55 protein-coding genes, 1 other RNA gene and 1 pseudogene are annotated in these 56886 nt (G+C 39.5%); 34 read left to right on the top strand and 23 right to left on the bottom strand.

Annotated elements, in window-relative coordinates; all coding sequences use genetic code 11:
• The first annotated feature begins 302 nt into the window (after positions 1–302).
• The 5 genes from petA to AAEY68_RS09035 all read left to right on the top strand — a co-directional run bounded on the left by petA (position 303) and on the right by AAEY68_RS09035 (position 4048).
• Positions 303–893 (top strand): ubiquinol-cytochrome c reductase iron-sulfur subunit, encoded by a 591-nt coding sequence (gene petA, locus AAEY68_RS09055; RefSeq protein WP_007580333.1) that lies wholly within the window; start codon positions 303–305, stop codon positions 891–893.
• Positions 893–2158, top strand: coding sequence for a cytochrome b (locus AAEY68_RS09050; protein ID WP_007580335.1), 1266 nt, complete (start codon positions 893–895; stop codon positions 2156–2158). The genes petA and AAEY68_RS09050 overlap by 1 nt, the downstream gene beginning before the upstream one ends.
• Positions 2155–2904 (top strand): cytochrome c1, encoded by a 750-nt coding sequence (locus AAEY68_RS09045; RefSeq protein ID WP_007580337.1) that lies wholly within the window; start codon positions 2155–2157, stop codon positions 2902–2904. Before AAEY68_RS09050 ends, AAEY68_RS09045 begins: the two co-directional genes overlap by 4 nt.
• Positions 2905–2984: 80 nt before the next feature.
• Positions 2985–3611: a stringent starvation protein SspA gene (sspA, locus tag AAEY68_RS09040; protein ID WP_002957965.1), complete on the top strand. Its 627-nt coding sequence runs from the start codon at positions 2985–2987 to the stop codon at positions 3609–3611.
• Entirely contained in the window at positions 3611–4048 is a 438-nt protein-coding gene (locus tag AAEY68_RS09035; RefSeq protein WP_007580339.1) for a ClpXP protease specificity-enhancing factor, read from the top strand. Before sspA ends, AAEY68_RS09035 begins: the two co-directional genes overlap by 1 nt.
• Positions 4049–4107: 59 nt before the next feature.
• Here the strand turns inward: AAEY68_RS09035 and dolP are convergent, their stop codons facing one another.
• Genes dolP through AAEY68_RS09015 form a run of 4 tightly spaced genes read right to left on the bottom strand, consistent with a single transcriptional unit; the run spans position 4108 to position 7561 of the window.
• Entirely contained in the window at positions 4108–4674 is a 567-nt protein-coding gene (gene dolP / locus AAEY68_RS09030) for a division/outer membrane stress-associated lipid-binding lipoprotein (protein WP_007582867.1), read from the bottom strand.
• The gene (locus AAEY68_RS09025) at positions 4667–5260 is read right to left on the bottom strand and encodes an SIS domain-containing protein (RefSeq protein ID WP_002957968.1); all 594 of its coding nucleotides are present in this window, start codon (positions 5258–5260) and stop codon (positions 4667–4669) included. The genes dolP and AAEY68_RS09025 overlap by 8 nt, the downstream gene beginning before the upstream one ends.
• 32 nt (positions 5261–5292) lie before the next feature.
• Entirely contained in the window at positions 5293–5664 is a 372-nt protein-coding gene (locus tag AAEY68_RS09020; protein ID WP_010554278.1) for a YraN family protein, read from the bottom strand.
• Between the two features lie 19 nt (positions 5665–5683).
• Positions 5684–7561, bottom strand: coding sequence for a penicillin-binding protein activator (locus AAEY68_RS09015; RefSeq protein ID WP_350585843.1), 1878 nt, complete (start codon positions 7559–7561; stop codon positions 5684–5686).
• A 61-nt stretch (positions 7562–7622) separates the two neighbouring features.
• On the opposite strand from AAEY68_RS09015, the gene rsmI reads away from it, so the two are divergent.
• Positions 7623–8480, top strand: coding sequence for a 16S rRNA (cytidine(1402)-2'-O)-methyltransferase (gene rsmI, locus AAEY68_RS09010; protein ID WP_197208800.1), 858 nt, complete (start codon positions 7623–7625; stop codon positions 8478–8480).
• A gap of 42 nt (positions 8481–8522) precedes the next feature.
• Positions 8523–8887, top strand: an RNA gene (rnpB, locus tag AAEY68_RS09005) — RNase P RNA component class A.
• Between the two features lie 75 nt (positions 8888–8962).
• Here the strand turns inward: rnpB and AAEY68_RS09000 are convergent.
• Positions 8963–10042 carry a mechanosensitive ion channel family protein gene (locus AAEY68_RS09000; protein ID WP_350585842.1) on the bottom strand — a complete coding sequence of 360 codons (1080 nt, stop codon included), beginning with the start codon at positions 10040–10042 and terminating at the stop codon, positions 8963–8965.
• Between the two features lie 117 nt (positions 10043–10159).
• Here AAEY68_RS09000 and AAEY68_RS08995 point away from each other — a divergent pair, with 117 nt between their 5' ends.
• Entirely contained in the window at positions 10160–11113 is a 954-nt protein-coding gene (locus tag AAEY68_RS08995) for a YihY/virulence factor BrkB family protein (RefSeq protein ID WP_350585841.1), read from the top strand.
• A gap of 3 nt (positions 11114–11116) precedes the next feature.
• Here AAEY68_RS08995 and AAEY68_RS08990 read toward each other — a convergent pair whose 3' ends face one another.
• Complete coding sequence (locus AAEY68_RS08990; RefSeq protein WP_024592936.1) at positions 11117–12004, bottom strand: LysR family transcriptional regulator; 888 nt, start codon at positions 12002–12004, stop codon at positions 11117–11119.
• Between the two features lie 89 nt (positions 12005–12093).
• Positions 12094–15197 (bottom strand): annotated as a pseudogene (locus AAEY68_RS08985) (bifunctional diguanylate cyclase/phosphodiesterase).
• Between the two features lie 201 nt (positions 15198–15398).
• Here AAEY68_RS08985 and AAEY68_RS08980 point away from each other — a divergent pair.
• Positions 15399–16241: a pirin family protein gene (locus AAEY68_RS08980; protein ID WP_350585840.1), complete on the top strand. Its 843-nt coding sequence runs from the start codon at positions 15399–15401 to the stop codon at positions 16239–16241.
• A 21-nt stretch (positions 16242–16262) separates the two neighbouring features.
• The gene (locus AAEY68_RS08975) at positions 16263–17237 is read left to right on the top strand and encodes a glutathione S-transferase family protein (RefSeq protein WP_007582889.1); all 975 of its coding nucleotides are present in this window, start codon (positions 16263–16265) and stop codon (positions 17235–17237) included.
• Between the two features lie 3 nt (positions 17238–17240).
• Here AAEY68_RS08975 and AAEY68_RS08970 read toward each other — a convergent pair whose 3' ends face one another.
• Genes AAEY68_RS08970 through AAEY68_RS08960 form a run of 3 tightly spaced genes read right to left on the bottom strand, consistent with a single transcriptional unit; the run spans position 17241 to position 18285 of the window.
• Positions 17241–17483, bottom strand: coding sequence for a hypothetical protein (locus AAEY68_RS08970; protein ID WP_007582895.1), 243 nt, complete (start codon positions 17481–17483; stop codon positions 17241–17243).
• Positions 17484–17493: 10 nt separating this feature from the next.
• Entirely contained in the window at positions 17494–17940 is a 447-nt protein-coding gene (locus AAEY68_RS08965) for a threonine/serine exporter family protein (protein WP_007582900.1), read from the bottom strand.
• Between the two features lie 6 nt (positions 17941–17946).
• Entirely contained in the window at positions 17947–18285 is a 339-nt protein-coding gene (locus tag AAEY68_RS08960; protein WP_007582901.1) for a hypothetical protein, read from the bottom strand.
• Positions 18286–18782: 497 nt separating this feature from the next.
• On the opposite strand from AAEY68_RS08960, the gene mraZ reads away from it, so the two are divergent.
• The 16 genes from mraZ (at position 18783) to lpxC (ending at position 36523) form a co-directional block, all read left to right on the top strand.
• A complete protein-coding gene (gene mraZ / locus AAEY68_RS08955) occupies positions 18783–19241 on the top strand; it encodes a division/cell wall cluster transcriptional repressor MraZ (RefSeq protein WP_007582904.1) in 459 nt (152 codons plus the stop codon).
• A gap of 28 nt (positions 19242–19269) precedes the next feature.
• Positions 19270–20208: a 16S rRNA (cytosine(1402)-N(4))-methyltransferase RsmH gene (gene rsmH / locus AAEY68_RS08950; RefSeq protein ID WP_008167099.1), complete on the top strand. Its 939-nt coding sequence runs from the start codon at positions 19270–19272 to the stop codon at positions 20206–20208.
• On the top strand, positions 20205–20531 hold the full coding sequence (ftsL, locus tag AAEY68_RS08945) for a cell division protein FtsL (RefSeq protein ID WP_007582915.1): 327 nt from the start codon (positions 20205–20207) through the stop codon (positions 20529–20531). Before rsmH ends, ftsL begins: the two co-directional genes overlap by 4 nt.
• Positions 20528–22345, top strand: a complete 1818-nt coding sequence (locus AAEY68_RS08940; protein WP_350585839.1) for a penicillin-binding transpeptidase domain-containing protein — start codon at positions 20528–20530, stop codon at positions 22343–22345. Before ftsL ends, AAEY68_RS08940 begins: the two co-directional genes overlap by 4 nt.
• On the top strand, positions 22338–23816 hold the full coding sequence (gene murE, locus AAEY68_RS08935; protein WP_350585838.1) for a UDP-N-acetylmuramoyl-L-alanyl-D-glutamate--2,6-diaminopimelate ligase: 1479 nt from the start codon (positions 22338–22340) through the stop codon (positions 23814–23816). Before AAEY68_RS08940 ends, murE begins: the two co-directional genes overlap by 8 nt.
• On the top strand, positions 23813–25195 hold the full coding sequence (locus AAEY68_RS08930; RefSeq protein WP_024592942.1) for a UDP-N-acetylmuramoyl-tripeptide--D-alanyl-D-alanine ligase: 1383 nt from the start codon (positions 23813–23815) through the stop codon (positions 25193–25195). Before murE ends, AAEY68_RS08930 begins: the two co-directional genes overlap by 4 nt.
• Positions 25195–26277, top strand: coding sequence for a phospho-N-acetylmuramoyl-pentapeptide-transferase (mraY, locus tag AAEY68_RS08925; RefSeq protein ID WP_007582922.1), 1083 nt, complete (start codon positions 25195–25197; stop codon positions 26275–26277). The genes AAEY68_RS08930 and mraY overlap by 1 nt, the downstream gene beginning before the upstream one ends.
• Entirely contained in the window at positions 26278–27612 is a 1335-nt protein-coding gene (gene murD, locus AAEY68_RS08920) for a UDP-N-acetylmuramoyl-L-alanine--D-glutamate ligase (protein WP_024592943.1), read from the top strand.
• On the top strand, positions 27609–28784 hold the full coding sequence (gene ftsW / locus AAEY68_RS08915) for a cell division protein FtsW (RefSeq protein WP_007582927.1): 1176 nt from the start codon (positions 27609–27611) through the stop codon (positions 28782–28784). The genes murD and ftsW overlap by 4 nt, the downstream gene beginning before the upstream one ends.
• Positions 28781–29857 (top strand): undecaprenyldiphospho-muramoylpentapeptide beta-N-acetylglucosaminyltransferase, encoded by a 1077-nt coding sequence (gene murG, locus AAEY68_RS08910; protein WP_010554297.1) that lies wholly within the window; start codon positions 28781–28783, stop codon positions 29855–29857. The genes ftsW and murG overlap by 4 nt, the downstream gene beginning before the upstream one ends.
• Positions 29858–31309 (top strand): UDP-N-acetylmuramate--L-alanine ligase, encoded by a 1452-nt coding sequence (gene murC, locus AAEY68_RS08905; protein WP_002957994.1) that lies wholly within the window; start codon positions 29858–29860, stop codon positions 31307–31309.
• A complete protein-coding gene (locus AAEY68_RS08900) occupies positions 31306–32226 on the top strand; it encodes a D-alanine--D-alanine ligase (protein ID WP_024592944.1) in 921 nt (306 codons plus the stop codon). The genes murC and AAEY68_RS08900 overlap by 4 nt, the downstream gene beginning before the upstream one ends.
• Position 32227: 1 nt before the next feature.
• Entirely contained in the window at positions 32228–33007 is a 780-nt protein-coding gene (locus AAEY68_RS08895) for a cell division protein FtsQ/DivIB (protein ID WP_024592945.1), read from the top strand.
• On the top strand, positions 33004–34236 hold the full coding sequence (gene ftsA, locus AAEY68_RS08890) for a cell division protein FtsA (RefSeq protein WP_007582937.1): 1233 nt from the start codon (positions 33004–33006) through the stop codon (positions 34234–34236). Before AAEY68_RS08895 ends, ftsA begins: the two co-directional genes overlap by 4 nt.
• Positions 34237–34257: 21 nt before the next feature.
• On the top strand, positions 34258–35505 hold the full coding sequence (gene ftsZ / locus AAEY68_RS08885; protein WP_007582938.1) for a cell division protein FtsZ: 1248 nt from the start codon (positions 34258–34260) through the stop codon (positions 35503–35505).
• 106 nt (positions 35506–35611) lie between these two features.
• Positions 35612–36523, top strand: coding sequence for a UDP-3-O-acyl-N-acetylglucosamine deacetylase (gene lpxC, locus AAEY68_RS08880; RefSeq protein WP_024592892.1), 912 nt, complete (start codon positions 35612–35614; stop codon positions 36521–36523).
• Between the two features lie 93 nt (positions 36524–36616).
• Here lpxC and yjjG read toward each other — a convergent pair whose 3' ends face one another.
• From yjjG to AAEY68_RS08865, 3 genes are all read right to left on the bottom strand, one after another.
• Entirely contained in the window at positions 36617–37291 is a 675-nt protein-coding gene (yjjG, locus tag AAEY68_RS08875; protein WP_010554302.1) for a pyrimidine 5'-nucleotidase, read from the bottom strand.
• Positions 37292–37304: 13 nt separating this feature from the next.
• Entirely contained in the window at positions 37305–37850 is a 546-nt protein-coding gene (gene yjjX, locus AAEY68_RS08870) for an inosine/xanthosine triphosphatase (RefSeq protein WP_007579903.1), read from the bottom strand.
• Between the two features lie 66 nt (positions 37851–37916).
• Positions 37917–38816 carry a phosphoribulokinase gene (locus AAEY68_RS08865; protein ID WP_007579904.1) on the bottom strand — a complete coding sequence of 300 codons (900 nt, stop codon included), beginning with the start codon at positions 38814–38816 and terminating at the stop codon, positions 37917–37919.
• Between the two features lie 157 nt (positions 38817–38973).
• Here AAEY68_RS08865 and AAEY68_RS08860 point away from each other — a divergent pair, with 157 nt between their 5' ends.
• Both AAEY68_RS08860 and AAEY68_RS08855 read left to right on the top strand, forming a co-directional pair.
• On the top strand, positions 38974–39849 hold the full coding sequence (locus AAEY68_RS08860) for a TolB-like translocation protein (RefSeq protein ID WP_024592891.1): 876 nt from the start codon (positions 38974–38976) through the stop codon (positions 39847–39849).
• A gap of 75 nt (positions 39850–39924) precedes the next feature.
• Positions 39925–40290, top strand: coding sequence for a hypothetical protein (locus AAEY68_RS08855; RefSeq protein WP_024592890.1), 366 nt, complete (start codon positions 39925–39927; stop codon positions 40288–40290).
• A gap of 76 nt (positions 40291–40366) precedes the next feature.
• On the opposite strand, the gene AAEY68_RS08850 is transcribed toward AAEY68_RS08855, so the two are convergent.
• The 6 genes from AAEY68_RS08850 to AAEY68_RS08825 form a co-directional block, all read right to left on the bottom strand.
• A complete protein-coding gene (locus AAEY68_RS08850) occupies positions 40367–42940 on the bottom strand; it encodes a M1 family metallopeptidase (protein WP_166377001.1) in 2574 nt (857 codons plus the stop codon).
• 148 nt (positions 42941–43088) lie between these two features.
• Complete coding sequence (locus AAEY68_RS08845; protein WP_024592887.1) at positions 43089–43769, bottom strand: site-specific integrase; 681 nt, start codon at positions 43767–43769, stop codon at positions 43089–43091.
• Between the two features lie 99 nt (positions 43770–43868).
• Positions 43869–44219, bottom strand: coding sequence for a DUF2750 domain-containing protein (locus tag AAEY68_RS08840; RefSeq protein ID WP_007579911.1), 351 nt, complete (start codon positions 44217–44219; stop codon positions 43869–43871).
• A 17-nt stretch (positions 44220–44236) separates the two neighbouring features.
• Positions 44237–44815 carry a glutathione S-transferase family protein gene (locus tag AAEY68_RS08835; protein WP_007579913.1) on the bottom strand — a complete coding sequence of 193 codons (579 nt, stop codon included), beginning with the start codon at positions 44813–44815 and terminating at the stop codon, positions 44237–44239.
• A gap of 64 nt (positions 44816–44879) precedes the next feature.
• A complete protein-coding gene (locus AAEY68_RS08830) occupies positions 44880–45161 on the bottom strand; it encodes a peptidylprolyl isomerase (protein ID WP_002958009.1) in 282 nt (93 codons plus the stop codon).
• Between the two features lie 86 nt (positions 45162–45247).
• Positions 45248–45823, bottom strand: coding sequence for a glutathione peroxidase (locus AAEY68_RS08825; protein ID WP_024590220.1), 576 nt, complete (start codon positions 45821–45823; stop codon positions 45248–45250).
• Between the two features lie 81 nt (positions 45824–45904).
• Here AAEY68_RS08825 and AAEY68_RS08820 point away from each other — a divergent pair, with 81 nt between their 5' ends.
• The 3 genes from AAEY68_RS08820 (at position 45905) to AAEY68_RS08810 (ending at position 49689) form a co-directional block, all read left to right on the top strand.
• Entirely contained in the window at positions 45905–46393 is a 489-nt protein-coding gene (locus tag AAEY68_RS08820) for a GNAT family N-acetyltransferase (protein ID WP_007579917.1), read from the top strand.
• Positions 46394–46512: 119 nt separating this feature from the next.
• Positions 46513–48507, top strand: a complete 1995-nt coding sequence (locus AAEY68_RS08815; protein ID WP_197101277.1) for a hybrid sensor histidine kinase/response regulator — start codon at positions 46513–46515, stop codon at positions 48505–48507.
• 54 nt (positions 48508–48561) lie between these two features.
• The gene (locus AAEY68_RS08810; protein ID WP_350585836.1) at positions 48562–49689 is read left to right on the top strand and encodes a response regulator; all 1128 of its coding nucleotides are present in this window, start codon (positions 48562–48564) and stop codon (positions 49687–49689) included.
• Between the two features lie 46 nt (positions 49690–49735).
• Here AAEY68_RS08810 and queG read toward each other — a convergent pair whose 3' ends face one another.
• From queG to AAEY68_RS08790, 4 genes are all read right to left on the bottom strand, one after another.
• Positions 49736–50869 (bottom strand): tRNA epoxyqueuosine(34) reductase QueG, encoded by a 1134-nt coding sequence (queG, locus tag AAEY68_RS08805; RefSeq protein WP_121955309.1) that lies wholly within the window; start codon positions 50867–50869, stop codon positions 49736–49738.
• 66 nt (positions 50870–50935) lie between these two features.
• Positions 50936–52156 (bottom strand): methyl-accepting chemotaxis protein, encoded by a 1221-nt coding sequence (locus AAEY68_RS08800; protein ID WP_350585835.1) that lies wholly within the window; start codon positions 52154–52156, stop codon positions 50936–50938.
• A gap of 45 nt (positions 52157–52201) precedes the next feature.
• Positions 52202–52906, bottom strand: a complete 705-nt coding sequence (locus tag AAEY68_RS08795; RefSeq protein WP_350585834.1) for a glycerophosphodiester phosphodiesterase — start codon at positions 52904–52906, stop codon at positions 52202–52204.
• Positions 52903–53769 carry a DMT family transporter gene (locus AAEY68_RS08790; RefSeq protein WP_350585833.1) on the bottom strand — a complete coding sequence of 289 codons (867 nt, stop codon included), beginning with the start codon at positions 53767–53769 and terminating at the stop codon, positions 52903–52905. The genes AAEY68_RS08795 and AAEY68_RS08790 overlap by 4 nt, the downstream gene beginning before the upstream one ends.
• Positions 53770–54096: 327 nt before the next feature.
• Here AAEY68_RS08790 and AAEY68_RS08785 point away from each other — a divergent pair, with 327 nt between their 5' ends.
• The 3 genes from AAEY68_RS08785 to AAEY68_RS08775 all read left to right on the top strand — a co-directional run bounded on the left by AAEY68_RS08785 (position 54097) and on the right by AAEY68_RS08775 (position 56808).
• Entirely contained in the window at positions 54097–55200 is a 1104-nt protein-coding gene (locus AAEY68_RS08785; protein WP_010554317.1) for a sensor histidine kinase, read from the top strand.
• Positions 55197–55811, top strand: a complete 615-nt coding sequence (locus AAEY68_RS08780) for a response regulator transcription factor (RefSeq protein ID WP_058154167.1) — start codon at positions 55197–55199, stop codon at positions 55809–55811. The genes AAEY68_RS08785 and AAEY68_RS08780 overlap by 4 nt, the downstream gene beginning before the upstream one ends.
• A gap of 262 nt (positions 55812–56073) precedes the next feature.
• A complete protein-coding gene (locus tag AAEY68_RS08775) occupies positions 56074–56808 on the top strand; it encodes an enoyl-CoA hydratase/isomerase family protein (RefSeq protein WP_350585832.1) in 735 nt (244 codons plus the stop codon).
• Positions 56809–56886 lie beyond the last annotated feature (78 nt).

The raw sequence follows: 56886 nt of genomic DNA, 5'->3' as shown, positions 1-56886 counted from the left end.
TAAAATGAGTGAGTTTAACCGCACTATGTACAGTTTTTTACTGTTTCCTCTTAGTGGTGTTGATCTTGGTCAGTATATTGTTTTTACAGAAGCGTTATTATAGTCGTTCGGCTTTATTCTCGAGCTTACTTAATCAAATTTTGATCAAGTTAGTTTTATTCGAGCATAGGGCTTTGAATAACCTTGTTTTAATCAAGGGTTTTAATTATGATCGCTTCTATTTTAAAAATTCGAATAATTAACCTGCTGTAACTGATGTTCTCAATATAGCAAGTGTTGAGAATCATAGTGGAGATAAGTGGATGAGCAATGCGCCTGTAGACAATGGCCGACGTCGCTTTTTAACCATAGCTACCTCTGTTGTAGGTGGTGTTGGTGCGGCTGGGGCTGCTGTTCCTTTTATTGCGTCTTGGAATCCAAGTGAGCGAGCTAAATCTGCGGGTGCGCCTGTAGAAGTAGATATCAGCAAACTTGAACCGGGACAATTAATACGTGTCGAGTGGCGTGGTAAACCTGTATGGGTTGTATCACGGACCCCAAAAATGCTTGAGCAAATGAAAGAACATGAAGGTCAACTTCGTGATCCGCATTCGCAAGAGCCACAACAATTAGAATCATCAACAAATGATTACCGTTCATTACGTCCAGAAATCTTTCTGGCTGTAGGTATTTGTACGCATTTAGGGTGTTCACCTGGCTTTTTCCAAGGTAACTTTAGTGAGAAAGTTGAAGGAACCGATGATGGCTTCTATTGCCCATGTCATGGTTCTAAATTTGATATGGCTGGCCGTGTATTTCAATCGGTACCTGCTCCATTAAACTTAGAGATACCACCTTATACTTTTCTTGATGAGACCACTATTTTAGTGGGCGAAGAAAAAGGGGCAGCCTAATGTTTGGTAAGATTATTGGTTGGATAGACGACCGTATCCCAATGACACGTGTTTGGAACATGCACATTGCACAGTATCCAGCACCTAAAAACTTTAACTTCTGGTACTTTTTTGGCTCATTAGCCATGTTGGTACTAGTAAACCAAATCCTAACAGGTATTTGGTTAACGATGAACTTTGTTCCGTCTTCTGAAGGCGCATTCGCTTCAGTAGAATACATCATGCGTGATGTAGAATATGGCTGGTTATTACGTTACTTGCACTCAACCGGTGCATCAGCGTTTTTCATCGTTGTATATATGCATATGTTCCGTGGCATGATCTACGGTTCTTATCAAAAACCACGTGAGTTACTGTGGTTATTTGGTATGTTTATTTTCTTAGCGCTAATGGCTGAAGCATTCATGGGGTATTTATTACCATGGGGGCAAATGTCGTTCTGGGGTGCACAGGTAATCATCTCCTTATTCGGGGCTATTCCGGTTATTGGTGATGACTTAACACTTTGGATCCGTGGTGACTATGTAATATCAGGTGCAACGCTTAACCGCTTCTTTGCATTACATGTAATTGCACTACCACTGGTTATTGTAATCTTAGTTTTCTTACACATTGTTGCTCTACATGAAGTGGGTTCAAATAACCCTGAAGGTATTGAGATTAAACGTAAGAAAGGCTCAGTAGCTGAAGAAGATAAGCCTAAATTTAAATTTCATGAGTATTACACTGACAAGAAAGATATTGTTGATGCGATACCATTCCACCCTTACTACACAGTTAAAGATATTGTGGGTGTGGTTGGTTTCTTAATATTGTTCTGTTGGGTTGTGTTCTTTATGCCAGCGATGAATGGCTTCTTTTTAGAAGGTCCAAACTTCGAGGCAGCTAACCCACTTAAAACACCTGAGCATATTTTCCCGGTTTGGTACTTTACGCCATTCTATGCAATCTTACGTGCAATCCCTGATAAGTTAATCGGTGTTGCGGCGATGGGTGCATCGATTGTGGTACTTGCGTTACTACCTTGGGTAGACCGTGGTAGAGTTAAATCGGTTCGTTACCGTTGTGGTTTCCATAAATGGAACATTGCAGGTTTTGTTGTAACTTTCGTTCTTCTAGGTTGGGTGGGCGCAACTCCACAAACTGATATGAAAACGATTATTTCTCAAATCTGTACTGTGACTTACTTTATGTTCTTCGTACTGTTGTTTGTATACAGTAAGAACGAAAAAACTAAGCCATTGCCAGAGAGGTTAACGAAATGATGAAGAAGCTTATTATTGGTTTATTTGCTTTATCAGTAAACTTGTTGCCGAACATGGTTATGGCAGCGGGTCCATCGGTTCCTTTAATGGAAGCGAACAACGACCTTACTGATCAACCATCTTTACAACGCGGTGCAAAGTTGTTCATGAACTACTGTCTTGGTTGTCACCAAATGCAGTATCAACGTTATGAACGTACTTTTCGTGATATCGGTATCCCAACAGAGGTTGGTTTAGAGCAGTTGATTTTTGACGGTTCTAAAGTTGGTAGTCATATTACTAACGCGATTACAAAAGACGATGCAGCAAAATGGTTTGGTGCGGCTCCGCCGGATTTAACTCTAATTGCTCGTGTAAAATCACCAGATTATATTTACACGTACTTAAAATCGTTTTATAAAGATGAATCTCGCCCGTTTGGGGTTAACAACATTGTTTTCCCATCGGTAGGTATGCCTCACGTTCTTCAAGAACTACAAGGTTTACCAACACCTATCACTAAAGAAGTACAAGAGCATGGTCACACTGTGACTAAAGTTATTGCTACTGAAACCGATGGTACGGGCGAATTAAGCATAGATGAATACGACCAAGCGGCTCGTGATTTAACAAACTTCCTTGAGTACGTGGGTGAACCTTCACGTCTTGAATCGGAAGCGCTAGGTATTAAGGTAATAGGATTTTTAATTATCCTGTTTATCTTGGCATTTATGCTTAAGAAAGAATACTGGAGAGATGTTCATTAGGTTGAACATTTTTAAAGGTAATTTTGCAATAGGGGCTTAAGCCCCTTTTGCTGTTTTAGTTATTTAATGGAGGTATAGGCATGGCCGTAGCTGCCAATAAGCGCCCTGTAATGACCCTTTTTTCTGGTGCTAACTGTATGTATAGCCACCAAGTACGTATTGTACTTGCGGAAAAAGGTGTAAGTGTAGATATTCATTTGGCTGAAAAAGATAACTTGCCAGAAGCACTTCACGAAATTAACCCTTACGGTACAGTGCCAACACTGATTGACCGTGAGCTTGGTTTATACCAGGCAAACATCATCATGGAATACCTTGATGAACGTTTTCCTCATCCTCCACTAATGCCTGTTTACCCGGTAATGCGTGGTCGTAGCCGCTTAATGATGCATCGTATTGATACTGATTGGTACAGCCTAGCTGACAAAATCAGTAACAACACGTCAGATGCTGCTCAAGCTCGTAAAGAGCTAACAGAAGCATTGCTTGCTGTAGCACCTATTTTTAGCGAAGCACCTTACTTTATGAGTGAGGAGTTTAGCTTAGTAGACTGTTATTTAGCTCCACTATTATGGCGTTTACCAGAGTTTGGTATTGAGCTTAATGGTGCAGGTTCTAAAGAGCTTAAAGAGTACATGATCCGTTTATTTGAACGTGAGTCATTCCAAGCCTCTTTAACTGAAGCTGAGCGTGAGATCCGTTTATAATGACGCCTAATCGTCCTTATTTATTACGTGCTTTTTTTGATTGGATAGTCGATAACGAGTGTACACCGCATTTAGTGGTAGACGCTGGATTTGCAAATGTACAAGTGCCAACACAATTTGTTCAAGACGGACAAATTGTTTTAAACATAAGTCCATCAGCGGTCACACAGTTTTCGTTAGACTTAACCCAACTTAGCTTCAGTGCGCGCTTTGGTGGTCAGCCAATGCAAGTGTATGTACCTCTAGGTGCTGTGCTTGCAATATACGCGCGTGAAAATGGCGAAGGAACAGTCTTTACCGCAGATGAGTTTTTAGAGGACGAAGACGATTTTGTGCCAGAGCTTGAAAGTGTTGATTCATCAGCTGAGTTTATTGATGAAACACCACCAGAAAAGCCTGAGAAGAAAAAAGGCTCTCATTTACGCGTTATTAAATAATAAGTAAATGCCAAAAAAAACCGCTGAATAAGCGGTTTTTTTATGTCTGTATTTTGTGTTTACAAGTATTCAAATACTTTAATTACACGCTCTACGCCAGAAACATTGCGGGCAATATTTACAGCTTGAGTTGACTCAGAGTCAGATACTAAGCCCATTAAAAAAACTTCAGCATTTTCTGTCACTACTTTAATGTTATTACTGCTAATGTCTTTTGCTGTTAGTAGCTGGGCTTTTACTTTAGAAGTTAGCCAAGAGTCGTGAGTTTGTGTAGTAATGCCAGTATTTGAGCCAATACGAATTTGGTTATGTATTTTACGAATACCTGAAACGCCCTCAATGGTGCGCTGCGCTTCGTTTCTCATTTCTTCGTTAGATACTTGGCCAACAAGTAAAACAATACCGTTAACGCTTACAGCGCTTATATTGGCAAACTTTTCAAGACGTTCTACTTCGCTAAGTGCAATACTGGCTTTTATTTCAATGTTGTTATCGTCAATTTGAGAGCCAATAGTACGGCGGTCGTTCGCTGCAGTTACTGCACTGGCTGTACCTGCAACAACAGCGGCTGCGCAGCCTTGCAGTAATACAACAGTACCTAAAACAATAAGAGAGCGTTTAAACATAATTTTCATCCTGAGGGAAAAGCGTTAAATCAACAAGTTCGCTTAAACAATGTAAGTTAACTAAATGGGATTCGATAATGCGGCTAGGGCGTTTAGATGGCGATCTAATTTCAACATCGTTAGGGCCAAGTAGGCCTACCAACTCGCCACCATCATCACCAACCATAACTATGACCTTCATATCTTTAGTTAGTGCAGCTTCAACGGCAGAAATAACATGTTTTTCGTTACCGTTTATAGCCAGTACAAGCAATAAATCACCTTGTTGGGCAAAAGCGCGGACTTGGCGAGCAAATGTATCGTGATCGTCTACTTGAGTACTTTGCCCAAGATTAACGTTTTCTTGCGATAGAGCAATTGCAGGTAAGCAGGGACGTTCGGTTTCATAATGATTAACCAACACACCCGCCATATGCTGAGCGAGCATGTGGCAATTTGCAGTACCGCAGCAAATGAGTTTATTTCCGTTGATCAGACTTTGTGCAATAGTAAATGCAGCTGACTCAAGAGCACTAGGTAGCACTTCACCTGCAGCGATTTGAACTTGAATGCTTTCTGTAAAAATTTCTTTAATTGTGTCTTGCATAGCCTACCAATAATTTATCTTTGTATTTGCGTTTAAAATACATTTTTAAGCCAATTAATATTAGGAGATGCTTCTCCTGTAATGGCTACATAATCAATTCTTAGAGCTTGGTTAGTTAAATTTTTAGCTGCTAAGTAATGATAAATACTACGTTTTAATCGAGCTTGTTTTTGTGGACTAAGCGCATAGTTGGCACCGCCACGAGCATTATTTTTGCGAAACTTAACCTCAACGAATACAAGGGTATCGCCTTCTTTCATAATGACATCAAGCTCACCAAAGGGGCAGTAATAGTTACGTTCAATGGGTGTTAGCCCTTGAGTAACTAAGTATTTTTGCGCTTCAAGCTCATAATACTGGCCTTTTTCGCGACTATTGTGCCACAGCTCTTTAAACCACGACATGCCGCCCCCTTAATTAAATTTAATTGATAGTTTGTATGTCACCCGCTGATTGCATAAACAATGGTACAGGGCGTTTTGTTTCTAATTGCACAGGCTTAATGCGACGGTTTGTATATTGAGCCCAGTCGAGCGTGCGTTCTATATGGCCGCTGGTATTAACAGATAACTTACCGCTTAAACCACTATATTGATTGCCTGGCATTACGCTTAACTGCCTGATGTCATGTAATATTGATACAGCATCGTACGCCATTGCAAATAAGCGTTGGCTAATATCTACTTGCTCTGGCCATAACGAATCATACTGCTGGCGTAAGTTATGTTGTTTAATTTGCGAATCGAGCATCCACGGCAATTCAGTGAAGTATAGGCCGTCTAAGTCGCCTTTGTCAGTACTGTCAATTTGTTTACTATGACTTTTAGAGCTGGCATAAAGTGGAATACGATCTGCAAATGTACTTACGTTAACATCAAGGTAAGGTTTAATTAAGCGTGTTTCTATTGCATCACCCAAAATATAAATAACGTCTATATCACTACGCGAACGGGTTTCGTTTTCTACTTCCTGTTTAAATAGTGCTTTAATCGTTTTTATGCGCTCTTTTGATTTATCAACTTCTAACAAGCTGGTAATTGTATTAGGCATATCTTTTTTATCGTTATAAAAACCTATTTGCGGCTTGGTTTCGCTATAGCGTTGCCACTGTAAGTTAAAGTAATCAACCAAGCGTTGGCCATTTGCGTTATTTGGTGCAAGCAACATAGGTTTTTGATAGCCCTTAGTTAAAAAGTGTTCTAAGGCTTGTTGTACTTCGTGCTCAGGGTTTAGTGCAAAGTAATAATGCTGAAGCGAAATTCGCTCACCATCAAAGGTGTTTAAATGCAGTACCGGAGTATCAATAAGAGTTTGTGCATTGGCAAGTTTATCAATATTTGCTTTAAGTAGAGGACCAATTACAAAGTCAGGCTTTATTTCTTCAAGTTGCGCTGCAATTTCTTCTGTACTTAGGTTTTCATCAATAAAAATAGTGTCGTTGATATTTTGCGTATCAAGTGCAGCTAATACGCCAGCTTTAAGGGCATCACCTAAACGTTCGTTAGGGCCCGATTGTGGAAACAGTACAACTAAGCGCTCTATATTGATAGGAGCAAGTTCAGTAAGCATTTCATCTTGTTCAGGTAATACAGTAAAAGCCGGATGCCCAATATAGCGTCTGCGCCAATTGTTGATCGCTTGATCTAACTCTACGCCACTACTTGCATATACTTGATGATATAACGCTAGGTTAGCCCATCCTTGCTGAATAACCGAACCACGGTTAAAGCGTTCAAGCGCGTAAGAAGAAAGTTGCTTTAAGTTATCCCACAAATTTTGATTAAGTTGAGGGATTTCTATATTATTTTTTGTTGCTGTCTCAGAGGCTCTAAAAAAGTAGGGTGCAGCTTTTTTAGGAAAATTTTGCGATGCGTAAATGCTGGCCGTTAAAAACTGATGCCAAGCAAAATGCTCAGGTTGAGTCAGTTGTCCGTCTAGCGACTGTAAAATAACCAAAGCCTGATCATTTTTATTCTGTTGTTTTTGTGCAAATGCAATATAAAGGCGGTTCTGGATTTGATCAACACTTGCGGTTAATTCAAGCTCATTCCCAATTATCTCTAATAAAGGCCAGTTTTGCTCACTAATTGCTGCATCACGGGCGCTATACAATAACTGTATTTTATCGGCACCTTGGCGGTTTTGCGCCAATTGATAGATAGATTGCGCACTGGTTGCCTGATTTTGCAGTGCATTAGTGCGGTTACTTACGTTATCGCTGTTTTTAGTTGGTTTTTCGGTTGTGCTACACGCCGATAACCCTGACAATATAATTAATAGACTAACTAGTTTAAGTCGCACAATGATTTCCCAATACGTTAACGCGATTTGCTTATATTACTGACTGACGCAGGAGACCTCAATGTTAAATGAGGAGAATTCACAGAAAATTGGCACTCTTTACATTGTTGCCACCCCAATTGGCAATTATGACGACTTAAGTCACCGTGCCATTGCGACATTATCGCAAGTTGACTTAATAGCTGCTGAAGACACTCGCCATACCGGCAAGCTACTTAGCCACTTTGGAATTAAGGCAAAAACGTTTGCATTACACGACCACAACGAAAAGCAAAAAGCACAACAAATTATTGATCAACTTAATCAAGGTTTAAATATTGCTTTAGTATCTGACGCTGGTACACCACTAATTAGTGATCCAGGCTACGCTGTTGTAAATCTGTGTCGCGAACAAGGCGCTCATGTTACACCTGTTCCAGGTGCATGTGCTGCAATTACAGCCGTATGTTGTTCAGGCTTACCAACCGACCGCTTTCAGTTTATTGGTTTTACGCCAGCTAAAAGCAAAGCTCGCCAAGACTTTTTTATCGAAGCTGTTAACTCAGGCATTACCAGCATAATGTACGAAAGTACGCACCGTATTATGGCAAGCCTTGATGATTTAGCACTAGCCCTAGGTGATGAGCAGCAAGTTGTGTTTGCTAAAGAGCTAACCAAAACCTTTGAAACATTTTTTAATGGTAGTGTAAGTGAGCTTAAACAGTTTTTAACTGATGATCCTACCAAGCAGCGCGGCGAAATAGTGCTTATGCTTCCGGGCAAACCAAAGCAAATAGACGATGTTCCGCCTGAAGCGCGAAAAATGTTAACGCTACTTGAAAGCGAAATGCCAATGAAAAAAGCCTGTGGCGTTGTTGCTGAATACTTTGGAATGAAGAAAAACGCTTTATACAAAACAATTATTGAAGAAAAAGAGTAAATTTTACTGCGCTTGGTATTAGCCTCATGTATACTGCGCGCCGAGTCAGCCAAGATGATCGCTGCCTGTGACGAAAATGATCAGGGGGAGGAAAGTCCGGGCTCCATAGGGCAGAGTGCCAGCTAACGGCTGGGGGGCGTGAGCCCACGACAAGTGCAGCAGAGAGGAGACCGCCAATCTTCGGATTGGTAAGGGTGAAAGGGTGCGGTAAGAGCGCACCGGGCCGCTAGTAATAGTCGGTTGCAAGGTAAACTCCACTCGGAGCAAGACCAAATAGGGTTCCTTATGGCGTGGCCCACGTTGGAACCGGGTAGGTTGCTTGAGCCATAGAGCGATTTATGGCCTAGACGAATGATTATCACTTTCTTCGGAAAGGACAAAACCCGGCTTATACGGCTGACTCACTCATTCAATAAAAAGCCCGCAGTTAACGCTGCGGGCTTTTTTGTGTTTAAATTTTAGTTAATAAAATTTAAGTATTATTAAATAATATTTTTCCCTTGTTCTGGATCGCGAGATTGCTCTGCTTGTTCACGTATTTCGTCGGTATCACTACTTACATCATCAAGCGTTTTAGTTTGCTCAACAGTTTCACTTTTTTCGCTTTGTATTTGCGATGGTTGTTTTTCCTCTAAGCTAGAAGCATTTTCATTAGGGGCTGTGAGTATAATTCTCTCTCGTGCGTCATCAGGCATGCTGATGTTTTGTTTTGTGAACTCATTGACTAATTCGCGCATAAGCTGGGAGGCTACTTTTAATGGACTGTGCTGCTCGCTATTAACCCAAAAATACAAAACGAAGTTAATAGTAGATGAGCCTAAATTTTTTATTAAAACTTGCGCAGGTGGGTCGCTAAGTACCGCATTTTGTTGATTGGCAATATATAGGGCGAGGGTTTGTGCGCTGCGTATATCGTTATCGTAGCCAATACCAATTTCTACTTTGCCGCGCATTTTTGGATTGGCAGTCAGGTTTTTAATGGTATTTTTATATACAGTCGCATTGGGTATTTGAATATGATTGCCATCGTAATCAACAAGTGTGGTTGCTCTTGCTGTTACTTTTTTAACAATACCTAATCGGCCATCCACTTCAATTACATCGTCAATTTTAAAAGGTCTTTGTACGCTCAGTAATAAACTGGCAATAAAGTTCTCTGCTATGTCTCTAAAAGCAAAGCCGAGTATTAAACCTATCAACCCAGTCCCACTCATAATAGCAACAGCAAACTGAGTAAGCCCTGCTAAACGTAAAAATAAATACACCCCAAATAAAATTATTAGGGTGCTTATGCTGCGCCTTATGACTAGGTGAACAAGCTTGCTCTCAGTCATATAGTCAATGGGTTTGATTAGTAATCTAGAAAGTGGCCCTGAAATTAAGTAACTGAGTACTAAAAGCATTATGCCGAGTAAAAGAGTGGGTAATATTTGCGCTGTTACGTGAAGTAATTGCACGCCTTGCTCATAAAAGAAATTCCACGAAAGTGTATCAACTTTGATCACGTCAGTTATTGGTGTTGTATTATTTAGCGCTACACTGCTTTTTAGGGTGCTGAGCATGGCTTATCTTCCGTGTTAGAGTCATTTATAGATAAATATTAGCAAGTTTGGTACCAAACACTTATAACTTGGCAAATATTTTGCTGTAGTAACGTAATACAAATATTGAGGTTTAGAATGAAAGAAGCTAAACGAGGACAGCAAGCAGAGCAGCCTGCACATATCCCTTTTATAGGTTGGTGGGATATTGTTAAACGTATTTTTAAGCAAATGAGTGAAGATAACTTATCTATAGTGGCTGCCGGTGTGGCATTTTATGTGTTACTTGCTATTTTTCCAGCCATTGCGGCGATGGTATCGGTGTATGCGTACTTTTCATCCCCAACAGATATTAGTGAGCACTTAAGTAAAATAGTTACTTTGCTTCCACCAAGCACCAGCGAACTAATTTTATCTCAGGTTTCTAGCCTTGCTAAAACATCAAGTGCAAGCTTGAGCTTAAGTGCAATTGGTACGCTCATACTTACTATTTGGAGTAGCTCAAAGGGCAGCCAAGCACTTATTACTGCATGTAATATTAGTTATCGTGAGTATGAAAAACGCTCATTTTTTCAGGCTCAACTAGTGCGTTTTTTATTTTCGGTAGGAGCGATTGTAGTCGCAATTTTTGCGCTATTAATTATTGGTATTTTACCTATTGTACTTAATTTAGTGGGACTAAAAGAAAGTATAGATTTATTAATTAAACTCATTTCTTGGCCATTATTGGCTTTTACCTTTAATTTTGCATTGGTACTTTTATATCGTTATGCCCCACATCGTAAACCGGCTAAATGGCGTTGGATCACAATGGGGTCGTCTATTGCTACCGTGCTGTGGATTTTGGCATCTATAGGTTTTTCATTTTATGTATCGCGTTTTTCTAGTTACAACGAAACTTATGGCTCACTAGGTGGTGTAGTGATCATGTTGATGTGGTTGTATATTAGCGCTTATATAATCACATTAGGTGCTGTAATTAATGCAGCTACTGAGCAGCAAACAGGTAAAGATAGCACTGTAGGGCCGGCTAAAGAGCGTGGGCAGCGAGGCGCCTATGTAGCAGATCACCTCGATGTAAAAAATGAATAGCTATTAATTAGTTAAATTAGTAAGTGCAGTAATTTGCTCTTTAAACTCTTGTGCTGCAGGACCAAGCCTGTCGTTGTCGTTGCACATTAAATATAAATTAAGAGTACGGGTTGTACCTTGGTCTAAATTAAGTGCAATGAGGGTTTTATCTTCAATTAAATGTGCAATTTGTGTTTTTGGCAGCCAAGCGTAACCTAAATTTTGACTAACCATATCAATAGAGTTACGTAAGTGGCTTACTGTCCAGCGCATATCTGCACCTAGCCAGCCTTCATTGTGACTGGTGTGGGTTGCTGAGTCGCGCACTACTATTTGTCTATGTAGCTTTAAATCACGAAAGTTGAGTTGTTCAGTATGTTGGTGTAATACATGGTCTTTATGCGCAACCGCTATAAACTCTATATCACATAACGTACTGCAACTAATTCCATAGATAGGAATTGACGAAATAGCTAAATCAACCACTGAGTTATGTAATAATTCGTTTGCACCGGTTAGCACGCTTTCTACTAAATCAATTTTTAAAAGAGGGTAAAGCTCACTCGTTTTAGCAAGTGCTTGATATAAAATAGCGTGTGGAAAAACTTCATCAACAGCTATTTTTAGCGTGCTTTCCACGCCTTCGCTTAGTGTACTTGCTACCGATTCTATTTTAGTCGCTTCTTCAATTAAAAACTCGGCTCTGCGTAAAATTAGCTTACCGCTATCGGTTAAAAATGCTTTACGACCTTTTACTTCAAGCAACTTAATTTGCAAGGCGGCTTCAAGTTTTTGCACCGCATGGTGCACGGTTGACTGACTTTTATGTACAGCTGCGCTTGCGCCTGCAAACCCGCCATGATCCACAACCGCTTTAAACATTCGCCATTGCTCTAATGTTGCTTTTGCCATTTTTAAATCCTGTTACTACTTTATATCTGATTGCTTAACTTGACCGCGCAGACGCATTATTTATTGCGTAACAGTGATTTTTTGTCTATTTATTTTAACAAAGCTACTTTTTTATCAGCCAGAAGTGCCATAAAACTGCTTTTATTTAAAGGTCTTGAAAATAAATAACCTTGACCGTAATCACATCCTGCTTCAAGCAGTAGCTGCATTTGTAATTTAGTTTCAATTCCTTCGGCGATTACTTTTAAGCCCAACTGATGCGCCATAACAATGATGGCTTCACACAATGCAAGTTCTTGGCTGCCTATTTGAATATTATCAACAAAACGTTTATCTATTTTTAAATAGTCGGTGTCCATTTCTTGTAAGTAAGCGAGCGACGAATACCCGGTACCAAAATCATCAAGAGCAAGCTGCATTCCTGATTTTACTATTTCTTTTAGGCGTCTTTGCGTAAGTGCTTCAGGATTAACCATTAAGCCTTCAGTTATTTCTGCGACAATTGACGAAGCAGGTAGTTTTGCTGCTTTTAGCATATCGTACCATTCATCTATGCCACTCTCTGGCGTGGATAATTGCACTGGCGATACGTTTACACTTATTTGAAAAGTATCATCGGTTAGTGTTTTTATATCGTTAAGTGTTTGCAAAGCTTGGGCAAATACAAATTGACCAATTGCATTTATTTGCCTGGTTTCTTCAGCAAGTGGGATAAATGCGATAGGGCTAATTAGGCCTTTTTCGGGATGTTGCCAACGAATAAGCGCTTCAGCTTTATGAATATGTAAATCATTTAAAGCAACTATGGGCTGATAAAATAACTCAAACTGTTCAAGTTCTATGGCACTTCGTAAGTCTTTTAATAGCACCATGCGCGCGTGTGCATATTCGCGCATGTCAGCAGAGAAAAACTCAAAACAGTTGCGACCATTACTTTTTGCTTTATACATAGCCTGATCGGCTGCCTTTAAAAGCTGTTCAGTATTTTCACCATCATTAGGAGCGCAAGCAATGCCTATGCTTGCACTAATAAATAACTCTTCGTTTTCAAGATGCAAAGCTGACGATAGACTAAGTAAAATATTACTCGCAATTTGATTAATATGGCGCGTACTTTTAATGTGACTAAATACAATAACAAACTCATCTCCCCCAATTCGTGCCACAAACTCAGCGTTTTTTGCCGACTGGACTATACGCTGAGATACGAGTTTTAATAAGTTATCGCCATAGTGATGGCCTAATGTGTCATTAATATCTTTAAAGTGATCAATATCTAAAAGCATGACAACCAATTGATTATCTGGAGTAACAACATTTGAAAATCGTTGATTTAATCGCTCCTTTAACTCTAAACGATTTGGTAAGTCAGTTAGGTGATCAAAATGAGCTTGTCGCCAAATGGTTTCATCAGCTTGTTTTTTTTCTGTGAGGTCTGTGAATATCGCGATACGACGAATAGGTGCGTTGTTTGTGTCATAAATAGTATCGATTGTGAGCCACTCAGAGTAAAGCTGCCCATTTTTTTTACGGTTAATAACCTCGCCTTGCCAGCGGCCTGTTTGCTGTAATTCAGACCACATTTTATTGTAAAAATTCTTATCATGTTTTCCTGATGAAAGAATTGAAGAGGACCGGCCAATAACTTCTTCTTTACTATATAAAGTCGTTTTACAAAACGCAGGATTTACATCAAATATAATGCCCGTTGGATCGGTGATTGCCATGCCTTCACTACTGTTGTTATACACTAGTGAGGCAAGGTGGAGTGCTTCTTCATTTACTTTTCGTTGTGTTATATCTCGTAGCACAACAACGTATTCATTTTTACTTTGCATTGCGCTAATACGTGCTTCAAAGCTGCGTTTAGGATCTGATTTTTCGAGTGTGAATTCTAAATTGCTCGAAACATCAAGTTTAGATAACTGCGATAACAAAAGCTGAACATTGCTGTGTGAAAGTATTGATGATAAATGAGGTACTACAGTGCTGTTAGGATTTACTTGAGGCTTAAACTGTCCTGTTATGTTGAGAATATCGCCATGGATGTTAATTCTAACGTAACTATCGGGCAGAGTATTAAGCAAGCTAGTAAGCTCATCATGCTTGTTTTTTAAATTAGCTTCAGCTGTTAACCGAGTTTGCGCCATTGATTTAAAACGCTGATAGAGAGTATTTAGCTCTGGATTATTGGGTTGTATTTTTTGTGCGGGCATCTCGCCCTTAGCCAATACGTTTGTTGCATTTGTTAGATTATTAATTGGGTCAATAATGCTGGTTTTAAGTAGTTTACGTGCAATTAAAGACAGTATCAGCAGCGATAAAATAAACACACCAATCGCTATAAAAAAATTATTATTTATTTGCTTTAAAGCATGTGTGACAGGAAGTGCAATATGTATATTTAAGCTGTTATTACTTGGATCGCTGTAAATAACAGAGTGGTGAAGCATTCGGGCTTCACCTTCAATGGATTTTATTTTTGTTGATGCCTCATTATCAATCGAAGAATCAGTTGCTAATAAAGTCTGTGCAATATTATCGCCAAGCGCGGCCGTTGTAGGTGGATAACGCGCTAAAATTTTTCCGTTAGAATCAGCAATTGCAGCAATAGAGCCTGGCGGAAGTTCAATGTCATTAAAAGCATTGTTCCACCAGTCAAGCGCAACAACGATAACTACAACCCCCTGAATTACATTTTTTTTATTAATAATAGGTAACGCAAAATTAAGAGTGTTTTTTGCAGGCTTCGGTCGTGCTGAAAATAACCTACCGACAATTGGTTACTTTTTAAGGCGTTTTGGAAATACGCCCGATCGGCAATATTAATTGTTTTGGCTAACCCGCTTGTTGTACATATAACAATGCCATTTGGATCTATAATCCCGATATTGGCAACATGTGCGTAAATAGATCTAAATTGATTAAAATAATTAGGGCAGGTCGTTGCTAGATTTTCTTTCTTACTTTCCTCTTTAGCCAAATAACGTGCTAAACGGTCAATATCATCGACTAAATGCTTTTGCTGTAAAATTAATTGCTTAGCAATATTTTCTACTTTTTTTTCACTTTGCTCAATAGAGTGATCGCGTTCAAGCAGCAGTGTAAAAATAATTACAGCGGTGCCCGGAATACTTAGCAATATAAGTAAACGATAAAGCTGATGTTTGAGAGAATAAGTAAAAATAACCATTCCTTAGTTTTGTATTTTGCAATAACAATTGTAGCCAAATTCACTCCAAATAACCATAGTAATTATAAGGTTGAAAATGTAACCAATGAATCATTATAGTTCTATTTTTTGGAATGTTAAGGTCGATTTAAAGACATAGTTGTTTTGTTTAATGAATGATTTAATAGCCTCATAAACTTATTCTTTAGAGTGAATTAAAAAATGAAAATATCAAAAATACTTACAGCTTATGCAACTCAAGATGGCGACGGCGTAAGCATTAGCCGCATACCAGGGTTTGATGGTAAATATTTAGATCCCTTTTTAATGATTGATGAACTTAAGTCAGACGACAAAAAAGATTATATGGGAGGCTTTCCTGAGCATCCGCACCGAGGTATTGAAACGTTTACTTATATTCTAAAAGGTGGCTTTGAACATCGTGACCAAATGGGTAACAGAGAAGCAATTAAAGCAGGCGATGTGCAATGGATGAGTACAGGGCGCGGCGTCATGCACAGTGAAATGCCACTCGCGGATGCTGTAGATGGACTGCATGGCTTTCAAATTTGGATCAACATGCCAAGCGCAGAAAAAATGCGTGATTCACGTTATCAAGATACTACTAAAAACCCAGCTCCGAGTTTTACAAATACGCAAGGTGTGACGTTAAAATCACTTGCGGGATCGTGGCAGTTCGAAAGTGAAACGCTTACAAGCGCTCTGCAAAGTTTAGCGGCTAATGCGGCGCTCGCTGATATTACATTACCCGCTGGTAAAAACATCTATTTAGAGCCTCTTAGCCAACAAAAAGTAATGCTTTATATTCATAGCGGCTCACTAATTACGATCGACAATCAAACAATACCAGCGGGCAAGTTACTTATTTTGGAACCAGGCAGTGACATCAATATTAGCTCTGAGCACGGCGCTGGTGTTTTGGTTTTAGCAGGCGATCCACTTAATCAACCGATTGCTCATATGGGGCCGTTTGTAATGACGACGCAAGCAGAAGTACAGCAAGCAGTGCGTGATTATCAAAACGGCGAGTTTGGCAAAATTTAACGGTATTTTTAGGAGAGTTTTATGGGATTATTAGTTAACGGCCAATGGCAAGATAAATGGTACGACACCGATTCAAGTAACGGTAAGTTTGAACGCGAAACAGCGCAGTTACGTCACTGGATCACTGCAGATGGTAGCGCTGGAATAACGGGCGAGGCCGGTTTTAAAGCTCAAGCGAACAGGTATCATTTATATGTGTCACTTGCGTGTCCTTGGGCGCATCGAACGCTTATATTTAGAGCGTTAAAAGGGCTGCAAGATTTAATTACGGTGTCGGTTGTTAGCCCTGACATGCTTAATAGTGGTTGGGAGTTTGATACGAAAAATCATAGTACTGGCGATGCATTATTTAATAGTAATTACTTACATCAAGTGTATACAAAAAATAACCCTGAGTATTCTGGGCGAGTAACGGTTCCCGTATTGTGGGATAAAAAGCTCAATAAAATTGTTAGTAATGAGTCTGCCGATATTATACGTATGTTCAATAGTGCGTTTAATGAATTAACAGGTAATAACGATGATTACTATCCTGAGGCACTGCAACCAAAAATTGACGAATTAAATACACTGATTTATCCAAATATAAATAATGGTGTTTATCGTACGGGCTTTGCTACAACTCAAGATGCGTATGAAGAGGCGTTTAACGATGTATTTAAAGCACTCGATACAGTAGAGGGGATACTGAGCAAACAGCGGTATTTAACAGGGGATAACCTCACAGAGGCTGATTGGCGATTATTCACCACGCTCATTCGGTTTGATAGTGTGTATGTTGGCCACTTTAAATGTAATTTACGCACAATTGAAAGCTATCCTGCACTGAGCGGATACCTTAGAGAGCTATATCAGGTTAAGGGTGTAGCACAGACAGTTGATTTTTATCATATTAAACGTCATTACTATTTTAGCCATACAATGATCAATCCAACACAAGTTGTGCCAAATGGCCCAAGTGTTGATTACTTATCTGATCACGGTAGAAATGTTTAACGTTTAAGCAAATAGCCTAACAAGCCAGCCGTATTTTCTTACCAAGCTGGTTTCGCCTTTCCCTGCTTGTACAGCTGCGCCGGCTAAAAAGGCACTTGTTAGTCCCACTTTAGTTGCGGCAAAACGCTTTAGTCTATATTGAAACGCTGCATGATGTTGGCGTTTTAACTCACTGCGCGTGTCCATTTGCTTACTAAGAGCATCAACGTTTTCATTAGGTGCTTTGATTAAGTAGTTAACTAACATGATAATTTCCTTATAAGTTAAACAGTTGTTTTAAGCTTTTGAGCGTTTTACTAAAGCCAATTTTATTGCTTAGGTAAACTGTATTTTTCCAAAGCCATGCTAAACAAGCAACTTGCAGCAAAGCAGCTGTTGCAATACTCAGCCATACTGACCCAAAAACATCGTATACACCGTATCCAACAGCACCTAGAAATCCTGCCCACAACAAAACCAAACCACTGGCAAAACAGCCTAAAAATATAGTGATCAATGCAAGCGATCTAAGCGATAACCGCCATTCAGCTTTAGCAAGCTGATGGGTGATCTTTCCTTGAGTTTGGTAATCGTCCTTGAGCTGCTTAGAGTACTCTAAAAGCTTTGCAATATGATCTTGCCAATCGTCCTTTTGGCTCTGCTGCTCAGTAGTTTGGTTTTGCGCTTCACCATCCTTGGCTGCGCTTGTTTGTGGGTTATTCATCACTGATTACTTACGACGAAATAGTGATGTAATCAGCATACCCGCAGCAAAAGCAATACCCGCGGTTGCTAATGGATTTTCAGAAGCAAATGCACGGGTTTTAGCTGTACATTCACTTAACTTTTCACGTGCAATAAGTTGTTTTTCGCTTAATGCATCTGCTGAGCTAGAAGCTCCTTTACGCACACTGCTTTCAGCTGTTGCAGCTTTGCTAGAAAGTGCATCTACCGCATCGTGCGCCGCTGATGTTGCTTTTTCTGTAAGAGGAGACTCAGTATTTGTTAGTTTAACGTCAGGCTTAACATCTGAAGTTGTGTTTGGTTTCGTATTTGTTGCAGTAGCCATAATCAATCCTTAATAAGTTAAAAAATTTAAATAGTGATTCAGATGATGCAATGATTAAACCAAAACTGTTATTTATTTTAACCTGTTGAATTTATTGCTTTTACTGTGCATATGTAGCTTTTTTATATTTAGTAATTTAAAGCAAACAGTAACTATTACTACACGATTAGGTAAATTTTACAAAGAGAGTAAAAATGCTTAAAAAGTTGTAAATATTCATTGGTTATTCAGTAAGCAAAGCGTGTAAACAAAAAGTTATAAAAAACAGAATAAATATTTTTTCCATCACAATCCCACTTTTTCCCACGTAATTCAAACGCTTCGCTTGAGCCCTTATTTTTTCTAGCTTTGGGACTTACTAAAGCTGGTCAGCTTACTTGACAAAATGGCTTGTCAAGCCCTAAACTGGAGCACTGTGGTAAAAAGTGGTTTTTAGTGGATCACACTGGATAAAAATAAACAAAAGTTGAATAAAACAATTTTAAAGTAGGTTTTTTATGTTTCGTGGCGCGAGTTCACTGAGTTTGGATGATAAGGGGCGTTTTGCGGTACCGACTAAGTACCGAGAATCTCTATTGTCTGAAGATCAGGGAACGGTTATTTGTACCGTCGCATTAAATGAGCCGTGTTTATGGTTGTATCCGCTGGCTGAGTGGCTCGAAATAGAAAGCCGTTTAGCTAAAATCTCCAATATGAACCCACGAGCCCGTCGAATGCAGCGTATGTTGCTCGGGAATGCTACTGAATATCAACTTGATAAAAATGGTCGAATTTTGCTTGCGCCGTCACTGAGGGCTCATGCATCACTTGGCAAAAAAATCATGCTAGTTGGTTTGATGAATAAATTTGAAATTTGGGATGAGGCGCGTTGGCACGAGCAAATGCAGCAAGATACTGAGCTTGAAAGGCTTGGCGATTTTGAACCTAACCAAGATTTAGATAATTTTACACTCTAACAGCACAAAAAAAGGCAAATAATAGCTAATGACAGCGCAATTTGAACACGTATCCGTATTAATGGACGAAACCATCGATGCCCTCGCAATTAAGCCAGACGGTATATACATGGATGGTACGTTTGGACGTGGCGGCCACTCTGGACAAATTTTAGCACGCCTAGGTGATGAAGGTCGCCTGCAAGCAATTGACCAAGATCCACAAGCGATACAATCAGCCGAAAAATTTGCTGATGATCCACGTTTTGCGATTGCACATACTCGTTTTTCAAATTTATACGAAGTAGCAGAGCAGAACGATCTCATTGGTAAAGTGGATGGCATTTTATTAGACATTGGTGTCTCGTCGCCACAACTTGATGACGCTGCGCGTGGTTTTAGTTTCATGAAAGATGGGCCACTTGATATGCGCATGGACCCAACAACAGGTCGCAGTGCTGCACAGTGGTTAGCAGAAGCCGAGTTAGATGATATTACCCACGTAATAAAAAAACTGGGCGAAGAAAAGTTTGGTAAACGCATTGCACACAAAGTACTCGAAGTTCGTGAGCACACGCCAATCACAACAACCAAGCAACTTGCTGACCTTGTTGATGAAGCAGTACCGGTAAAAGATAAGTTTAAGCACCCTGCAACACGTACTTTTCAGGCGATTCGTATTTATATCAATAGCGAGCTTGAAGAGATTCAAACAGCGCTACAGTCTGCAGTTAAAGTGCTAAAGCCTGGCGGACGTTTAGTGGTGATTTCGTTTCACTCACTAGAGGATCGTATTGTAAAACAGTTTATTAGAAAACAGAGTAGGGGAGAAGTGTTACCCAGAGGTCTGCCTTTAACTGATGCGCAAATAAATAAAAACCTGACGTTAAAAGCAGTGGGTAAGGCTATTAAGCCTAGTACTGTTGAAGTAGAACGTAATCCACGTTCTCGTAGTTCTGTACTTAGGATTGCACAGAGGTTGGGATGAGTAAAAAAGCGAGCTATCGTCAACCCAATTTATTCTTTGAAATATTAAAAGGCCTAGGTGCTAACAAGCTAACCTCGGCCTTGTTGGTTGTGATATTCGCTTCTAGTTTAGCTGTTGTGCAAACAACACATTTAGCTCGTGGGCAACTTATAAAGCAAGATCAATTATTACAAGAACGTGATGAACTCGATTTAGAGTGGCGCTACTTACTTGTTGAAGAAGAATTTTATTCGCAACATGCACGCATTGAAGAAGTTGCTATATCACAATTAAAAATGAAACGACCTACGAGTCAAGATGAGCAGGTAATAATAGTACAATGAGAAATAGAGGCAAAAAACCAGTCACTAATTTAATCACATGGCGCTTTATGCTGGTGTGTACAGTTGTGTTTATGGTGTTTGTAACACTCGTATCTCGCGCTGCTTATTTACAAGTGATAGAACCTGATAAAGCACGTTCAGAAAGTGATAAACGTACGGTACGTGTTGAAAAACTGCATGTGCAACGCGGAATGATTTTTGACCGCAATGGTAAAGAATTAGCGGTAAGTGTGCCTGTGGTAAGTGTATATGCTGATCCTAAAGCATTACATAAATCGCTTGTTTCTAAAGTAATCAAACAAGCACGTAAAAGTGGCGAAGATCACTTATCTTTAACTGAAAACACTGTTGAGCTTGATAAGCGTACTGCACTTTATTATAAAAACGATTTACGTTGGCGCGAGCTTGCAGATGTGCTGCGTATTGATCCTAAAAAGATTAATTCTCGACTTTTAAACGATCCTTCGCGTCGCTTTGTGTATTTAAAGCGCCAAGTTACTCCTGCTGTAGCAAATTATATTGGTGATTTACGCCTCCCTGGTATCCATTTACTAGATGAATCTAAACGTTACTACCCTGCAGGTGAAGTTACCGCGCATGTTATTGGTTTTACCAATATCGATGGCAAAGGCATTGAAGGCATTGAAAAGCTATACGAAAACGCTTTAACGGGCGAGGAAGGCCGCCGTACTATTCGTAAAGACGCACAAGGGCGTGAGGTAGAAGTACTTGACGAGCGTGAACGTGTAGAGCCAGAAAGTATAGAACTAAGTATTGATCAACGAATTCAAGCCATTGCGTACAAGGCCGTAAAATCAGCTGTACTGACTTATAAAGCCACATCGGGCTCAGCTATGGTAGTTGATGTTAAAACCGGCGAAGTACTGGCAATGGTAAATAGCCCTTCATTTAATCCAAATAACTTAAGCGATGCTGCACCTCATAAGCGTCGTAACCGCGCAATTACAGATTTGTTTGAACCAGGCTCAACCATTAAGCCTCTAGCCATTTTGGCTGGGCTAGACTATGGCGCTGTTCAAGCTGGTGACACGATTGATACCTACCCAGGTTGGATGCGTTTAGGTGGTAGTTTAGTTAGAGATACTCGTAATCACGGCGAACTAACACTACGCGAAATACTAAAGTACTCCTCAAACATGGGAGTTGCGAAGGTTACCCAGTTAGTGCCTAAAGATTACCTTGTTGGCTTATACCAAAAAGTAGGCTTTGGCAGTGATACTGGTACTGGAATGGTAGGCGAAAGCAGCGGTTTGTTTTATCCAAATCGTCGTTGGTCTGACTTTGAAATTGCCACTTTATCATTTGGTTATGCAATTTCGGTAAGCACTGCGCAAATGGCGCGCTTTTATACCATGTTAGGTGCTGGTGGAGTTAACCGACCTCTGACTATTTTAAAGCAAGATAATATACCTGAAGGCGAACGTATTTTTAAACAAAAAGACGTAGAAGCCGTAGTGCACATGATGGAAAGTGTATTTGAAAAAGACGGTACTGCTCGCAACATAAAAGTTGATGGGTATCGTGCTGCTGGTAAAACAGGTACATCTAAAAAAGCCGTAGCAGGTGGTTATGGTGATGAATATGTAGGTTATTTTGCAGGTGTAGCGCCGGCAAGTAATCCTCGTTTAGCCGTGGTAGTTATGATTAATGAACCAGGTGGTGATGTGTACTATGGAGGTGCCACCGCTGGCCCTGCATTTGCAGAAATCATCTCTAACGCATTAAGAATATTAAACGTAGCGCCTGACAAGGAAGAGGTTGCGTACGTACAAGGTAAAGATAACGATGCGTGATTTAAAGGATATTTTAAAATACATCGAAATAGATGCGCCCTCGCAACTGGTAAAACATTTACGCCTTGATAGCCGTGAAGTAACGCCAGGTGATGTATTTGTTGCTATTAAAGGCCATGCACTTGATGGCGGTCAATTTATTAATAAAGCAATTGAAAATGGCGCAACAGCTATTATTGCTGACAGATTATGTGAATTTGAAACAAGTTTTGAGCCACTATATTTAGTTTCGGAGCTTGATAAAAAGCTTCCAGAATTAGCAAGTCGCTTTTATAGCCAGCCAAGTCAGGCTCTTGATTTAATTGGTGTGACAGGTACAAACGGTAAATCGACAACCACAGCAATGATTGCCCACTTAGCGCAATTTTGCAGTACTGATTCGGCTATTATTGGCACTTTAGGTTATGGTCATCCTGATAACTTAATTCCACTGATTAATACCACACCTTCAACGGTTGATTTACAGCATATTTTGAGCGATTTAAATTCGCAGCATAAAAAGCTGGTAGCCATGGAAGTGTCATCTCATGGATTAGTGCAGCAGCGTGTTGCTAAATGCGCGTTTAAAGCGGCTGTGTTTACTAATCTTTCGCGCGATCACTTAGATTACCATGGTGATATGGCAAGTTACGGTGATGCGAAACTAATGCTTTTCCGTGATTTTGAGCCGCAAGTTGTAGTGCTTAATCAAGATGATTCTCAAGCTGAGCAATGGCTTGAAAAGTATGATTTTAATAACCTAATCTGTTATGGCCGCAAAAACTTAGCCCCTAAGAATGCTCAGTACGTTTATTTTTCTAATGTTGAATATTCAAGTGAAGGTATTTCGGCGCAGTTATCGACTAGTTGGGGTGATATGTCGATTAAATCGCCTCTGTTTGGCGAATTTAATTTATATAACTTAACGGCCGCGATCGCTACATTACTAGGGCTTGGTTATCCGCTTGAGCAATTAGTTTCAGGTTGTGCGCAGTTACAGCCAGTAGCTGGGCGAATGCAAGCATTTAGCCAAGCAGGCATGCCGACGTGTGTTGTTGATTACGCGCATACACCCGATGCACTTGCACTTGCATTACAAGCATTGCAGCTGCATGTGCCAGGTGGTGTAAGTTGTGTATTTGGTTGCGGTGGTGACAGAGACAAAGGAAAGCGTGCATTGATGGCGCAAGCTGCAGAGCAAAACGCTAATAAAGTTATTATTACCAGTGATAACCCTCGCTCAGAAAACCCTGATGACATTATTGCAGATGTAGCTGGCGGTTTAACCCATCCTCAAAACGCACATTTAGAGGCTGATAGAGCAACTGCAATTCGTTTTGCTATAGAAAACGCTACAGCTGATGAGGTTATTTTGATTGCAGGTAAAGGCCACGAAGATAATCAAATTATAGGCGATAAGCGAATCGACTTTTGCGATCGCCGCTATGTACAAGAACAACTAAAAAAAGCAGTAAGAGGGATAACACAATGATCCCAATGGATTTTGATTGGTTAGCTAATGTGCTAACAACCGATTATCAAGGTGATAATCAACACGTGATTAATATAAATACTGATACTCGTACAGTGTGCGATGGCGAAGTGTTTTTAGCACTGAAAGGGCCAAATTTTGATGGGCATAAATTTATAGCTGAGGCTAAACAAAAAGGCGCTATTGGCGTTATTGTTCAGCACAAAGTTGATGTAGATATTCCACAATTTATAGTAAGCGATACACGTATTGCACTAGGTGCAATTGGCACCGCTGTTATGGCCCAAGTGGCGCCTAAAACAATTGCAATTACAGGGAGTGTAGGCAAAACCACCGTAAAAGAAATGTGTGCGGCAATTTTGTCGGTTCACGGTGATGTATTAGCTACTAAAGGTAATTTTAATAACGATATTGGCGTCCCACTTACGTTATTGCGCTTAGAGCCTCAACATCGTTTTGCGGTTATTGAACTGGGTGCAAATCACTTAGGTGAAATTGCTTACACCACTGCAATGACAAAACCAGATGTAGCCGTTGTATGTAATGTTGCAGCAGCCCACTTAGAAGGTTTTGGTAGTTTAATGGGCGTCGCAAAAGCTAAAGGTGAGATTTTTGATGGCCTTAAAGATGATGGCGTTGCGATTGTTAACTGCGATAGTGAATTTAGCCAATATTGGTTAGATAAGCTTGAAGGGCGTAATGTTAAACGTTTTTCTACAACTGAAAAACTAGATATTTGGGCAGAGAACATCACGCTTGATGCCAATGCGCGTGCAAGCTTTACGCTTTGCACTAAAAACAAGCAAGTACCTGTTACTTTGGCACTACCTGGTAAGCACAATATTAGTAATGCACTTATCGCTGCTGCACTGACCAGTGAATTTAATGTAACCCTTGAAGAAATAGCCAATGCACTTGCCACAATGGCTGATGTAAAAGGGCGCGTTAATTTAATTGAAGTGTCTGATTTACTCACCGTGGTTGATGATACCTATAATGCCAATGTTAAGTCTGTAAAGGCTGCGATTGACTTGTTAAGTGATATGCAAGGTCATCGCATTTTAGCGCTTGGAGACATGGGTGAGCTTGGTGAAGATGCACGTAAGTACCATCAAGAAGTTGGCGAGTATGCACTTGAGCAAGGGATTGATGAGTTATTTACATTAGGTGTATTAAGTAAATACGCAAGTGATGTGTTTGAACTACCTAATCGCCACTTTTCGAGCCGCGAACAGATGCAGCAAAAAATTCAAGAAAGTATTAATAAAGTGAATACTAAAACAACAATAGTAGTGAAAGGATCGCGCAGTTCTCGCATGGAATTATTAGTAACCGATTTAGTTAATGGCCAGCAACAAGCCATCAATGGAGTATCATAATGTTAGTTTGGCTGGCAGAGTATTTAACACAGTATTTTAGTGGTTTTCATGTTTTTTCGTATTTAACGCTACGTGCCATTTTAGGTATTTTAACTGCGCTAATTATGTCTCTTTATTTAGGACCTAAGTTAATTCGTGGTTTGCAACGTATGCAAATAGGCCAAACAGTTCGAGACGACGGTCCGCAATCGCATTTATCTAAGTCGGGTACGCCGACTATGGGTGGCTTACTTATTTTAGCGGCTATTTTTACCAGCACGCTACTTTGGGCCGATTTATCAAATAAATACGTATGGGCAACACTATTTGTAATTGGCTCATTAGGTATTGTTGGCTTTGTTGATGATTACCGTAAAGTTATTCGTAAAGATCCAAAAGGCTTAATTGCTAAGTGGAAGTACTTTTGGCAGTCGGTCATTGCATTAGTTGTAGCTACTGCTTTGTATTTTACCAGTGCACAAGCATCTGAAACATCACTTGTTGTTCCATTTTTTAAAGACGTATTACCGCAATTAGGTTTGTTTTATATCGTGCTTACGTATTTTGCCATAGTAGGTACATCAAACGCGGTAAACCTGACCGATGGTTTAGATGGCTTGGCGATTGTGCCAATTATTTTAGTGGCTTCGGCATTGGCAATTATTGCTTACTTAACAGGTAATATTAACTTTTCGGCTTACTTACATATTCCACATTTACCGCTGGCGAGTGAGCTTGTGGTTGTATGTACTGCCATTGTGGGCGCAGGGCTTGGCTTTTTATGGTTTAACACTTACCCAGCACAAGTATTTATGGGCGATGTGGGTTCATTAGCACTTGGTGGCGCATTAGGTATTATTGCTGTTTTAGTACGCCAAGAGTTACTGCTTATTATTATGGGCGGTGTATTTGTAATGGAAGCGCTATCGGTAATATTACAAGTGGGGTCGTATAAATTACGCGGACAACGCATTTTTAGAATGGCGCCGATTCATCATCATTATGAATTAAAAGGTTGGCCAGAGCCTCGCGTTATTGTGCGCTTTTGGATTATTTCTGTTGTGCTAGTGCTTGCTGGCTTAGCTACTTTAAAGATTCGATAAATGCAGTATTTAAACGAGATAAAAAACAAACAAATAACAGTGCTCGGACTCGGTGTAACCGGTCTGGGCATTGTGCGTTTTCTATTATCTCATGGCCTCACACCAAAGGTCGTTGATAGCCGAGTAACCCCGCCGGGGATTGATTGGTTAAAAGAGCACGCGCCAACTCTAGATACCCACTTCGGTAAGTTGGATGACGCAGAGCTTTGTTCAAGCGATATGATTATTATAAGCCCTGGGCTTAGCTTAAAAATACCAGCTGTTGCAGATGTAATTAACGCAGGTGTTGAAGTGATTGGCGACGTTGAGTTATTTGCACGCATTAATACAAAACCTGTTGTTGCAGTAACGGGCTCTAACGGTAAATCAACCGTGGTTACGCTCGCTTATGAAGTGTTAAAAGAAGCCGGCCATAAAGTTGCTTTGGGTGGGAATATTGGCACAGCGGTACTTGATTTACTCAATGATGATTTTGATGTGTATGTGCTTGAGTTATCGAGTTTTCAGTTAGATACCACAACGAGTTTAAAACCAGTAAGTGCAACGGTATTAAATGTGTCTGAAGATCATCTTGACCGCTACGACAGTTACCAAGCTTATATAGACTCAAAGCTAAGTATTTATAATTTTGCAGAGCTTATTGTTGTCAATGCAGACGATAGTCAAACACATCCTGTTGAGCGTGGTATGGCTCCTCTAATTAGCTTTGGTGCTCAACAAGGTGATTACCATTTAGCGCAGCACAATGGCGAAACTCACTTTATGGTTAAAGGCGATGCCTTTTTACCTGTTGATACACTTGCGGTAGTGGGTAAGCACAATTATTTAAATACGCTTGCAGTAATGTCGCTCTTAAGTCCGTTTGAAGTAAGCAAAGAGCAATATAAAAATGCATTAGGTCAATTTAATGGGTTGGCTCATCGCTGCCAATTTGTAGCTGAGCTTAACGGTGTAAAGTATTTTAACGATTCAAAGGCAACTAATGTTGGAGCGACCATTGCTGCAATAGATAGTTTAGCTAGTGACGGTGAAAATCTGATTGTTATTGCTGGTGGCGATGCCAAAGGCGCTGATTTAAATGCGCTTAAACCTTACATAGAACAGCATGTAAAAGCATTAATTTGTTTTGGTAAAGATGCAAGTGACTTAGCTGCGATTACCAATAAGAGTTATTTAACTAACAATATGGAAGAAGCCGTTACTTTGGCCAAAGTACTTAGTAGTGCAGGCAATATTGTTTTATTAGCACCCGCATGTGCCAGCATTGATATGTATAACAATTATATGCAACGCGGTGATGACTTTGTTCAGTGTGTAATGGCAGAGGCGTTATGATTGCTTTTGCCGATATAAGAGACGCATTAACACCTAAGCCTTCGGCGCAGTTATACGATGTACCGCTATTGTACTGCGTAATAATGCTCATTGGTGTTGGTTTTATCATGGTGACCAGCGCATCAATGCCTACCGCAGAGCGGTTATTTGATGACCCGTACCATATTACCATTCGCCACAGCATGTTTTTGGCAATGGCGTTTGTGCTTTTTTGGATAAGCGTTTGTGTGCCAATGGAGTGGTGGAAACGATCAAACCCTTATCTATTAATACTAGGTATGGTGCTATTAATAGCGGTATTGATTATTGGGCGCGAAGTAAACGGCGCTAAACGATGGATACCTATTGGACCTGTTGGTTTTCAGGTGGCTGAGGCCGCTAAGTTGTACTTTTTTAGTTATATTGCGGGTTATTTGGTAAGAAAACGCGAAGAAGTACAAGAAAATATTAAAGGCTTTGCAAAGCCAATTGCTGTATTTGCAGTGTATGCACTGCTTATTCTGCTGCAGCCAGATTTAGGCACAGTGGTTGTTATGTTTGTAACAACGGTTGGTTTATTGTTTTTAGCTGGTGCTAAGTTATGGCAGTTTTTTGTACTTATTTTAACGGGCGTGGGTCTGGTTGTATTACTTATTATTGTTGAACCATATCGTATGGCACGTGTTGTTGGCTTTTTAGACCCTTGGGATGATCCTTTTGGCAAGGGTTATCAGTTGGTGCAATCGCTAATGGCATATAGCCAGGGTGGTTGGTTTGGTCAAGGCTTGGGTAACAGTGTACAAAAGCTACAATATTTACCTGAAGCACATAACGATTTTATTTTTGCCGTTATAGGTGAAGAACTTGGCTTAATAGGCGTTGTAAGTATTTTAACGGTATTAGCTACTTTAGTATTTAGGGCCTTATTAATAGGCCAACAAGCGCTTAAGTGCGGCAAGGAATACGAAGGCTACTTTTCATTTGCCATTGGTATTTGGTTTGCATTTCAAACCATGGTGAATGTAGGTGCGAGTGCGGGTATTTTACCGACGAAGGGTTTAACCCTGCCGTTTATTTCTTATGGCGGCTCAAGCTTATTAATTATGACGATTGCCACGGGTATTTTATTACGCGTAGATTTTGAAACCAAAATGGCAACCAAACAAGCCACCTCACGCGGAGGTAAGCGATGAGTAAAAAATTAGTAGTAGTGGCTGGTGGAACTGGCGGACACATTTTTCCCGGTATTGCAGTGGCCGATTATTTAAAACAGCAGGGCTGGCAAGTTAGCTGGATCGGCACACCAGATCGAATGGAAGCGAGCGTTGTACCTAAGCACAATATAGATATTGATTTTATTAACGTTAAAGGTGTTCGTGGTAACGGATTAAAGCGTCTTATTAAAGCCCCATTCATGGTAATTAATGCAGTATTGCAGGCGCGTAAGGTATTGAAAGAACAGCGTCCTGATGTAGTACTTGCAATGGGCGGTTATGTTACGGGGCCAACGGGAATTGCCGCAAAAAGTTTAGGTATCCCGCTGGTTATTCACGAGCAAAACGCTGTAGCGGGTATGAGCAATAAACTGCTAGCTAAGGTGGCTACACGAGTATTAGCTGCATTTCCAAGTGCTTTTGCACAGGGTCAAGCCGAGCTAGTAGGTAACCCAGTTCGCCAAAGCGTTATGAATATAGCCAAACGCGATGTATCAAGCCCTATTAATATTTTAGTAGTGGGCGGCTCGCTTGGCGCGCAAGTGCTTAATCAAACATTACCAGAAGCATTTAAAGTACTAAATAATACAGCTCCAATAAGTGTATGGCATCAAACAGGTAAGGGTCATTTAACTACCGTAGAAGCCGCTTATAAAATGCATGCTTTTACAGGCAGTAATGCAAAAATAGCTGAATTTATTGATGATATGGACGCAGCGTATAGCTGGGCTGACATTGTTGTTTGCCGTGCTGGTGCGTTAACTGTTAGCGAAATTGCAGCGGCAGGTAAAATGGCCGTTTTTGTTCCGTTTCCACATGCTGTGGATGACCATCAAACAGCGAACGCACAATATTTAGTGATGGCTAATGGCGCATTATTAATGCCACAAGGGCAGTTTAATAAACAATCAATTGTTGAACTATTAAGCCCGTATTTAGCCCAACCTTCATTAATTACTGAAATGGCTACAAATGCAAAAAAACAAGCCATTTTAGATGCCACAGCAAGCGTAGCAACGCACTGTGAGCAAGTAACAAATAAGAGAAAATAAGTGAAAGAAACGTCAGTACAAGAAAAACACACACGCCCCGCAATGCGCCGAATAGAAACCATCCACTTTATTGGTATTGGTGGAGCAGGTATGGGCGGTATTGCTGAAGTACTCGCTTTTGAAGGCTACCGTATTACAGGTTCTGACATTGCCCACAGCGCTATGACAGATCGTTTAATTAAAGCCGGTGCAGAAGTATTTATAGGCCATCATGAAAATAACGTGAAAGATGCCAATGTAGTGGTTGTTTCAAGTGCGATTGATGAAACAAACCCTGAAATTATTGCAGCTAAAGCCGCAAGAGTTCCTGTTGTTCGCCGCGCAGAAATGTTGGCTGAATTAATGCGTTTTCGCCACGGTATAGCAATTGCGGGTACGCATGGTAAAACAACGACAACAAGCTTAATTGCGAGTATTTATGGACAAGCAGGGCTTGATCCAACCTTTATTATTGGTGGCTTGTTAAATAGCGCAGGTAGTAACGCAAAAGTAGGCAAAAGTGATTTCTTAATTGCAGAAGCTGATGAAAGCGACGCGTCGTTTTTACACTTACAGCCAATGGTCTCGGTGATCACAAATATCGAAGAAGATCACATGGATACTTACGGTGGCAGTCTTGAAAAGATGAAAGACACATATGTGGATTTTATTCATAACTTGCCGTTTTATGGTTTAGCCGTTGTATGTATTGACTCTGAAGTTGCTGCTGAGCTTATTCCGCGTTTTGGTCGCCCAGTTATCACGTATGGTGAATCGAAGGATGCTGATTACCGCATGAGCGATTTTAGCCAATCAGCTAATACATGCACATTTACAGTAACTAACAAGCAAGGTGAGTGTTTAACTGCCACGTTGAATATGCCAGGTAGACATAACGCACTTAATGCAACCGCTGCAATTGCTGTGGCAAAAGATCAAAACATTGCGAATCATGCAATTTTAGAAGCGCTGCAGAAGTTTGAAGGTATTGGTCGTCGTTTTCAACACTATGGTGAATTTGAAAACGAGCGTGGCAATGTGATGTTAGTTGATGATTACGGGCATCATCCTTCAGAAGTTGCAGCAACAATTGCAGCAGTACGTGAAGGTTGGCCTGATAAGCGTTTAGTAATGGTATATCAACCTCATAGGTTTTCTCGCACACGCGACTTATACGAAGATTTTGTAAAAGTACTTGCTGATGTAGATCAGTTGCTACTGCTTGATGTGTATAGCGCTGGTGAAGATCCTATTGTGGGCGCAGACAGCAAAAGCTTATGCCGTAGCCTTCGTCAACGTGGCAAGGAGCCGCTGCATGTAGCAACAAATGCAGAGCTTGCAGGCGTTTTGGCCGCAAATTTACAAAATAATGATTTAGTATTAACCCAAGGCGCTGGTAATATAGGTCAGTTAGTTAAAACATTAGCTGCGACGGGTATGTCGATAGAAAAACTTAAGCAAGGTGAAGTATGACTCAGGTAAACACACAATTTGGTAAAGTAGCGGTACTGCTAGGTGGTAACTCAGCAGAACGTGAAGTGTCTTTACGATCTGGTCAGGCTGTTTTAAATGCGCTGCAAAATAGTGGCATTGATGCAATTGCATTTGACCCGCAAAGTCGTTCTTTGTGGGAGTTAAAAGAATTAAATGTAGAGCGCGTTTTTATTGCTTTGCATGGTCGTGGTGGCGAAGACGGAACTGTACAAGGTGCGCTTGAATTTATGAACCTGCCTTACACGGGCAGTAATGTACTGGGTTCAGCACTTGCTATGGATAAAGTACGTTGTAAGCACTTATTCAAATCAGCGGGTTTAAGCACTGCACCTTATACCGTAGTTGACGCTAAAAAAGGCTTTGATGCTGCAGCTATTATGGGTGAGTTTAAAAAGGTAATGGTTAAGCCATCGCACGAAGGCTCAAGCATAGGTATGGCGCAAGCAAGTACAGCACAAGAACTTGAAGACGCACTAGCTAATGCATTTAAGTTTGATAATCAAGTGCTTGTAGAGCAGTGGATCACGGGACGTGAATTCACAGTTACAGTGCTTGGCGATGAAGTACAACCAGTCATTGAGATGACGACACCTAATGGTTTTTACGATTACCAAGCTAAGTATCAATCAAATACAACGCAGTATCATTGCCCTGCAGATTTATCAGAGCAAGATACTAAGTACTTACAAGCTATATCGCTAGATGCATTTGATTTAGTGGGCGCAAGTGGTTGGGGCCGTGTTGATGCGATGCAAGACGAGCAAGGTAACTTTTACCTGCTTGAAGTAAATACAGTACCAGGCATGACTGAAAAGTCGTTAGTGCCAATGGCGGCAAAAGCGAATGGGGCAACTTTTGAACAATTAGTTGTTCGCATTTTAGAGCAAACGCTTTAATATGCATCCCCTTTTAGAAAAAGCTCAGGAAATCAAACTGAAACTTAATTGGTCTCTGATTTTTGGTGTGAGCTTTTTTCTGATAGTTGTAATTGGCTTAGTGCAAATTACAACAGGTGTATCGGATTGGTTAGTTGAAAACAAAGATGCTCAAATTAAGCACCTTACAGTGCAAGGGCAGCCTAAATACACAGATGAAACGGCAATTATAAAAGCGATTAAAAAAGCCGATTTAAGTAGTTTTTTTGAACTCGATGTTAAGCATGTGCAACAGCTAGTTCAAGACTTACCCTGGGTTGCTACCGCTTCGGTACGTAAACAATGGCCTGATACTATACAAGTATATGTTGTTGAACATGAAGTAGTAGCACATTGGAATAGCGACTTATTGCTCAACCAAAGTGGTCAAGCATTTCAAGCCAGCAGCGATAAGTTAGATGATGACTTACCGCAGTTATACGGCCCAGAAGGCAGCGAAGAAGAAGCGTGGATTGCTTTTAAGCAATTTGATGAAATGCTAAAAGTTAACGGCTTAACGTTAACAAGTTTGGCTTTGTCGGAGCGCTTTTCGTGGCAACTATGGTTAGATAACGAAATACGTTTAAATTTAGGACGTAAAGATAAAGCCAAGCGTGTACAACGTTTTATAGACGTTTATCCACGAATGGAACAACGTGCAGATGCACAAGTAGATACAATAGATTTACGGTATGATACCGGCCTTGCAGTCAGCTTTAAGCCAGTGCAAGAAGAACAATTACAAAATAAGAGTAAGGCATGACTAAGTCAGCAGAAAGAAACCTAGTAATAGGGTTAGACGTTGGCACCTCGAAAGTGGTTGCCACGGTAGGTGAAATCACCGCAGATAACAAGCTCAGCATTGTTGGTGTGGGCAGCCAAGTATCTCATGGTATGGATAAAGGCGGCGTTAACGATTTAAACTTAGTGTCTGAGTCTATTCGCCGAGCAATAGACGAAGCCGAGTTAATGGCTGATTGTCGTATTAGCTCTGTGTATTTGGGTATTTCTGGCAAACATATACAGTGTCAAAATGAAAGTGGCGTGGTGGCAATTAATAACACTGAAGTCACTGACGAAGACATTGAAAATGTAATTCATATTGCGCGTTCTGTGCCTATTTCGGCAGAGCGTAAAATGCTGCATGCATTGCCGCAAGAATACAGTATCGACATGCAAGAGGGCATTAAAAATCCACTTGGTATGAGTGGTGTTCGTATGGAAGCGCGTGCACACATTATTACGTGCTCAAACGATATGGCAAAAAATATCGAGAAATGCGTTGAGCGCTGTGGTCTTGAAGTCGATCAACTTATCTTTACTGCATTAGCGTCATGTTATTCTGTACTAACAGATGACGAAAAAGAGCTAGGTGTTGCAGTACTTGATATTGGTGGCGGCACTATGGATATCACCATTTATATTAATGGCGCACTTCGTCACTCTGCGGTTATTCCAGTGGCGGGTAACCAAGTTACTGGTGATATTGCAAAAATATTTCGCACACCTATATCACATGCCGAGTCACTCAAAGTACAATACGCATGTGCTAGTAGCCAAATGGCAAGTAGCGAAGACACAATTGAAGTACCAAGCGTAGGCGGACGACCAGCAAGGTTAATGTCGCGCCATACATTATCTGAGGTGGTAGAGCCTCGTTTTAGAGAATTATTTGAGCTTGCGATGGAAGAAATTCGTCGTTCAGGCTTAGAAGACCAAATTGCGGCAGGTCTCGTTATTACAGGCGGAACTGCTAAAATGACTGGCGCGATGGAAGTGGCAGAAGACATCTTCCAAATGCCAGTAAGAATAGGCAAGCCAATCGGGATGGTTGGTTTGACAGACTATGTAGATGATCCTTCGTACGCAACCGCTGTTGGTTTGTTACAATACGGGCGTACCATGCAATCGATGAATGCACAAAAGTCGAAAGCAGAGGATAACAATAATTGGTGGAACCGCATTACTAAATGGTTCCAAGGCGAGTTTTAAGACTCAAGTCGGAGAGTAAACATGTTTGATATAATGGAACAACACAGCGAAGAAGCTGTAATAAAAGTAATCGGCGTGGGCGGTGGTGGCGGTAACGCTGTTGAGCACATGGTTAAACAACAAATAGAAGGCGTGCGTTTTATAGCCGCTAATACGGATGCGCAAGCATTACGTAACTCTGCTGCCGATATTACAGTTCAGCTAGGCACGCAAATAACCTCTGGGTTGGGTGCGGGCGCAAACCCTGAAGTAGGCCGTAAGTCGGCTGAAGAAGATGCAGATACAATTCGTGCCAGCCTTGAAGGCGCCGATATGGTATTTATTGCAGCCGGTATGGGCGGCGGTACAGGTACTGGCGCAGCACCGGTAGTTGCTAAAATTGCTAAAGAACTCGGTATTTTAACCGTTGCAGTTGTAACACGTCCTTTTGATTTTGAAGGTAAAAAACGTGCAGCAGCCGCTGAACAAGGTATTAACGAATTGTCAGAAATTGTAGATTCACTTATTACAATTCCGAACAATAAATTGCTTAAAGTTTTAGGAAAAGGGACTACACTTCTAGATGCCTTCGCTAAAGCTAATGACGTATTATTTGGTGCGGTACAAGGTATAGCAGAGCTAATTACACGTTCTGGTTTAATTAACGTGGATTTCGCCGATGTTAGAACTGTAATGTCTGCAATGGGTACTGCAATGATGGGAACGGCGTCTGCGTCAGGTCCTGATCGTGCACAAGAAGCAGCAGAAGCGGCTATCTCAAGCCCACTACTAGAAGACGTTGATTTAACAGGTGCTAAAGGTATCTTAGTTAATATCACCGCAGGTATGGACATTGCGATTGAAGAATTTGAAATTGTTGGTAATCACGTTAAAGCACTTGCGTCAGAAAACGCAACGGTTGTTGTTGGTGCGGTAATCGACCCAGAAATGACTGATGAGCTACGTGTAACGGTTGTTGCAACTGGCTTAGGCGGCGATCGTCGTCCACAGTTTGGTATTGTTGATAACGGCTTTAAAAAAGCATCAGGTTCTGATGTTGCAAGCACATCAAACCAAACGAGCAGTATGTACGTACCAAGCTTTGCAAGCCAAGATACAAACACTGAAGAAAACACTGCTAAAGCGCAAACGCAAAGCAAAGAAAAAGCGCCTACAACTAGTTCAAGCAGTGCATCAAGCTCTTCAGCACAAAACAGTAAAAAAGCGGATAAATCAGAAGGTGGTGATTATTTTGATATCCCCGCTTTTTTACGTAAGCAGGCTGATTAACATTTAATAATACTTTTGTTTGAAATATGTACAAATATTGAAAGGCAAAAGGATTTATGTTAAAATCCGCCATATAACTGTAACTGATTTAAAAGTGAGCATACCTATGATTAAACAGCGTACGATTGCAGAAGTAGTCAAAGCCATAGGAATTGGACTTCATAAAGGTGAGAAGGTCACAATAACTCTCCGACCTGCGAGCGCAAATACTGGGATTGTATTTCGTCGTGTCGACCTTGATCCGGTTGTTGATTTTGAAACAACACCTGAAGCCGTTGGTGATACGCAGTTGTGTACCTGTTTAATTAACAAAGATGGTGTTCGCTTATCGACTACTGAGCATCTTATTGCAGCCGTTGCTGCAATGGGAATTGATAATCTAATTGTAGAATTAGATAGCTCAGAAGTGCCGATTATGGATGGTAGTGCATTACCATTCATATATCTGTTACAAAAAGGCGGAATTGAAGAGCAAAACGTTGCTAAACGCTTTGTCCGTATTAAAGAAAAAGTACGCATTGAAGAAGGTGATAAGTGGGCTGAAGTTGAACCATATGATGGTTTTCATATCGACTTTGAGATTGCATTTAACCACCCAGCTATCAATGAAAGTCGCCAACGTATTGGGTTGGATATAACAACGCAAAGCTTTATTGAAGAAATTAGCCGTGCGCGTACTTTTGGATTTATGAAAGATATTGAATACATGCATGCAAACAACCTAGCGCTAGGTGGTAGCATGGATAGTGCTGTGGTACTTGATGAGTTCAAAGTTTTAAATCCTAACGGTTTACGTTATAGCGACGAGTTTGTTAAGCACAAGATATTAGACTGTGTTGGTGACATGTTTATGACAGGCCATAATCTTTTAGGTAAAGTAACTGCATTTAAATCGGGTCATGATTTAAATAATAAATTACTTCGTAAAATTATGGCTACAGAGTCAGCATGGGAGTGGGCAACATTTGAAACGCCTGTGACGATGCCTGCACCCGGTCTTGAGTTAGCTCCAGCCTAAAAGCAGTAAAAGAGCAGCTCGAAAAACAGTTATAAAAAATGACGCTAATTAGCGTCATTTTTTTTGCGTGAAATTTAATAGCTCTATACTTTATTATAACTCTAAAAGAGCTTGTAACTGATTTAAACTAGCTACTGTATAGGTTGGCTTTATTCCGTCGGCTAATTGTTCACCAGGGTGTTGTAACCAACAAGTATCAATACCTGCATTGTTGCCGCCAAGTATGTCACTTGCAGCAGTATCACCTACCATAAGTATCTCGCTTTTATCTGGGTTACCCATTAGCTCAAATGTGTGCTCGAAAATCGCTTTATTCGGTTTTGCTATACCTACAAGTTCAGATATAACTAACCATTCAAACATATCTTTTAAGCCAGTATGCTCAAGGCGTACGGTTTGTAAGCGGGCAAATCCGTTAGTAATAATACCTAATCTAGCATTTGGCTTAAGTTTATTTAAAAGCTCAATAGCACCAGGTAATGGCTCGCAAATTTGCGCCATAGAATCTAAAAAAGCATCGTTTAGCTCTTTTGCTGGCACATTAAGTTTTGAAGCCCACTCATTAAAGCGTGTCACTTGTAAGTAATCTGCGCTAATAGTGCCATTTTGATAATCAACCCACAGCTGCTTATTGGTTTTTTGATAATGAATATAATCGTCTTGGCTAAAATCTACGTTGTAAGCTTTAAACATGCGAGTCATGCCCGCTAAAATATCAAACCTAAATAAGGTTTCGTCTGCATCAAACAATACATAGTTGTACTTCATTAAACTTCCTAAATTAATTTGTTTGGCCGTATAGCTCAGGGTGTAAAAAAGGCGCCATAGCTAAAGTGAGTGCTTGTGTATAGGTACTTTCGCGCGTGGCATGATTGTTGGTAAGTAGACCAATAGCGCCACCTTTTTGTTTAACGTTGGTGGTATTAAATGCTTTGTCCATTACATCGCCAAGTTCTTCACCTTTAAGTAATGCATTATAAAGTACTTGGGGTAGAGGAAGGTTGCTGCTACGCCCTACAACTTGATTTAAGGCATTATCAATAACAACGTAAGCAAAGGTTGCTGCACCATAGCTAAATTGCTCTGCACCGCCTTCCATTGCAACGTAATAGTGAGCTTGGTGGTGCTTTTTGCAATAATTAACACGGTTTTGCGCGCCAATACGTGTTTCGTCTTCGCCAATAGGCTGATCGGGCACGCCTGAGGGAGCATTCACACCTTCACAGTCAATGATACATTCTGGAAAATACATAGTAAAAATATGTTTAGCGGCATTTATTTTTACAGGATTTTTAGAACCGACAATAATTTTTAATTGTTGTGACATGCTGATCTCACCTTGAGCAAAATCAGCAGTGTACGTGAGTTAGCTTTAACAAAAAAGAGTCGGTAATCAAATAGGTAAATCGAGTGGTGCTAGGTTTTCCAGTGCACGCTTTTTCAAAATAATATCTTTAATTAATGGGGTAAGCACAAGCTCCATAGCCAAGCCCATTTTGCCGCCTGGTACTACAAGCGTATTAATACGAGACATAAAACTGCCTTCGATCATGCGTAAATAATAAGGAAAATCAACATCATCAATACCCCTAAAGCGAATAACTACAAAGCTTTCATCAAGAGATGGAATATCTTTGGCGCTAAATGGATTTGAGGTATCAACAGTAGGCACCCGCTGAAAATTAATATGGGTACGAGAAAACTGCGGGGTAATATGATTTATATAGTCATCCATACTGCGCACAATAGAGCCCATAACCGCTTCGCGAGAATGGCCTCGTTCGGATGTATCGCGTATTAATTTTTGAATCCACTCAAGGTTAATAATTGGAACCATGCCTATTAATAAATCGACATGCTTTGCCACGTCTACATCTTGATCAACTACACCACCGTGTAACCCTTCATAAAACAAAATATCAGTATTGCTATCAAGGTCTTGCCAAGGAGTAAATGTACCCGGTAATTGATTGTATGGGACGGCTTCATCAAAGGTGTGTAAGTATCGGCGTAACTTACCTTGGCCTGTTTCACTATAGTTTTCAAACAACGCTTCTAAAGCACCAAAGTCATTTGCTTCTCGGCCAAAGTAACTAATGTGTTTATTTTCTTGTTGTGCTTCACGTACTTTTTTATCCATTTCAGGGCGAGTGTAACGATGAAAGCTATCTCCTTCGATAAAAGCCGCTTCAATATTAAGGCTACGGAAAATATGTTTAATTGCATTGGTTGTGGTGGTTGTACCCGCACCAGACGAACCCGTAATCGCAATAATAGGATTTTTAGCTGACATGTTAATTCTCTTTTTTAGGACCAGGTTTTATAACCAGACTAAACTTAACATTATTTTAAGCCGTTTGGGTATCTTAAGAGTTGACTGACTTAGCTCAAGTGACGTCATCAGCAAATAACGTTATCATGAGGTGCTTAAAATTAAAACGAGAGAAAGCATGAAACTTATTAAACCATTACTTGGGATATTTTCTATAGCAGCGCTTAGCCCAATTATGGCGCAGGCTAGCATGCCAAAAAGCCAAGTATTACTTGCTGATTTAAATACGCCTTATGGGGTACAAGTTAATATAGTGAGTGATAAAAACAGTTATAACAACCAACCGCACTTAACAAGTACAGGTTTATACTTTACTCATGAGGTGACTGCAGGTGAGCAAAGCCAAACCGATATTGCTTATTACGATTTAACATCAAAAAAAGTTATTAATATCAGTAACTCTCCCGTAAGCGAATATTCACCAACGATTATGCCAAGTGGTGATGCAGTATCAGCGATTGTTGTAGAGGCAGATGGTAAGCAAAAACTGTGGCAATACCCACTCAAAAGCGAAGATGCGCCAAGTCGTATTTTTGATTGGATTGAACCTGTTGGGTACCATGCTTGGGGCGTTCAAAATGATTTAGTGATGTTTATTTTAGGAAAGCCTCACACTCTTCAATATACTTCTGTTGCACAAGCGAAGGGAAAAATAGCTGCCAGCAATATTGGCCGAACGCTTATTTATAACAACTCTACGGCTGCATTTTTATTTAGTTACACTAAAAACGAGCAACATATTTTAGCGAGTTTTAATCCACAGGATAAACAAGTTGAAGACCTACTAAGGTTACCTGCTCAAGTTCAAGATTTTATTTTGAAAGATGATGAAACTATCGCTTATGCTATTAAAAACCGCGTTTATCAGCGTAAACTTGATGGAAGTGATGAAGTATCGCAATGGCTTAATTTAAGCACCTACTGCGAAACAAATATAACAAGAATGAGTTACAACAATGAAAAACTCGCTTTTGTATGTGATATAACGCAGTAAAGCAGACAAATAAATTCAGATTTTATTGTGTGTATGCGTTAATCTAATACGCAAATTAACTAATAGGGATTACACGTGGCTTATAGTGCAGACGAGCTGACAGAACAGCTCATTAAATTACAGTGTAGAAGTAATTTTAAGATTAAAAATATTGCAGAGTACATGTTAGTAAACTCTAAAGAAGCATTTTATACCCACAGCGAAAGCGGTAAGGGTAAAATAGTAATTCGCCCAGCATTTGAGGTGTTTAGCGATGACTTTAGTGATATTGATGGCGTAACGCGTGCGCAAGGCTACTTTCATAGCAGCGAGATGACACGCTTTCCTACACGTATTTTTAAAAGTACTCAGCCTATTCACTACGGTGTGGCATTTAAAATAAACTCTGAGCAAGCAGCAAAAGACTTTATAGCCAAGCTAACTATGATTATTGGTAACTAATAAAACATAAACGTAAAAAGCCGCTGAATTTATATTCAGCGGCTTTTGTGTTTTTATAGCTTAATAAACCTAAGGGTTACTTACTTTTTAAGAAGCTATTAACCGATTCAAGTTCACGTGTTTTAAGCGCGATACAATCGTTTGTGCTTTCTTCAAGCTTACTTAATGTACGAGCGTAACCGGCTACATCGGCTACTTTTTCGTTAAAAAAGGTCTTTGTTTTAGCTAAGCTTTCTGCATTACAACTCGCCGTTGTAAAGTACGGCAAGTTAGGAATAAAGAAAGGCGGTAAGCTTGCTGTTACTTTATCGTAGTTACTGTAAACCCAGTCAATAAATAACGCTTGGCGCTCATCTGTATAACTTTGACCTGACAAAATAGTACGCATGTCAGAGGCAGTTACTTCATCCGTTAAGCTATAAGCTAATACCGCTTTTTGTAATTCAGGTTTGCCAAAAAAGCCCATTGCAGCAAGCATGTTAGTGCGTACTTGTGGATCTTTCGTTGTTTTAAACGTTGTCATGAATTGATCAAGCAGCGCTTTGTCACCATGAAAAGCAGCAAGAGTTAAGTACGTACCGGCTAAGTAAGGGTCTACTTTTTGTGGATCATTTAAATAAACTTGTGTTTGTTCTTTCGCTTTACTGATTACGTTTTGATCTTCACCATCAAAACCTAAGCGTGATACAACGGCCGCACGAAGTTGTGCAATAGCTCCGTCTTCTCCCGCTTTAGCTTCTAAACCATATTTTTTAGCTGCAGGCGTTACTGCATTACGAATAAATTCAGGCCATAGGTCTTTATTGCTATCGTCTTTAAAAGTACGTTGTTGCGATACTAAGTAACCTAGTGCGGTATTTGCTACGCGAGGATGGCTATCGCTTACGAACACTTCAAGTGTTTGCATTAACTTAGCAGCAGATATAACACCAGCGTCAAGTAGTGCATCAGTAGCCGATAACAACGCTAAGCGTTCACGGTCACTCAGTACGCTTGGCGCCTTTTTAACAAGTGCGCTAAATTGTGCGTCATCCATTACCCAGCGGTAGTAGCCTAGTGCACCCTGATCTGGATAAATCCATTCTGGCTCAAAGTCTAAGTCTAGTGTTTGGCTTTGTTTATTAAGTAATACATTTGCTGTTTTTACTTTATCGCCAGCACCATATTTAATTGCAACCGGTACATTCCATAACTGTTCTGGCGCATCAACGCCTGCATTTACAAAGCGGCTTTGTGAAATAGTTACTTTGCTGCCTTGTTGAGTTACTTTAACTAGTGGGAAAGAAGACTGTTCAATAAACGATTTTAAAACACTCGCTACGTCTTTATTTGATGCTTTACCAAGTGCTTCCCACAAATCTGCCGCTTCAGCATTTTTATATGAAAACTCTTTTAAGTAGCTTTGAATACCTTTTTGGAATGCATCTTCGCCAATCCAGTTTTCAACCATAGCAAGTACTGAGCTGCCTTTACTGTAAGCAAGACCTAAACCGTCCATAATGTCGGCTTCGGTTTTAATTGGCTTACGAATAGGCTTGGTGCTTAGGCGTGCATCAAGTGCCATTACGTTGTTTTGTGGCAGGTCTAAGTGCGATTCAAACTCAGGGTTAAGCTGCTTAGTAATTTTTGCAGCCATCCAGCTAGCAAACGCTTCGTTTAACCATAAGTCGTTCCACCATTTCATGGTTACTAAGTTACCGTACCATTGGTGAGCAAGTTCGTGAGCAATAATTGATACATTACGTTGTTTTTTACTGCGTGTTGCGGCAGCTAAATCAACCAATAAAATATCTTCTCTGTAGGTCACTAAGCCTGAGTTTTCCATTGCGCCAAATGGAAACTCTGGTACCGCTACTGAGTCTAATTTTTTGTAAACGTAAGGGATACCAAAATACGCTTCAAGTGCGCCCAGTACTTTTGGCATATTTTCTTTTGCGTATTGGGCTAAGTGAATTTTACCTTGAGGGGTAATTACACGACCAGGAATTGGCATGCCTTTAATTTCTAATTCTTCAAACGGGCCAACAGCCATCGCTACTAGGTATGAAGGGATTGGCGGTGTTTTATCAAAAAAGTGTGTGGTCATATCGCCATTAACTGTTGTTTTTAACTCTGGCGTATTTGAATATACTTTTTGTGATGTAGGCGCAGTAATCGTTAACTGAAATGGAATTTTGTAACTTGGCTCGTCAAAAACAGGAAATGCACGGCGTGCATCACTCATTTCAAATTGAGTAAATAAGTAAGGAGTGCCTTGGTCTAATGTTTTGTATAAACCAACACTTTGACGGTTATATGGCGCTGAAAAATCAACTTTAAGTGTGTATTTACCTGGTTGAATTTGCTCATCACAGCTAAATTTTACTTTACCTGTTTTAAGCATTTCATTGTTTAAATCACAGTTTTCATCACCAAGCAGTTGCGCCATTTTAACAGCGTAAGCTACGCCATTTAACTCAATGTATTTTGTTGGTTTTAGTACTTCTAGGGAAATCTCAGTCATCCCTGTGAATGTATCTTGGCTCGGGTCGAGTGTTAACGACACCTGTTGTGAACTTGGTTTTGCGAGTTTTTCAATAACGAATTCGTTAGCGTTTGCAGCACCCATTGCTAAAGCAACGCTCACTGTTAAGAGGCTTTTAAGAAACATAGTGATCCCTAGATTGTTGTTGTTAGAAACTACCCTAAATAGGCTTTTTTATGCTCATATAATTAGGGGGTTAGATATCCTAACAGTTTTTTTAAATAGAGTAATTGATTATAACGGTGACTTTAAGGGGAAATAGTAACAAAGTTTGTCAGTGGCTTTCGCGCGTTATAAAACGCTGCCAATGCAGGTGTGAGTTAATAATACGTATTTGTTGGACAACGGTATTTAATAAGTGGGTATCGCTAAACACATCGTGTGGATACTCGTTAAAACCCATCAAGTAATTAAAAGCGTCTTTAGAGTTAGCTTGTAGGGCGTATATACGCACTTGTTGCTCAAAGTTAAGACGAAGACTGCTTATTGCTGTTTTCATACCGAGTTGATCTACGTTTGGTATATCACATTTTTGCAGATAACCGGCTCGCTCACCTTCGCCTGAAAACCAAATGCGGACTTTCTCACTGTACCTGCCAGTTTTAGCCGGTAAGTCGAACATTAATCGGTGTTGGTTTTGCGATTTGATGAACGTTATATATTCATTAAATCCAGCATTTATAAGTGCTTGATGTATAGGAACTAAGCGAGGTTTTATTTTACCGTGGGTATGAAAATTAAAGCATAAGACGTTTTTTTCAAGGGACAGATCGTCAAGCGTTAAATAACCAATCTCATCGCTATAAGCACCACTATAATATGCAATTAAAGGGAGCCAAAAATGCCAGTGTTTTGGTTGCTCTCGTGCAACTTTAAAATCACCGTATATATATCCATTATAAAGAGTGTGCAGTTCCATGGCTGAAAAGGGCCGGCGACCAAGATGGGTTTTCAACGTAATACCTTGAAAATAATGATGTGTTTTATTTTATACCCAACTAGCAGTAGATGCTAGTCGGGTTTTATCCGCTTTTAGAGTAAAGCGTATAAAGTATTATTCACTCAATGCGCGAGCTAAACCTGTAGGTTCAATTTCTGCACACACTTGGTCGTCATTCCAATTGATACCAACAAGTGCGTTATCTTCATTTAAGTCTTCAACCCATGCATCTAAAAATTCATCAAGGTTGATTTCTACTGGGCTGTAATCTTTCCACTCTTCTTTACACTGTGCTTTAGCTGCTGCTTCACTTTCCCAAAGCAGTAGTACGTCAGTTTCGTCAAATTGGTTAGAATCGCACACTACAAAGCCATTATCTTCTGCACCAAGTGCCCAAATTACTTCGCTAACACGTACTTTTTCTACGAAGTTAACTAGTTGTGATTCAATTTCGATATCGCTCATGTGTTTACCCTTTTAAATTAGTGACGAGGATTGGTGTCTATTGCTGCTTGGCGCTCGTCATATTGCTTATGAAAAGCAACAAGCGCTGAATGCTGACTAAAGTCAGCTAATTCGCGAAAGCAAATCCAATCAAGCAGGCAGTATAAACTGATGTTGAGGTATTCACAGCTTTTAAATTCTTCATCGCTTAAATGGGTATTTAAAAAGCTTAATGTTTGTTCAATACGTTCGTTTTGCAGATTAAAAAATAATTTATCGCTTTTGGTGTCAAATCCAGAACGTTTACACAACACCATTTCTACTAACGAATCGTTACAGGCATTTATAGTCGTAAGTAAGTGCTCTTGAGGCCACGTTAGTTTTGGCTGACCTGTTTTTTCAAGTAAATAACGCAATATAGAATTAGAGTCACTAAGAGTTAAGTCGCCATCTACCAGTATTGGGATTTTTCGAGCTGGATTTTTACTGGCCATAGTAGGGCGATCTTGCTCAGAAAATATATCGAGACTTACAAGCTCTAGTTTGCAGCTGTTTTGTTGTGCCCAAATTCTAATGCGGCGCACGTAAGGTGAAGGTACAGAACCAATTAATTGCATAATTACTCCATAAAAAAGCCGCATAAGCGGCTTTTATCAAATGTTACTTACAGTACAGTTAAATTTATTCTGAACGGCTAGTAACTTCAAGTAAATGATAACCAAATTGAGTTTGCACAGGGCCTTGTACTTGATTAATTGGCGCAGAAAACACAACTTTATCAAACTCTGGAACCATCATACCAGGGCCAAACTCACCAAGAGCACCGCCATCCTGACCTGAAGGACAATTAGAATGTGCTTTTGCTAGTTCAGCAAAGTCTTCGCCTTGCTCAATTTTTGTTTTTAAGTCTAAGCATTGTGCTTCACTGTCTACAAGTATATGTCGTGCGCTTGCTACTGTCATAAAATCTCCCGAGTATAGTGTGGTGTTTTTTTAACCGAATTGAAATGTCATTCTAATTAATTTCAACTAATTGTACCAGTATAAACTTATTTATCAGAAAACGCAGTTTCAATTGCAGTAATCATTTGCTCTGAATTAGGTGCCACTTTGCTGTTAAACCGTAAAACTGTTTTACGATCAGCAGACACTAAGTATTTATAAAAGTTCCAATTTGGAGAGCTAGTTTGCTCATTCAAATATTTAAAAATTGGATTTGCTTCGCTACCACGAACTTTGCTGGTGGCAAACATGGGAAAAGTTACACCATAATTTACAAAGCATACTTTCGCTGTTTCTTTTTCATTGTCTTCTTCTTGAAAAAAGTCATCAGAGGGGAACCCTAATACGACTAAACCTTGCTCTTTGTATTGTTGATATAGCGCTTCAAGGCCTTTAAATTGATATGTAAAACCACAATTACTTGCCGTGTTTACTATTAACAAAGGTTTATTTTTAAATTGGCACAAGTTAATAGATTCTTTTGAGCGAAGCTTTCGTATATCTACATTGGTAAAATCTTGGCAGTCCTGTGTAGAGGTTTTATTTATGATTGATGGTGTTTGAGCTTGAAGGGGAGCATTAATAAGTAAAGCCGTTAAACCTATTATAATTATTTTAAGCATTACATTACCTAAACTTTACGATTGTTTGATTGGATAATCATACGCTAATATGGAACAAATTGATCAACCCTCTAATGACCTATGACAATCCGTTTAGCAACTATTAATGATCTTAATGAAATTGTAGCCATTTACAACGAAACTATTGCAGGGCGAATGGTAACTGCAGATACGCAAGAAGTGAGCGTTGACGAAAAGCGTGACTGGTTTAATAGCCACAACGATAAAAGGCCTATTTACGTTTACTGCGAAAATAACCAAGTACTTGCTTGGGTAAGTTATAAATCGTTTTATGGGCGCCCAGCTTACGACGGCACAGTAGAAATGAGCATTTACATTACCAGTAAAGCGCAAGGTAAAGGGCTTGGTAAAAAGCTAATGATATTTGCTCAAACACAAGCTAAGCAATTAAATATTAAAGTATTACTCGGCTTTATTTTTAGTCATAACTTACCGAGTGTTAAATTGTTTAAGCATTTTGATTTTGCAATATGGGGTGAGTTGCCAAGCGTTGCCATAATGGATGATAAGGCGTATAGCCTTACTATTTTTGGAAAACATCTGGAATAAATTATTTTTCATAATGTTGTAATATTTTTTTACAAAATAAGACGAAGGGTTTATGCCAATTAAATAAAAATAGTCTACGCTATTATCATATTAAGTTTATTAATTTGAAGTGTAGCTTGATGATTCGAAAAATATTAATTGTTGATAGTAGCAGTGTCATCGCAATGCGTGTGAAAGTGCTTTTAGAATTAATAGGATGTGAAGTCGAATTAATTCATTTCAGCATGCTAGACATGTATACCAATATAGGCGACTACGACTTAGTTGTTGTTGCCCATGGTGTGCCTGTTGATTCTATAAAACCGCTTGTTAGCCAAGTAGCGCAAGAGCGTTTTATGCTGCTTGCTCCAAAAGCACAAAGTGGTGAGCAACTAACTGCGTTTAGTGAGCTAAATCATGTTGCGCCTGACGCAACCGTGATCTACCCGTTTTTTTCTAATAAAGAAATTACTTCTCTTTTAGAGAGCCTACTAGAATTAGGCTCTAATCATATTTTGCAGTTACCTACTATTTTACTCGTCGATCATGTTCCTGAGCGCCTCGAAAAAATGAAAAACAGCTTGATTGGTGCTCATATCGAGACCCATACAGCAACCACCTCTGCAGAAGCTTTAGAAATTACGAAAGAAAAGCAAATCGATATACTAATAAGTGATTTTGTTTTAGATGACGGAACCGGTTTAGAAATTTTTTCAAACTTAAAAATAATGCAACCACATTGCCGTTGCTTATTATTTACCTCACGTCCCGATCAAGTTTCAATGATTGAAGCTATTCGTCAAGGTGTAGAAGACGTACTTATTAAGCCATTGAACGACAGCTCATTATTACAATCAATACATAAACTGTGGCAAACAGAGTTATTAAAACGCCATAACGCAGAACTTGTCGAAAGGCTACAAGATACGGTTGATGCCCTGATTGAAAAAGACAGCCTACTTCAGGTTATTTATAAGCATACGCCTGATGCAATTATGTTGTTTGAGAAGTGCGGTAGAGTGATAGAAGCTAATGATGCTTGTTTAAAACTATTTAACTTACCGTTTAACGAACTCGAAGGTAAATCAGTATTTAGCTTTTTAGATGATGATTCAACGTTAGGTATTAAAAATAAAATTTCGACACTAAACAGTAATCGCCAATTTAGCTGCGACTTACGTTTATCTAAAACTGCAGGGGGCTATATACCGTTAGTGGGATCTTTTAATGAGATAGATCACCATGGCGAAATAGCACTTGCCGTAATATTTAAAAATGTAACTCACCTCAAGCAAAAAGAAGATTTACTACTTGAAGCAAAAGATATCCTTGAAGAGCAAGTAAGGGCGCGTACCTCACAACTCGAGCACGCTAAAAACGTCGCTGAGGCTGCAAACTTAAGTAAATCAGAGTTTTTAGCAAACATGTCGCATGAACTTCGAACACCTATGCACTCTATTTTAAGCTTTTCACGTTTTGGTTTAAGCAAGCTAGAAACTGGAGATTTTGCAAAAGAAAAACTCATTAAATACCTATCGCGAATAGAGAGTAGTGGTGAGCGTTTACTGTCGTTACTAAATAATTTACTCGATCTATCTAAGCTAGATGTGGGTAAGTTTCCATTTAATCCTCGTCCATATAATTTAGCGAACATTATAAAAACAAGTATTGATGATGTATCTGGTACGGCAATGGAAAAAGAAATTGAGGTTGTATTTACCGCGCAGCCATTACCTGTAATTGCGCAATGTGATGAAGAGCAAATAAATCAGTTACTTCGAAACGTATTAGGTAATGCACTTAAATTTAGCGAACCCAAAAGTAAAATACGGGTAAATTTAGAGTCAGATAATAAGCTTGCTACTATAGAGGTTACCGATAATGGGGTCGGTATACCAGAAGATGAGCTAGAACATATTTTTACTAAGTTTGTACAAAGCAGCAAAACAAATAGCGGTGCCGGTGGTACCGGATTGGGCCTTGCATTGTGTAGAGAGTTTGTGTCTTTACATCAAGGTGAGATCACTGCACGTAACAACGAAAATGGTGGTGCAACTATATCTATACAGGTGCCATTAGAAATAAATCTAGATGATCATTTGGCTGAAGATCAATTAATACAACACAGTAATTAATTGTTTTTTGGCAAGCCAAGTAACTTTTTTGAGAATTTGAATGGATGATAAATTATGGCCTTAACTAAAATACTTGCCGTTGATGACGAACCCTTTAACCTTGAAATTATTGAGGAAATTTTAGAGGAGCTTGATTTTGAATTACAAGTAGCAACGAGTGGTCCTGAGTGTTTAAACATGGTTGAAGGCTATATGCCTCAGGTTATATTGCTCGACGTAAGTATGCCGCAAATGAACGGTTATGAAGTATGTAAGGCACTTAAAGCAAACCCAAATACAGCACACATTATTGTTATGTTTGTGTCTGCTCGTGGCACAGTTGAAGAGCGCATGGAAGGCTACTCAGTTGGTGCAGAAGACTATATTGTAAAACCCTTTGGCCATGATGAACTTAAGTCAAAGCTTAAAAATTTAAACCAAGTACTTGTTGAAAAACAAAGCCTTGAAAAGCAAGTTGAAGATGCTACATCAACTGCATTTAATGCCATGGCTAACAGCAGTGAAATGGGGCAGATAGTTAACTACGTTGAAAACATAGGCTTTATTAATGACCCTCAAGAGCTAGGTAAAGCGCTTATAGATTGCCTACAATCTTTTGATTTGCAAAGTAATATTGAGTTTAGAGAGAACGATGAAATTAGTCACTTTGCATTAAGTGGCGTGTGTTCACCTATTGTGGTGGAGCTATTTGAAATGCTTAAAAACAAAGGGCGTTTACATGAATTTTCGCATCGAATTTTAGTTAACTATGAATTGATTAGCTTACTTATTTTAAATATGCCTGATCACGATCCAGATAAGCACGGGCGTATACGCGACCACGTATGTTTTATTGTCAGTGTTACCGAGCAGCAGCTACGCGCCATCATGACTAAGAAAATGCTTGAATCACAACAAGCAAAACTTAATGCCGTAGCAAGTACAGTTCACAGTAAGTTTCATGGCTTAATTAGCTTATTGAATGACAACCGTCAAAACAACGAAAAAGTGTTTAAACAGTTACAAGAAGAGCTCGAAGAACGTATCCCATCAATGGGATTAGATGAAGATCAGGAGGTGCTTATTTATAAAAAAGTAGATGAAACTATCCAAAACTCAGTGGCCAGAGAGGAGTCTGTTAAACAGGTAAAAGCAGCTTTTGCTGAAATTGAGCAAGACCTGTCATTGCTTTTAAAGAGCTAAATATATTTAATTAAATAATGTTACTTTAAGGCTTACTCCAACTGCATTATGCATCTCTGGGTAAGCCTTTTTCTACGATTCTGATTAACCTAGCCGTTTTACGAATTTGTAATCGTTGTTTATCGTTTTGTTGAGCAAGCGCCCATTCAATATGTTCTAAAACAAGCTCGCTGGATATTTGGCTTTTATCTTGTAAAGCATGAATAATAGCCGGGCTAAACTCTGCATTACCTAAACCGACCGCTATATTACGTAACCAACGTTCGTGACCTATGCGGCGAATAGGGCTGCCTTCGGTATTTTTTAAAAATGTAGGCTCATCCCAAGCAAATAGCTCAAGTAAATCTTTATTTTTTAATTGAGTACGGGGATGAAAGTCATTTTCATCCGTTATTTGTCCATAACGATTCCAAGGGCATACCAACTGGCAATCATCACAACCATAGATACGGTTGCCTAATAAAGTTCGGTATTGTTCGGGTATAGGGCCTTGGTGTTCTATCGTTAAGTACGATATGCATTTACGTGCATCAACAACGTAAGGCTCTACAATTGCACCTGTTGGGCAAAGAGTAATACAAGCAACACATTTACCGCAGCCTTCAAACGTATTCTCTGCATCTATTGGTAGAGGTAAATCAATAAATAGCTCGCCTAAAAAAAACCACGATCCTGCTTCTTGGTTAATTAATAAAGAATGCTTACCACGCCACCCTAAACCGGCTTTTTCGGCAAGTTGACGCTCAAGTACCGGGGCTGAATCTACAAAGGGCCTAAAGCCATATTCGCCAATTTCTTGCTCTATTTTTTGGCCAAGTTTTTTTAAACGATTACGCATTAATTTATGGTAATCACGACCCAGTGCATAACGACTTATGTATGCTTTTTCTTTATTTTTTAAGGTTTTTGCAAAGCCAGCATCGGGAGGGAGATAATTCATTTTTACGGATATAACACGCTGTGTACCAGGTACTAATTCAGCAGGGCGAGCGCGTTTCATGCCGTGAGCAGCCATATAATCCATCGAGCCGTGGTAGCCAGCATCAAGCCAGCGTTGCAATTGGGCTTCGTGCTTAGATAGGTCAATATCAGTAATACCTACTTCGCTAAAACCAAGCTCTTGCCCCCAAGTTTTTATTTGTAGGGCTAATTTTTCATAGTCTGGGGTAGGGTTGCTCACACACTTCACACACTTAAATTAATAGCTGCGTAATTTACCATATTTCTCTGAGCCCGAAAACGCTTCTTAGCGCACGAAGCGCTTTAACTGTTGTTGGGTCTGTAAGCTTAACTGTTGAGATTGCTCGCTATCGGCTAATGCCGTATCTATTTGCTGTTTAGCTTGCTCACCTAAGGCTACTATTTGCTCTACCGATTGGTGAGTATTAGTTTGAGTGCCCTCAAGCATATGTACAGCACTGGCTATTTGTTGTAGTTGCTGTTGGTTGTGCTCAAACTCACTAAGCATTTTTGTAAAACCCTCACAGGTTGCACTAATTGAGCTTTGTGCATTATTGGAGTGAGTCATTAATTGCTCTGACTCTTTATTTGTTTCATTTACTAGCTCATTCATTTGAGTAATAAAGTCGCTTATTTGCCTAGTTGCGCCACTTACCTTTATTGAAAGTGTGCGTACTTCGTCTGCAACTACGGCAAACCCTCTGCCAGCTTCACCCGCTCTAGCTGCTTCTATTGCGGCGTTAAGGGCTAACAAATTAGTTTGATCAGAAAACTCTTCAACCATTTTTAAAATACTACGAATGTTTTCACTGTTCTCTTTCAGTCCCGCAATTGTATTTGAAAAGCTACCTAGCATATTAGTAATAAGTTTAACCTGCTTTACTAAAGCAGCGAGCTCTGATGCAGATAGTTTTACAAAGTTAAGGTGTTCATTATTAACGTTATGCACGCTATCTGTATTATTTACTATGTTTTGTAAGCTTTGGGTTATTTGCATACTGGCATTAATAATACTGTGGCTTAACTGTATTTGTTGCTCACTTGATTGCTCAGTATTTTTCATCGATTCAGTGACTTGTATATTACTGTGTGTACTAGCTTGAGCACTGTTATATGTTGTGCTGAGTAACTCACTTAAATGGGCAGTAAATATATTATATTGTGAACTTAAATCTTTAAATTCGTCATACGAAAAGTGAGGAAGTTTTGCTGCTAAATTTGCATCTTGTTGGTTTATTTTTATCAAAGTATCGCGCATAGCGGTAACAGGGCGAACAATTAAAAAACGCATATAAAAAAGAGTAAAAATAAAACCAGATATAATAACAAGCGTAAGAAGCCAAAATAGCCCTGTACTTTGCTGTTGTTCGCTTAAGCTCTGATGCAGCCAAAATAACGTAATTGCTTGGAACAATAATACAAAACTTAAATTACCGACTATTTTACGCGTTAACGTAAAAAAGAATGTTTGCTCTATATAGTTATAAATTTTCATAAAACTACTCATTATGCTTAAGCCCTACGATTCTTATTTTAGTTAGGGAGGTGTTAGTTAGCTTTTTTGTAACGATAACAAGTAAGCTTTGGTTCGCGCTGGGTAATTTGTAAAAATTCCGTCTATGCCATACTCAAGCATTAGCGCTATATCTTGTTCTCTATCGACCGTATAAGCATAAATCTTTAAGCCTCTTTTTTTTGCATCATCGGCAAAAGCCTTATTTATAAAGGTTTTATCTGCATGTACGCTATAAGCGTTTAAATCACTTGCAAACTTTGCATAGTTAATTGGAATAGAAGAAGTAAGGGCGCCTATTTTAAGCCATGGTAGCTTGCTTTTAAGCCACTGTAGTTGATGATGATCAAACGATGATACTAAAATATTCGCTTTCGATATTTTGTTAGCTTCAATATTTTCTTCAAGTTGAGCCACAAATCTTTCTAGTTCAAATGTATGTTTAAGCTCAATATTTAATAAAGATTTATTGTTATTCCAATCAAACAACTGTTGAAGAGTGGGAATTTTTTCACCCTTTCCAGCATCAAGTTTAGAGAGTTCATGTGCCGTAAAGTTACTCACCTTACCTTTACCGCTGGTGGTTCTATCGAGCCATGAGTCGTGTATTACCATGTAATCATCTAAGGAACTTTGAATATCTACTTCAATACCATCAACACCTACTTTTAATGCTTCTAAAATAGCGCTTTTGGTGTTTTCAGGAAAATCCCCACTGGCACCACGGTGTGCAAATACTTTCATTGTCGAGCCTTTTTAGTGATTGACCACGTTTCAAAACAAGCGGCACTAACAATAAGTGCTCCACCAACTAACGTCATAACAGTAGGACGTTCATGAATAATTACTATAGCCAGTATGGTGCCATAAAGTGGTTGCAAGCAAGAAATTAACCCTGCGGTTGCCGCTGATAAATGCTTTAAACTTGCTGCAAATAATGAATGAGGTGTAGCCGTAAAAATAACACCCGCTATGGCAATTAAAATTAGGTCGTGATTACTAACCTCATATACCGGCACTTCTATAAATGCGCACAGCATAATGCTTGCCACTAAGGTTTGATAAAACATAGTTTGCGGGCCACCATATTGGCTAAAGTAGCGCTTATGGGTAATGTTTCTGATTGAAAAAAACAATGCCGATATAACACCTGTTATTACACCTAAGGTCACATCGTCGCCTAAATTTGCACTTGGTACTAATAAGTAAATACCTAAAACAACCACCGCCGCACTTATTATATCTTTTGCTTTTGGCCTGCTTTTATTAAATAAGGGTTCTAAAAACACCGTCATTACGGGATAGCTAAAAAATGCCAGCATTCCAATAGTTATACCGGCCATTTGCATACCAGCAAAATAGGTAACCCAGTGAATACCCACCGCAACACCTAAAAATAACGCAATAAGGTAGTCTTTAGGTTTGTTGAGTTTAATTTGTTTTCTTTGAAAATACAGCATGGCTAAAATAGCCATTCCTGCAATTGCAGTTCTGTAAACGGTAATATCTAAAGCATTTAAACCAATAAGCTTGGCAAATAGAGCGGTTCCGCCAAAAAGTAATACCGCTATGTGCAAATAAATTAAACTTTGCTGCTGAGATTGCATTTAGTTTCCTTGTTGTACTTTTTGAACATATTAACATTACTTAAAAATTCTTAAGATGAATTTTTTTATCGCATGACAAATGTCATAAAAGTTGATGACACTTCACACTCTTATTATTTTTATACGCTGGCATAGTTACCTTACTCAACAGGGGATAATTATGAATTCTTTAATTTTAATCAGCTTAACTATTAATGAAGTGCTAGAGGCGTTAAGTTTTACGATTACGTACGCAGATTGCTTTATGCTGGCATGCATTTTTATGTTATTTATATTTATTAATAAAAATAGTGCTATAAGTAAAAATAATATGCCTGAGGTATTAGTATGAGCTCGCTTAACTCCTTTTCTCAACAAAGTGATAAAGGTTTTTGGAAATATGGGCATTTAATTTTTACAGGCTTTTATTTACTCCCACTAATAATTAATTTTGCGAGCTTTACTGCTAACCAAATAACGATGTCTTTAGCCTTTTATGTTGCTTTTATTCTTTTATATGTAAAAGCAATAAACTGCAAAAGTGCAGGGGTGACCAAGTTGTTTGTAGCCATGCTATTAATTTGTTTTTGCGCCACTTTTTACACCACAGGTACTCCTACTTTATTTGGCTTTGCAGCGTACGTAGCAGGCTATGCATATAGCTACCATCAAAGAATTTATGCTGCACTCGCGATTATATCTACGGTTTTATTAAGCGCATATATTGGTGATATAGGGAAGGTGCAATACTTTTTAGCTGTTGCTTTGATTTTATGTGCAGCCTTATTTAGTTACGGTATTGCAGCTAAAAGAGAGAGCCTGTACAAAAAACGTGAGCAAGAAAACGCTAACCAATTAGAGCAATTAGCAGCAATTGCTGAGCGTGAACGGATAGCCCGCGACTTGCACGATATTTTAGGTCACTCATTGTCATCTATTGCTTTAAAAGCTGAGCTTGCCAATAAATTAAACCAAGGTGAGCGTTACGCTCAAGCAAATAGCGAAATTGCACAAGTGGCCGATCTGGCAAGGCAGTTACTCAGTGATGTAAGAAGCGCCGTTAGTGATTTAAAACAGCTTAACCTTGTTAGCCAAGTAGCACAGTTAAAACAAAGATTAATAGAACAAGACTTTAACGTTTCATTTAATGTAGTTTTAAATACTCTACCCGCCAAAGTAGAGGGCATCGCAGGCCTTATAATTAAAGAAGCCGTTACCAATTTGCTACGTCATAGCAGCACAAAAAATTGCGAAATAAATATAGAACAAACAGCGCAGCAGCTACTCATTACCGTTATTGATCGTGCACCGTGCTCCACATTAAATTCGGGCAATGGCCTAAATGGTATTAAAGAGCGAGCAGAACAACTCAATGGTAGTGCAACATTTACCTGTGGCGATATTTTTACTTTAAATGTAATGCTACCAATTTCAGCTAAGGATTTACAATGATCAGAGTGTATTTAGTGGAAGATCAAGCGCTTGTGCGCGACGCAGTAGCAGCATTGTTAGGACTCGATTTTAATATTGAGATTATTGGGCAAGCAAGTAACGGGCAAGATGCACTTAATGCAATTGAAGCGCTTGATAGTGATTTACATCCCGATATAATTTTAACCGATATAGAAATGCCAACCATGAATGGTATAGAGCTGAGTGAAAAAATAGCCGCTAAGTTCCCCGCTATAAAAATGGTTATTATGACCACATTTTCTCGTGCGGGTTATATTAGGCGAGCGCTTACGGCAGGTGTTAAAGGTTTTATTTTAAAAGAAGCACCCAGTGAAGAGCTAATAAATGCGCTTAAAAAAGTAATGCAGGGGCAAAAAGTGATAGACCCAGAGCTTGCTATCAATGCATTAGACGACGCAGATCCACTTACCGATAAAGAACGCAAAGCACTTAAACTTGCAAGCGACGGCCTTAAAACAAGCGACATAGCCAAGCAGTTATTTATAAGTGAAGGTACCACACGTAATTATTTATCAGACGCTATTGCTAAGCTAAACGCCACTAACCGTATAGATGCTGCGCGTATAGCTAAACAAAAAGGATGGCTTTAAATAGTGGGTTTATAAATTATAAGCAAAGTATTACTATGTTATACCAATCTGCTTATATATGGGGTCTATTTAACGTTAAGAAAATTACGCTAGAACTAGGCAAAAATTTTTGTATCTAGTTGTTCTAAATAAAAAATTTTTAACGACGTTATAGTGAAATTTAATTCGTTAAATTGATCAAAGATTTATGCAGGTTGGTATTACTTATAAAAGTAACGAACAGCGCTTAAAGTTAGCTTAAAAAGCGTTAAAAGAGGGTTTAATGGCAAATCTAATAGAACTAATAACTAAAAATAACACCGCTATACTCACCATGAATACCGCTGAAAACCGCCACAATCCAGCGTTTTTGGCTGAGTTTAATTTACATCTTGACCACATTGAAGCAGATCAAAATATTAAGTCAGTTATTTTAACGTCCTCGAGTGACAAAAACTGGTCATTAGGCATCGACCTTCAATGGATGTCTAATCCAAGTATTTTACCTGCAGCTATTTCTGACTTTATGATTCAAATAAGTGACTTGTTTAAGCGCATAGTTACTTTTCCTATGCCTATTATTGCTGCGTTAAACGGGCATACCTATGGCAATGGTGCTGTGCTTGCGTGTGCGTGCGATTTTAGATTTATGAAGTCAGATAAAGGCTTCTTTTGTTTTCCTGAAGTGGATGTGATGGTGCCGTTTGTACCGTCGATGTTTCCTATAATTAATAAAGCAATTTCGCAAACATTCTTTAATCGTTTAGCTATGTCAGGAGAGCGTGTTGGTGCACAGCAGTTGCTAGAGAACAAAGTAGTTGAAGCTGTGTTTGCAAATAACGATGAACTACAAGCAGGTGTACTTGAGTTTGCCCAGCAGTTTAATAAAAACCGCTGGATTTACGCTCAAAATAAATCACAAATGAATAAGCAAATTTTGCTTACAATGAAAGAAGAAGACCCAAGTTTTATTGATAATATAAGCAAACTGCTCTGGAAAAACCTACAAAAAAAATAAATAACCTGATGTAATGGTCTCCTCCCTATACGGCATCTATGTGCCATGATTAAAGTGGTTACAATAATCAAAGGGAGA

The organism is Pseudoalteromonas sp. RB2-MNA-CIBAN-0110 (genome assembly GCF_040309305.1).
In the GTDB taxonomy this organism is placed as follows: domain Bacteria; phylum Pseudomonadota; class Gammaproteobacteria; order Enterobacterales; family Alteromonadaceae; genus Pseudoalteromonas; species Pseudoalteromonas arctica.
Note: the sequence above shows the minus strand (reverse complement) of the source record. Positions and strands in the feature narration are given on the sequence as shown.

What these genes read in the sequence shown, in the direction of transcription:
- petA (WP_007580333.1), top strand. Translation starts at nt 303, where the DNA reads ATGAGCAATGCGCCTGTAGACAATGGCCGACGTCGCTTTTTAACCATA.
- AAEY68_RS09050 (WP_007580335.1), top strand. Translation starts at nt 893, where the DNA reads ATGTTTGGTAAGATTATTGGTTGGATAGACGACCGTATCCCAATGACA.
- AAEY68_RS09045 (WP_007580337.1), top strand. Translation starts at nt 2,155, where the DNA reads ATGATGAAGAAGCTTATTATTGGTTTATTTGCTTTATCAGTAAACTTG.
- sspA (WP_002957965.1), top strand. Translation starts at nt 2,985, where the DNA reads ATGGCCGTAGCTGCCAATAAGCGCCCTGTAATGACCCTTTTTTCTGGT.
- AAEY68_RS09035 (WP_007580339.1), top strand. Translation starts at nt 3,611, where the DNA reads ATGACGCCTAATCGTCCTTATTTATTACGTGCTTTTTTTGATTGGATA.
- dolP (WP_007582867.1), bottom strand. Translation starts at nt 4,674, where the DNA reads ATGTTTAAACGCTCTCTTATTGTTTTAGGTACTGTTGTATTACTGCAA.
- AAEY68_RS09025 (WP_002957968.1), bottom strand. Translation starts at nt 5,260, where the DNA reads ATGCAAGACACAATTAAAGAAATTTTTACAGAAAGCATTCAAGTTCAA.
- AAEY68_RS09020 (WP_010554278.1), bottom strand. Translation starts at nt 5,664, where the DNA reads ATGTCGTGGTTTAAAGAGCTGTGGCACAATAGTCGCGAAAAAGGCCAG.
- rsmI (WP_197208800.1), top strand. Translation starts at nt 7,623, where the DNA reads ATGTTAAATGAGGAGAATTCACAGAAAATTGGCACTCTTTACATTGTT.
- AAEY68_RS09000 (WP_350585842.1), bottom strand. Translation starts at nt 10,042, where the DNA reads ATGCTCAGCACCCTAAAAAGCAGTGTAGCGCTAAATAATACAACACCA.
- AAEY68_RS08995 (WP_350585841.1), top strand. Translation starts at nt 10,160, where the DNA reads ATGAAAGAAGCTAAACGAGGACAGCAAGCAGAGCAGCCTGCACATATC.
- AAEY68_RS08990 (WP_024592936.1), bottom strand. Translation starts at nt 12,004, where the DNA reads ATGGCAAAAGCAACATTAGAGCAATGGCGAATGTTTAAAGCGGTTGTG.
- AAEY68_RS08980 (WP_350585840.1), top strand. Translation starts at nt 15,399, where the DNA reads ATGAAAATATCAAAAATACTTACAGCTTATGCAACTCAAGATGGCGAC.
- AAEY68_RS08975 (WP_007582889.1), top strand. Translation starts at nt 16,263, where the DNA reads ATGGGATTATTAGTTAACGGCCAATGGCAAGATAAATGGTACGACACC.
- AAEY68_RS08970 (WP_007582895.1), bottom strand. Translation starts at nt 17,483, where the DNA reads ATGTTAGTTAACTACTTAATCAAAGCACCTAATGAAAACGTTGATGCT.
- AAEY68_RS08965 (WP_007582900.1), bottom strand. Translation starts at nt 17,940, where the DNA reads ATGAATAACCCACAAACAAGCGCAGCCAAGGATGGTGAAGCGCAAAAC.
- AAEY68_RS08960 (WP_007582901.1), bottom strand. Translation starts at nt 18,285, where the DNA reads ATGGCTACTGCAACAAATACGAAACCAAACACAACTTCAGATGTTAAG.
- mraZ (WP_007582904.1), top strand. Translation starts at nt 18,783, where the DNA reads ATGTTTCGTGGCGCGAGTTCACTGAGTTTGGATGATAAGGGGCGTTTT.
- rsmH (WP_008167099.1), top strand. Translation starts at nt 19,270, where the DNA reads ATGACAGCGCAATTTGAACACGTATCCGTATTAATGGACGAAACCATC.
- ftsL (WP_007582915.1), top strand. Translation starts at nt 20,205, where the DNA reads ATGAGTAAAAAAGCGAGCTATCGTCAACCCAATTTATTCTTTGAAATA.
- AAEY68_RS08940 (WP_350585839.1), top strand. Translation starts at nt 20,528, where the DNA reads ATGAGAAATAGAGGCAAAAAACCAGTCACTAATTTAATCACATGGCGC.
- murE (WP_350585838.1), top strand. Translation starts at nt 22,338, where the DNA reads ATGCGTGATTTAAAGGATATTTTAAAATACATCGAAATAGATGCGCCC.
- AAEY68_RS08930 (WP_024592942.1), top strand. Translation starts at nt 23,813, where the DNA reads ATGATCCCAATGGATTTTGATTGGTTAGCTAATGTGCTAACAACCGAT.
- mraY (WP_007582922.1), top strand. Translation starts at nt 25,195, where the DNA reads ATGTTAGTTTGGCTGGCAGAGTATTTAACACAGTATTTTAGTGGTTTT.
- murD (WP_024592943.1), top strand. Translation starts at nt 26,278, where the DNA reads ATGCAGTATTTAAACGAGATAAAAAACAAACAAATAACAGTGCTCGGA.
- ftsW (WP_007582927.1), top strand. Translation starts at nt 27,609, where the DNA reads ATGATTGCTTTTGCCGATATAAGAGACGCATTAACACCTAAGCCTTCG.
- murG (WP_010554297.1), top strand. Translation starts at nt 28,781, where the DNA reads ATGAGTAAAAAATTAGTAGTAGTGGCTGGTGGAACTGGCGGACACATT.
- AAEY68_RS08900 (WP_024592944.1), top strand. Translation starts at nt 31,306, where the DNA reads ATGACTCAGGTAAACACACAATTTGGTAAAGTAGCGGTACTGCTAGGT.
- AAEY68_RS08895 (WP_024592945.1), top strand. Translation starts at nt 32,228, where the DNA reads ATGCATCCCCTTTTAGAAAAAGCTCAGGAAATCAAACTGAAACTTAAT.
- ftsA (WP_007582937.1), top strand. Translation starts at nt 33,004, where the DNA reads ATGACTAAGTCAGCAGAAAGAAACCTAGTAATAGGGTTAGACGTTGGC.
- ftsZ (WP_007582938.1), top strand. Translation starts at nt 34,258, where the DNA reads ATGTTTGATATAATGGAACAACACAGCGAAGAAGCTGTAATAAAAGTA.
- lpxC (WP_024592892.1), top strand. Translation starts at nt 35,612, where the DNA reads ATGATTAAACAGCGTACGATTGCAGAAGTAGTCAAAGCCATAGGAATT.
- yjjG (WP_010554302.1), bottom strand. Translation starts at nt 37,291, where the DNA reads ATGAAGTACAACTATGTATTGTTTGATGCAGACGAAACCTTATTTAGG.
- yjjX (WP_007579903.1), bottom strand. Translation starts at nt 37,850, where the DNA reads ATGTCACAACAATTAAAAATTATTGTCGGTTCTAAAAATCCTGTAAAA.
- AAEY68_RS08865 (WP_007579904.1), bottom strand. Translation starts at nt 38,816, where the DNA reads ATGTCAGCTAAAAATCCTATTATTGCGATTACGGGTTCGTCTGGTGCG.
- AAEY68_RS08860 (WP_024592891.1), top strand. Translation starts at nt 38,974, where the DNA reads ATGAAACTTATTAAACCATTACTTGGGATATTTTCTATAGCAGCGCTT.
- AAEY68_RS08850 (WP_166377001.1), bottom strand. Translation starts at nt 42,940, where the DNA reads ATGTTTCTTAAAAGCCTCTTAACAGTGAGCGTTGCTTTAGCAATGGGT.
- AAEY68_RS08840 (WP_007579911.1), bottom strand. Translation starts at nt 44,219, where the DNA reads ATGAGCGATATCGAAATTGAATCACAACTAGTTAACTTCGTAGAAAAA.
- AAEY68_RS08835 (WP_007579913.1), bottom strand. Translation starts at nt 44,815, where the DNA reads ATGCAATTAATTGGTTCTGTACCTTCACCTTACGTGCGCCGCATTAGA.
- AAEY68_RS08830 (WP_002958009.1), bottom strand. Translation starts at nt 45,161, where the DNA reads ATGACAGTAGCAAGCGCACGACATATACTTGTAGACAGTGAAGCACAA.
- AAEY68_RS08825 (WP_024590220.1), bottom strand. Translation starts at nt 45,823, where the DNA reads ATGCTTAAAATAATTATAATAGGTTTAACGGCTTTACTTATTAATGCT.
- AAEY68_RS08820 (WP_007579917.1), top strand. Translation starts at nt 45,905, where the DNA reads ATGACAATCCGTTTAGCAACTATTAATGATCTTAATGAAATTGTAGCC.
- AAEY68_RS08815 (WP_197101277.1), top strand. Translation starts at nt 46,513, where the DNA reads ATGATTCGAAAAATATTAATTGTTGATAGTAGCAGTGTCATCGCAATG.
- AAEY68_RS08810 (WP_350585836.1), top strand. Translation starts at nt 48,562, where the DNA reads ATGGCCTTAACTAAAATACTTGCCGTTGATGACGAACCCTTTAACCTT.
- AAEY68_RS08800 (WP_350585835.1), bottom strand. Translation starts at nt 52,156, where the DNA reads ATGAGTAGTTTTATGAAAATTTATAACTATATAGAGCAAACATTCTTT.
- AAEY68_RS08795 (WP_350585834.1), bottom strand. Translation starts at nt 52,906, where the DNA reads ATGAAAGTATTTGCACACCGTGGTGCCAGTGGGGATTTTCCTGAAAAC.
- AAEY68_RS08790 (WP_350585833.1), bottom strand. Translation starts at nt 53,769, where the DNA reads ATGCAATCTCAGCAGCAAAGTTTAATTTATTTGCACATAGCGGTATTA.
- AAEY68_RS08785 (WP_010554317.1), top strand. Translation starts at nt 54,097, where the DNA reads ATGAGCTCGCTTAACTCCTTTTCTCAACAAAGTGATAAAGGTTTTTGG.
- AAEY68_RS08780 (WP_058154167.1), top strand. Translation starts at nt 55,197, where the DNA reads ATGATCAGAGTGTATTTAGTGGAAGATCAAGCGCTTGTGCGCGACGCA.
- AAEY68_RS08775 (WP_350585832.1), top strand. Translation starts at nt 56,074, where the DNA reads ATGGCAAATCTAATAGAACTAATAACTAAAAATAACACCGCTATACTC.